Genomic DNA, 57,671 nt, shown 5'->3' with positions numbered 1-57,671 from the left:
AGTGCCGGTTATTCCCGTCATCCTCCGCATTGAATTGATAATCATACCCCAGGAAAATCCTATATGTACTGCCACGATGATAAAACCCCAATAGGCAGTCTGAACATGTATTTGCCGTAGTATCATGTCGTTATTTATAGGAATAAAGGTAAATAAATCACTGGAAATCAACAAGCACTTATCATCATCAAAACCATAGTTACAAGAAATAGTAGGTTGATTACTATTTGTAGGATGCTCCGTAAATTATGTGTTCGCTTTATAATCACTTTATACCAACGTCGATTTAAAGAGTTATGGACAACAAATAATAAAAGTACCATAACTCCAACGACTTCATGAATCGTATTTCCGGTGATATAATAAGCCATTGCTATCAACATGAGAACAGTCATAACAAGGTCATTTACTAGCTTGAATAACATCTTCCGATTCAAAGCATTCACCTCTTCTATTGCCTATTTATCACTAGATTGTGTCCCATTGTGTGCATGTAAATCTATTAATAGCACACAACCATTAGCTATCATATTTCTGTAAATACATCTTCAACAGAACATCCTGAATTTTTTTCGCTTTTTCCTCATCATCTATTAAATTTCTTTCTTCTTTATTTACATCCTTAGAATCATTAGTATGAGCCGTTACCTTCCAGTGATCTACAGGGATTGCTGCGATTAAGGATTCTGAGCTGCTATTCTTTGAACTTGCAACTTTTCCTAAATCAAACTCTTTCATTTGATCTAACGAATTAATATATTGATCCCTTTCCTGATTTGCGTGGCAGGAAAAGCAACGTCCAATATTATCTTTAGCCACTTCTCTGGCAGGAGTAAAATGCTGATATTCCCATTCCCCGTTACGTTCCTCCGGTGAATATTTGGAGCCCCAGCCGGTACGCTTTTCCATCACTAAATATTGTTCAATCTTTCCATCCTTATAGCCAACGAGAGTGATAATGGTGCCGCTCGGAAGCTCCTTTCCGTTTTGCACTGCTTCAATTGCTTCCTTCCTATTTACATAGATGTCTTCATGAATATCTCCTCGATCGTAAGTGGTAAACACTATCCCTTTTTTTAGGTCTTTAGGGAATTTAACAAGATTAGCCCCAGATCCAATCTCAGCGTATTCCCCAGATTTAGCCCCAGAGGAATTCTCTTCTTGTTGAGAAATATCCTTTGTACCAATACCAATGTTGTTGCAAGCAACAAGGGTGAGGGTTAACAGCGATGCAAATAATGGAAGTAATCTTTTTTTCATACCATTTTCCTCCTCCAAGTTTCTGTTTATGGTCTAGTAAACTCATCGTAACGGGGTTTCTATTTGACTACTAATTCTAGTTGAATATTAAAACCTGTATAAAATAATGAGAGGAATTTAAAAGGCTGTCGAGGTCTCCTCGACAGCCTAACCTTTAGAAAATGAATAGTCTTAATTTTATCTTATCTTGTAATTATTACCAAGGTTGACTTGTTGGTCCTATTGTAAACTCATTAACGTTCGTATCTTCTGGCTGATCAATCGCGAATGCTACAACATTGGCAACTCGATCAGGTGAAATACCATATTGTTCGTACAACGCAGTCATACCTTCTGAAACATTCTTATCAGTAATCGTACCCAACAATTCCGTGTTGATAGCTGCCGGATAAATAGTTGCTGTGCGGATGTTAGTACCTTCTTGGGCAGATTCCATACGCAAAACTTCCATTAAATCACGAACAGCCCACTTTGTTGCGCCATAAACCGCACCGCCTGGGTAAGCTTTAAGCCCAGCTACTGATGAAGTAGTGATAATATGACCAGATTTTTGCGATGTAAATGTTGGCAATACTGCTGCGATACCATTCAATACACCTTTAATATTAACGTCAACCATACTGATCCACTCTTCAGTTTTTAAATCGGAAAGTGGTGAATTAGGCATTATTCCAGCGTTCAAGAAGATTACATCGACACCACCAAAAGTGTCTTTAGCTAGCTGAACAAGCTGCTGACTATCATCTGGATTTACAACATCTGTAACGCGATAAGCAGCTTGTCCACCAGCTTTTTGAATTTCCTCAGTCAATGCTTTTAATTTGTCTTCACGACGAGCGCCCAAAACAATTTTAGCACCTTTACTTGCCAATAATTTTGCAGTTGCTTCACCAATTCCAGATGAAGCTCCAGTGATTATAACTACTTTGTTTTCAATTGTCATTTCGTTTTTTCATCCTTTCAAATTGTTTTGCATTATTTTAAATTTCATTATCTAAGGATTTACAAGAATGGTGTTTTATTATACCAATTCATAAGAAGTAAGTCCTTTGAAGATCTCTGCGCTGAATAGTAGTGAGCTTGAATGGACTATCTGGACTGAATACGGCTCGTGCATTAGTATTAATCATTAATAACACCTCCAATAATCTAAAATGGCTGTAAGTCTTCTTGTGAGAAAACGTGTCCGTTAATGAAACGAGAATTGACGCTCTGCCATGTTTTGAGCATAAACACCACCATGGGGGGCACTGATAATAACGGCGCGTGTTTCTTTGACTCATCAAAGACTTTTGGCAAAGTACAGATCTGCCGCAATTTTGATGCCAAACCTGTTTTGATGAAACGGATTCCTTGTTACCCTATTGATTAACTTAAAAATATAGTTTGGCATATTAAATAACATCCATCATGTAAAATAAAAATTACAATTGATGTTTTCACGACATCTGTCAATAATTTATAATATAACTATAAACAAAACAATACATAAAACTCGTTAATTTAACCGGATTTGTTGTTTACGCAACAAATCGATAAAAATTGTTGATTTTCTCAAGAAAGCAGGGTGTTTTAACATGACAAAAGTCGATAGAAGGGTTGCTAGAACTCAAGAAGCAATTAAAAAAGCATTTCTTGAATTAATGTCAGAAAGAAATTTCGATAGCATTACCATTCAAGATATTGCTGACAGGGCAAATATTAACCGTGCAACTGTTTATTTGCATTACTTGGATAAATTTGATCTGTTGGATAAGATTATAGAAGAACATATCAATAATATGGCTAAACTTTGTGAGTTGGAAGCTGAAATGGATTGGATAGAAGCGACCGTACTCTGCATGGAATATCTTGAAAGTAATTATTTATTTTTTTCGACGATGATAACAAGTGAAGGAGCCCCTTATTTTCGTAGCCGGTTTGTTCAACATAATATCGAAGAATTCAAAAAAGACGTTGATGTAACAAAAGGCAAAAATCTCGGTCAAAATAAAGATATAGTTGCCGAATTTGTTGCAAATGCATACGTAGGTGTAGTGGAATGGTGGCTAAAAAACGACATGCCTTATCCACCGCAGGAAATGGCAGAAAAAGTGGGGGATTTATTAGACAGGATTATATAGATTTATCGTGAAAAAATCTCTCACATTTTTGCTAATGGGGCAAGATAGTTGATTTTAACCTTTTTGAAAAAATATATTGCTAATCCAAAAATCATATGATAAAGTACTGTTAACGTATACAGCACGGATTGTAACTGTTAAATCAGGCAAAACCGTTTACCTTGGAAAGAGGTAGGGGTTTTGCCTTTTTCTATTATCGGAGGTGATAAAGTGAAATTAGAGAAAATTTTAAACAACAATGCAGTTATTTCTACAAAAAACAAACAAGAAATCATCATCATCGGACGTGGAATAGCTTTTAAAAAACAAGTTGGAGATGAGATCAACGAAGAACAAATAGATAAAATTTTCACTTTAGAAAACGAAGATATAATGAAAAAGTTCAAGACCTTAATTGCTGATATGCCAATTGAGTATATGGAAATATCTGAAAAAATTATTGCATATGCAAAAATGAAATTAGGAAAGAAATTAAACGATAGCATTTATATTCATTTAACTGATCATATTCACTTTGCAATTGAACGTTATAAAAATAATTTGCCTATTAAAAATGGTTTACTTTGGGAAACTAGGCAATTATATAAAGATGAATATGAGATTGGATTAGAAGCATTAAATATGATATGTGAACAATTTGGTGTCATTTTACCGGAAGATGAAGCAGGTTTCTTAGCTCTTCATATTGTTAATGCTGAATTGAATGAAGAGATGCCAGTCGTAAAAGACATGACAAAAGTTATGCAAGAAGTCTTAACTATAGTTAGATATCATTATAAGATTGAGTTTAATGAAAATTCTTTACCATATTACCGATTTATTACGCATCTAAAATTTTTTGCACAACGTTTAGTAAAAGGCAATCATTATAACAGTACAACAGATGATGATTTATATAATGTAATCAAGATGAAATATCCTGAGGCACATAAGTGTTCACAAAAAATAAAGAAGTTTATCGAGAGCTCTTATACCTACCAGTTAACGGATGAAGAAATGATTTATTTAACGATTCATATTGAAAGAGTAGTAAAAAATAATAATGCATGATTTTAGGGTTGTAACCAACGGCAAAACCTAAATCAAACAATCAATTTTGAATGTTTGATTTAGGTTTTTTTTATTACATTCATTTTTTACCGCATGAAAGGTTAATAAAAGTTAGAAAAAAACAAAAAACAATATATAAAAGGAGTGGAGAAAATTGAGTTACCAAAGCTTAGCTAAGGAAATAGTTCAATGGGTCGGTGGAGAACAAAACATAATTAGTGTTGTGCATTGTGCCACACGTCTACGTTTCACATTAAAAGATCATAGTCAGGCTGATAAGAAAAGTCTTGAAAATTCAGATGGGATTCTCAGTGTTGTTGAGAACGGTGGTCAATTTCAAGTTGTTATTGGAAGTCATGTTTCTGAGGTATATAAAGATGTAATAAAGATAGCAAATGTAGGTACTGCAAAGGATTCATCAGAAAAATCAAAGGGAAATGTTATTGGAAAAATATTTGAGGTTATTGCAGGAAGCTTTTCTCCGATACTGGGAGCCCTTGCTGGTGCTGGGATGCTTAAAGCGTTGTTAGCTCTTTTAACAATGACTGGTCTTTTATCCGCCAAAAGCGGGACCTTTTTTATCTTATCTGCAGCTGGAAACGCGCTCTTTTACTTCCTCCCAATCTTTTTAGGGATTACAGTTGCAACAAAGCTAGGAGCAAATCCTTATGTGGGTGGTATGATTGGGGCAGCATTGCTAGAACCTAATTTTACAAGTTTGCTACAGAATGCAGGTGGTAGCACTCATTTTCTTGGCATACCGGTTGTTTTGATGAGCTATTCTTCTACTGTATTCCCTGTTTTTATCGCAGTTAGTATTTACGCTCTTTTAGATAGATTTCTAAGGAAAACCATTCACAAAGATCTACAATTGTTTTTGGTTCCTATGTTGTCTTTGCTTATCATCGTACCATTAACAACAATTGCATTTGGTCCTTTCGGAGTCTATTTTGGAAATAGCATTGGAACATTTATTAATTTTTTATATTCCAAAAGTGGAATCTTGTCAGGTGCCTTAATGGGAGGTTCATACACTTTCCTTACCTTATTAGGTATCCACAATGGGCTCGCTCCATTTATTCTTGAGAATTTGACACATGGTGGGGATCCACTGCTAGCATTACTTTCCGCAGCTGTATTTGCACAAATTGGATTGGCATTTGGTATTTTCATAAAAACAAAGGACAAAAAAGTAAAAGCACTTGCTGGATCTACGTTATTACCTGGAATATTGTCAGGTGTTACAGAACCAATTCTGTACGGGTTAATGCTTCGTTACAAACGTACAATACCTTATGTCGTAATAGCCGGAGTTGTCGGAGGAGGAGTTAGTGGCTTGGCTGGAGTAAAAGCAATGACATTGGCACTACCATCTGCTTTAAGTATTCCAATTTATTCACCATTAGTACCATACATTATTGCTATACTTTCTTCTTTTGCAATTACAACGATTCTGACAGTAATTTTCGGGTATGAAGATAAAAAGAAAATAGAAGTAGAAGAAAACAAGGTAGAAGAAAACAAGGTAGAAGAAAACAAGGTAGAAGCAGGACAGACAATTATAAAACAAGAAGCAATTGTCAGCCCATTAACTGGAGAAATTAAACCGTTAGCACATGTTGATGATCCAGTGTTTTCATCAGAAGCTATGGGAAAAGGGATTGCAATTGAACCAACTGTTGGAAAAGCTGTATCGCCTGTGAACGGGACGATCACAACAGTTTTTCCGACAGGGCATGCAATTGGAATTACGTCAGACGAAGGAGCAGAAATATTAATCCATATCGGAATCAATACAGTCCAATTAGAAGGAAAATATTATTCTCCGGTCGTTAAACAGGGAGATCGAGTAAACCAAGGTGACTTATTAGTCAACTTTGATATTGAAAAAATTAAAGAAGCTGGGTACCCAGTTACTACTCCAATTATCATTACAAATACAGACCGTTATATTGATATTATCGAAATGAATAAAGAAGCTGTTCAGGAAAAAGAAGCATTGTTAACATTAGTGGTTTAATGATCTTCAATTTGGAAATCTGGGGAGAGACTTAAGTCCTCTTCCCTATATATTGATGATATTAACAATTAGAAAGATATTAATTGAGGAGGATTTAAAAATGAATTTTGATGAAAAGAAATTTCCAAAAGGTTTCTTATGGGGGGGAGCTACTGCAGCCAATCAATTGGAAGGCGGCTTTCATGAAGGGAATAAAGGATTAAATATTGCAGATGTTCTGCCAGGTGGAAAAGAACGATGGAAGATATTACAGTCACCAGGCTTTAATTTTGAAATGGATACAGAAAAATACAGTTATCCGAACCATGAGGCGATTGACTTCTACCATCGTTATAAAGAAGATATCGCGTTATTTGCAGAAATGGGATTCAAAGTATATCGTATGTCCATTGCATGGACAAGAATTTTTCCAAATGGTGACGAGATAGAGCCAAACGAGGCTGGATTAGCTTTTTATGACCGAGTGTTTGATGAATTGCATAAGTATGGGATTGAACCAGTTGTCACAATGTCTCACTATGAAATGCCAGTGAATCTTGTAAAAGAATATGGTGGTTGGAGAAGTAGAGAAGTTGTTACGTTCTTTGAACGATATGCAAAAGTAATTTTGAACCGTTATAAAAACAAGGTAAAATATTGGCTCACATTTAACGAAATCAATTCTGGTATAGAAATACCAACTATGAGTCTAGGTTTTGCAATTCATAAAGAAGAAGACAAATATCAACCTACCTTCCAAGCTTTCCATCATCAATTTGTTGCAAGCAGTTTAGCTGTAAAGGCTTGCCATGAAATAATTCCTGATGCAAAAATTGGATGTATGGTACTATATATGCCTACGTATTCCTTTGATTGCAACCCTGAAAATGTAATGTATGTTCTACAAGAAGGACGTTTACTCAATAATTTTTGTACTGATGTTCAAGTAAGAGGAGAATATCCTCCATTTATTCAACGTTACTTTAGAGAACATAATATTAAGCTTGAAATACATCCTGATGATTTAGAACTACTCAAACAGTATCCGGTTGATTTTATCAGCTTTAGTTATTATATGTCTCGTGCAGAAAAGAAGGAAAAAACAGCGGATGACATGGTAGAAGGAAATATGTTAGGAGGAGTAAGAAATCCATTCCTAAAAGCCAGTGAGTGGGGATGGCAAATCGACCCTATCGGACTGAGAATTGCTCTAAATGAGTTATATGACAGATACCGTAAACCACTTTTCATTGTGGAGAACGGTTTAGGAGCTAAAGACACGGTAGAGGAAGATTGTTCGATTAACGATGATTATCGAATTGAATATCTCCGAGAACATATTAGACAGATGCGTGAAGCCATTGAAGACGGTGTTGAACTTATGGGATACACGCCTTGGGGGTGTATTGATTTAGTCAGTGCCTCAACAGGAGAAATGTCCAAACGTTACGGTCTTATTTATGTCGATAAAAACGATGATGGCAGTGGTACATTGGAACGTAAGAAGAAAAAGTCGTTCTTCTGGTATAAAAATGTAATTGCGACGAATGGTGGGCAACTTTAATTTCTTTTAATCACTTTATTAAGGGCTACTGAGGTAGCCCTTTTATATGTGTGCAAGGCATGGCAACTATCTAGGTGGTGAAAGTCCACTGTGGGGGTACACATCGACCAACCACTAAGGAAGCGCAAGGTACTTATCATGAGGTAAGGGCTGAAGGAAGCGTGGAATAAAATCTTGGCTCGACGAACAGAAATCTGATACCAAGGCTCTACAAAGGGATAAGGCTTCATAACAAGTCAAAGTCCAAAAGATGTGCGGAACTTTGTAGGGTAAATCAGGCGAGTAAAAGAGGAAAGATAGTTGTCTTACCCTGGGAGGTCTTGCGGATGTACATTGTGCAGTCGAAAAAGGTTAGTCGCATTATGCAAAATTAAAAAATGGTGAACACTCCGAAATGTGCTGGATTTGCGAAATAACCCCTACAGTGAAAATTTTGATGACCCATTTGTCTTCTATGTTCCAAAACTCGCTATTTAGAAAAATAGTAAAAGTGAGAAACCCAGCTTATCTTCACATAAGAAGGTAGCTGTGTTTTAAAGTTGGATCTGCAAAATAACACTTAAAATAAGTGCAAAGTATATCCAAAATTGACATAGTACCAATGGGAATAGTATAGAACACACTAAAGAGTGTGGAAAATAGCTTGAAAATTAGTATTGTTAATCGTATATTCTGAAAATTTTAAATACTATAATGAATACATACCGAACCAAGCTAAGGAGTGGAAGAAAATGACGATTATGAGAATTGGAAGAGCCGAATTAAGGGTACTAGATCTTGAAGAATCTATTAACTATTATACGAATATCATTGGATTAGAAGTAGTGGGAAGAAGTTCGGGAAGAGTCTATCTTAAGGCTTGGGATGAATTTGATCATCATAGCCTCGTACTACAAGAGGCGGATTCACCTGGTCTCGACCATTTTGCTTTTAAAGTACGGAATGAAGTGGATCTCGAATTTTACGAAAGACAGGTCGAGCAATTCGGCTGTACAACAAAAAGGATTTCGAAAGGAACTCGTCTTGCTGAAGGAGAAGCCATTCGTGTTACGCTGCCAACAGGGCACCAAATGGAGCTTTATCACGAAATTAAACAACTGGGCAAGAAGACAGGCACCTTAAATCCGCATCCTTGGCCAGATGAAATAAGAGGGATTGCACCTCATCGTTTGGATCATGTTCTACTAACTGGCGATGATTTGAAAACGATTACAAGGTTATTCACAGAAGCACTAGGCATGTTTCAGAGTGAAAGAATCGAGACTTTGGATGGAGAAGACATGGTTGGCAGCTTTATGTATGCACAAAATGGAAAGGCTCATGATATTGCCTTTATTAAAGGGCCAGATAATAAATTGCACCATGCAGCCTTCAAGGTTGATAATTGGTACGAAGTGTTAAAGGCCGCGGACTTATTGGCAAGATATGATGTACCAATTGAAGTAACACCAACTCGTCATGCTATAACCAGAGCAGAAACAACTTATTTTTTTGATCCATCTGGAAACCGAAACGAAGCTTATTCGGGAGGATATATCACATATCCAGATTTCCCTACAATCACTTGGACAGAGGACAAAATCGCTCATGGAATCTTCTATCATAGAAGAGAAATGGTTGAATCCTTTGGTAAGGCGCTTACTTGATTTAGTTTAAATTTTATAAATCTATCAAAAAAATGAAAACGTTTACTATAATTTGATTATTAGAAAATATATTTCATCTACCTTAGAATACCATTTTATTAGGGAGGAATTTTAAATGATTAATACAGGCCAAGTAACAAAAGAGAATGTAGACAGGAATGCATGGTTAGCTGTAGCTGAAAAAATAGGCCAAATTGCTGAGGCAGAATCAAGAGAAGCAGATCAAAATGGTCGTTTTTCCCCAAAGGTTGCGGAGGCTATTCTTGAAGGAGGAATTAATAAATTAATGCGCCCAAAACAATATGGCGGCACATTTGTTGATTTACGGACCTTCACAGATATTGTAAGAACTGTTGCAAAACACAGTGTAGCTGCTTCATGGCTAACCAATTTTTATGCTGTACATGACATATGGCCTTCTTATCTTCCTCCAAAAGGAAGAGATGTCGTACTTGGTCATAACGGTTTGATTGCGGATGTTGTTGCTCCACTTGGACGTGCGGAAAAGGATGGAGATGGATACCGTCTTTTTGGTCAATGGAATTTTGCTAGCGGTGTCTTATGGAGTGATTATGTCGGTCTTGGTTCAATGATTGATATAACGGGTGAGGGTCCTGAGTATTGTATAGCCGTAGTTTCTACTTCAGATCCAGACGTCAAAATCATTGAAAACTGGGATACGTTAGGTTTAAGAAGTACGGGAAGTAACGGGATCCATGTAGATGGTGCATATATACCAGAACACCTTCTTGTACCTGCGAAATATTTATTTGAAATAGGAAAACCAATGGGAGGGGATTACGATCCGGAAGATCCGGTTTATCGTATGCCATTTATGCAGCTCTTTTTGGTCGGTTTCCCTGCTACTGCTCTAGGGGCAATGGAACGCTTAATCGGCATTTTTAAAGAACGTACAGAAAAACGTATTCGCGTATTTAACGGAGGTACGCAAGAGAAGAATGCGGCAGGTAGTCAACGCTTGCTTGCTGAGATGAATATTCAATACCGTGCAGCTGAAGGTTTATTGAATCGTTACATTGAAATCCTTGAAGAATGGCAGGCAGAGGGAAAAACAGTTGTGGGTGATGAGGAACGTGCAGAGATTTATTCTATAAGAGCGCAGGTGGCAAGAATGGCAGCAGATATGGCTTTGAAAGTGATTCTAACACTTGGAGGAACTTCGATTTTTAAAGGAGACCCAGTGGAGCTGTTTACAAGAGACGTAATCGCATTCGCTTCACATCCAACGAACTTATGGGAGGATGCGATGAGTGCATACGGGAGAACGCAATTTGGAGGGCCAGCACATCCTGTTTGGTAATGAGTTTTAACCCTTAGTCTAGCAGTTACAAGGTTCTTATTACAATGAAGTGTGAATAGAGAATAGATTAATAAATATAAGATTATTGGCTCATTTATTAAAATAAGTGAGTCAATAATCAACAGAGTGGAATAATTGTTCGAATAAAAAGGGGCTGAGGGATTTGCAAACTGTCTATCTTACCTATGGTCCGGAATATTCTTTGCCGAAACCAGAGCCCTGTGTCATGGCCATGGGTTTTTTCGATGGAGTTCATGTTGCACATCAACGAGTGATTCTAGAGGCAAAAAATATTGCTAGAAAAAGAAAGATTAAATTGGCAGTAATGACCTTTTTTCCCCATCCAAGAGAGGTTCTTAGCTGTGGAAAAGAAAAGATGAATTATTTAACACCCTTAGAAGTCAAAATAAATAGGTTTTCTAAGCTTGGGGTTGATATGGTCTATGTTATAAAATTTGATCATTTCTTTGCTCAACTTTCTCCAAAAGAATTTATCGAAACCTATGTAACTGGTCTTGGTGTAAAACATGTTGTGGCAGGATTTGATTTTACGTACGGACAAAAAGGAAAAGGAAATATGAAAACGATTAGCACTGACGGTGATGGAAGATTTCTAGTAACCGTCATCTCAAAACTTGATTTTAAAGGTCAAAAGATCAGCTCAACTTTCATTAGAGAATTGTTATCAAATGGTGAAATAAGTGGGATTTCCTCGTATCTTGGAGATTTTTATGAAACAAGGGGAAAAGTGATTTCTCACCATCAAAGCTTAATGGGAAAACGTTCTTACATGGAAGTAGAAACTTATCCCTATTATACATTACCATCAAATGGTTTATATGAAGTAGAGATGTTTACAGAGGATTATGTTTGTCAAGGAAGTGCAATCGTTTATTCAGATAAAATAAAGCTTACCTTCAATAGTGATCTAGAAAATATAAAAGATCGGACAATAAAACTCAAATGGATTAGATGTTTAGAGAACATTCAATTTAAACAAATGTAAATAAATATTGAAAAATAAAAGGGATTAAGTCAAAAAATATCGAATTTTTAGACTAAATGGTTTGAAACTGAAATCCCTTATTATTGATTCAATAATATGGAGGGAATACTCATGTTTACGATAAAAATAACCGATATCAATAATACTAATTATCAATGGATATGCGGTGATACTGAAAGTGTACTCGATGGAGCACAAAAGAATGGAGTAAAAATACCATATGCCTGTAAAGGAGGAGGATGCGGGCTTTGTAAAATTAGAGTAGAAGATGGTGAATTTGAACGAGGGCGTAGTTCAATAGCTGTACTACCGAATGATGAAAGAGACCGTAATTATACGCTTGCTTGTAAAACTTATCCAAAAAGCAATATGAAGATTCAATTAGATCTGTTCTAGACAAAAAGAAAAGATTAGTAACTAAAATAAGAAAAATGATCTAGCTCTAGATACCAAAGGCTCTTTCCGTTCGATAAGCTGGTATATATAGTTTAATCATGGTGGTGGAAATATGAAAGCTGAAGAACTGAAGCTAGAACAATTTTATAAAATATCTAGTCCATTTAATCATAATTATTCTCAGGAAAGATTGCTTTCAATTCCTGCAGCTGCATTAGGCATGTTACGGCATGAGCTGCTTGAAACAATAGGTTCGGAACGAACAAAAGGTTTCCTCCTAAGGTATGGATGGCATTCAGGAACTTATGATGCAGAAAAGGTAACAGAGTTATCATGGAAGAATAAAAGTGAGCTGTTGATAGCCGGTCCTAAAATGCATACATTACATGGTTATATTGAAGAAGTAGAAATCGTAAAAGCTGAAGCTGATTTTTATAAAGGAGCCATGTATCACGAAGCCATTTGGAAAAATTCTTATGAAGCAGAAGAACATATAAAGAGGTATGGCAATAGTGATGAACCTGTTTGCCATACATTGAGTGGATTTGCAAGCGGTTACTTATCTAAAGTGCTAGGAAAAAAAGTAATTGCAAAAGAAATAAAATGTAGAGCAATGGGACATGAGCATTGTCATGTTATTTGCCGTACGATTGAAGAATGGAATGGAGTTATTGATCAGGAGTTAAAGTATTATGAAGAAAATTCCATTATTGATGAACTAAACGAGACATTTAGAAAGCTAAAAATAGAAAGAGACAATTTAAGTAAAGCGTATGATGTACATCAAAAACTGGCTGAAGAACTTTTAAAGGAAAATGATCTGTACGGAGTAGCCAATGCCCTTTATAAACATACCTGTTTGCCTGTTCTAATTGAAAACGCAAACTTAGAAATTTTAGCAGTGGCGGGAATTTCAGAGGAAGAGGGTAATCTTTATTCTAGGCAATTAAGTCAACTCATGAATAACAAGAGAAAAAAAGATGTAAACCAAATAACTCGAATTAAAGAATTGAATGATTTTGACGATTACAAAAGACTGATTACGCCTATTTACCTTCAAAAAGAAGTGGTGGCGTACTGTTCCTTTTTATATAAAGATTTGATACCACAGGAGGTAGATAAGTTAATTATAGAACAAGGAGCCTTGGCTTGTTCCCTCTATTTGTTTAATGAGCGTACACGTATTCAAACAGAGTTACGTATGCAAGGAAACCTTTTAGACAACATTTTATCAAATCGATTAACTTTTGAAGAAATTTCGAAAAAGTCTTACTACGTTGATTTCGATTAAATGCCCCTTATTTCATGATTTCTATTTGCCCTAATCACCAGAAGTTAACCATAAGAGACGAACTGGAGTTTAATGATCATCTAAACAAGGGAATTTCCCAATTCCTCAAAGATAGAAAGATAAATGCATTGTTGGGTCAAAAATCAGGGAAAATAATTATCTTTTTAACCGAAGATATTATGTTGAAAAGTGAAAATAGTAAGAAGAAGTTCTGTGAAGCATTGCATGATTACTGTTCAAGTAAATATCCTTCTCATGATTTTATGTTTGGGATTAGTTCAAGCTCCCCCAGAATAGAGGAGGCTTCTCAATTATATGATGAGAGCATCTCTGCCTTACAAATTGCTAATCATTATCAAAAAATTGTTTTCTTTGAAATTTTAGGGATTGAAGGAATTATATTTCAGATGAAAAATGATCCTTTGCAAAAATTCATTAAAAAGAAGTTAGGGACTTTAATAGAGGAAGATAAGAATAAGGACATGGAATTGACCAAAACTCTTTTTCATTATTTAAATAATGGCTGTCATATTAATAAAACAGCACGAGCCATTAATTTTTCAGTCACTGGTCTAAGGTATCGTCTTCAAAAAATAAATGAATTGTTAGAAACAGATATTAATGTTCCTGATGTGGGTTATCAAATTTACTTTTCTCTTAAGCTTTTGATTTATTGGGGAGAATTAGATATTGATGTGAGAACTTCAATTGATTTAAGCGAGGAAGATCGTTTTAATGGTTTTGGCAGGCTAGGAAAATGACTGTTCGATAAAAAAGTACAAATGAAATGCTTACCCGCCTATAAAGGAGGAACCTGTCTTGGAAAGTTCATATCTATATAATATTAAATTACCTATACAGATGGAGAAGGATAAAAAATATCCTGTGATTTTTGCCTTACATGGAATTGGTTACAACGAACAGAACATATTGGATTTATTAGAGGATTTAAAAGAGGATTATATTTTAATTGGTATTCGAGGCAATCTTTCCTATGAGGATGGATATGCTTATTACTATTTAAAAGGTTACGGTAATCCAGAACGTGAATTATTTGATGAAAGTGTCGAGAAATTGAGGAGTTTTATAGATTTTGCTTCAAATCATTATCCAATCGATCCTGACAGAAAATATTTGATCGGCTTTAGTCAAGGAGCTATTCTTAGCATGACACTAGCCTTAGTGTTAGGGGATTCCATCAAGGGAATCGTTCCAATGAATGGTTATATCCCTCAATTTGTAAAAGAAGAATATCGGTTAAAATCGATCGATCATCTGTCTGTCTATCTATGCCAAGGAGCAGCAGATCCGATTTTCCCGTTAAACATCGGACAGGAAAATTATGATTACTTACGTAAACAGGTAGATTCTATAAAATATACCATTTATCCAACAGCACATGAAATTTCAGACAACAATAAGCAGGACGTTGTCGCATGGTTACGACAAGAATTAGAAAAAAATATTCATAAGGAATCAAATCAATTCGTTACCAAAAATAAATAAAAAAGGGATTTTGGAGGAGATTTTCGCATGGTAGAACAAGGGAAATTTATTGATGTTAAAGGAATTCAAACACATTATCATGAAGCAGGTCAAGGAGAACCACTTCTATTAATCCATGGTTCTGGTCCAGGGGTATCTGCATGGGCCAACTGGCGTTTAGCTTTTCCAACTCTTTCTGAACACTACCATCTTTATGCACCAGATGTCGTTGGATTCGGGTACACAGAAAGACCAGAGGGACAGGAATATTCAATAGATGTATGGGTCAATCATATCATTGATTTTATTGGGGCTATTGGTGAACGTAAAGTTTCAGTGATTGGGAATTCTTTTGGAGGAGCCATCGCTCTTCATTTGGTCAATCGTCGCCCTGATCTTGTCAATAAATTAATTTTGATGGGAAGTGTAGGAAATAAATCTACTCTTTCAGATGGTTTGGATGCGGTGTGGGGTTATACACCAAGTTTTGAAAATATGAAAAATCTAATTAAGATTTTTTCCTACGATCAAAGTAATGCGGAAAATAATGATTTAGTAGAGATGCGTTATCAAGCTAGTATCCAAGAGGGATTTCAAGAGGCCTTTTCTAGTATGTTCCCTGCACCTAGACAAAGACATTTAGATGCGATGGCTTTGTCAGATGATGAATTAAAAAGCATTCAGGCTCCTGTATTATTAATTCATGGACGAGAGGACAAAGTTATTCCTATAGCAGAAACTAGCTGGGAAATAGCTCAATTAATCCCCAATGCCCACCTTCATGTATTTCCAAACTGTGGACACTGGGTACAAATCGAAAAAACAGAGCCATTTATTCATCAAGTGATTGAGTTTTTAAATCAACGTAAAACAGCTGATATGGTATAAGCAAATACTCTTTTTACTTGCATCAGTCGGGAACAATAAGAAGTTTTGTAATGATAGTAATGAAATAAACGATGGATAAATTGATATTGGCTTTTCACTCTGGAAAAATCAAGCAGATACGAATCTAGAAAATAACGCAACAATTGAAGGGTAATTGCTTAGTGTTTTAATGAAAAATTAAGAGGGTTAAACATTATAAAAGGAGGAATTATGTAATGGATGATAGACAATTTCGCACAGCAATGGGGAAATTTGCTACAGGAGTAACGGTCATTGCCACAGAAGTAGAAGGAGATATTCATGGAATGACGGCTAATGCATTCATGTCTGTGTCACTTGATCCAAAATTGATTGTTATTTCGGTTCGGGAGCAAGCCAAAATTCTTTCTAAATTGCAAGAAAGTAAAACATTTTCAGTGAATATTTTAGCAGAAGATCAACAGGAAGTATCCATGATATTTGCAGGTCAGATAAAGGATAAACAAGTAGAATTTGGTCGTCTTGACGGGAAGCCAGTTATACCAGGAGCTATTGCACAAATCGCTTGTGAGGTAAGTGCAGAACACGTAGAGGGAGATCATACATTAGTCATTGGAAAAGTAACAGATATTCATTTGGCGGATAAGGAAGCACTTATTTTCTATAGTGGAAAGTATCGTTCGCTGAAAGAAGAAAAAACAGTAACGATTTAGATTGTGATGGCTGTACGGAACCATCTATTAGACTATCTGACTAGTATCGGTATTGTCCATATAGTCGATAGTTTTGATTTTACCTATGGTCGCCGAAGGGAATTTCAACCGGTTAAAACAAAATTCTAGAGGAAATATAGAAGTCACCCAATTGGAATAGCTAAAGTTTGAAGGGGTAAAAATTAGTTCAACTAGTATGTAGAAAGGGTAGAGGAAAAAATCCCTACCCAAAATGCTCATAATTTTGCACATAATCACTTTTTCTTCTGTTTTAAAATATATTAAATCAATAGTAAAAAACCTATATTATCAATAATTCTATAAATCTATTTATCCCTATTTTATATCTGATGAATGGGCGGCATGATGTAATAATACATACAAATAGATGCCCCTTTTTTATTGGGAGGCAACCTGTTTCTTTGATCACATGCTGAACACGAAACATATAGAACTGTATTTTATCCGTGCCGATTTCGTGCCGAAATAAATTTCTTCTGTATTATAATCTATTTATAAGAGATTGCTTTATATCAAGGTATATCCGTATTTTTTATAAATTATTTCGTTCAGTTAAAGCAAAATTAATCAAGTTCGAGATGGAAGGTTCTATTGGATAATATATTATAAAATTTACCCGTTTGCCAACCTATGGCAGGCGGGTATTTTTATATCAAGTGTGTCGTTATGCTCAAGGTCACGTTGGTTATATTGGCGGAATTAAATTGAAATTTGACGGAAAAAAGTCCAAAACCCACGGAATAAACGGAGAATTGCGCGGAAATAAACCCAAAACCAACGGAAAAACTCACAAATCAGTCGGAATTAATCTACCCTCAATACCCATCGCCCAAAAAAACAACTCAAGCTGTCGTTATTTTGGCCGAACAAAAAATGGTTATGCTATTATAAGATAGGGGTGACAGACATGATCTACATTGGTGTAACCGGCTGGGGTGACCATGACAGCCTTTATCCAGATAAAATAACCTCAAGAGATAAACTAAAGGTATATGCCGGACACTTTCCAATCGTCGAAGTGGACTCCGCCTTCTATGCCATCCAGCCTATACGAAATGCTGAAAAGTGGGTCAATGACACCCCGGATAATTTTCAATTTATTGTCAAAGCCTATCAAGGGATGACCGGCCATCAGCGGGGAGAACTTCCGTTTGATACCATACATACCATGTTCAAAGCCTTTAAAGAGTCATTAGAACCCTATATTGAAAAAAATAAATTAGCCATGGTTCTGTTTCAATTTCCGCCTTGGTTTGATTGTAAAAGAGAAAACGTCCATTATCTAAGATGGTGCAGACAAGAAATGGGGGACATCCCCTGTGCCTTAGAATTCCGGCACCAATCCTGGTTTGCCGCCTCTTACCTTCAAAAAACACTAGAATTTATGAAATTGGAAAAATGGATTCATAGTATTTGTGACGAGCCGCAATCAGGGGAAGGATCGATTCCAACTATTCTGCAGCCTACCACAAAAGACCAAGTCCTCGTTAGATTTCATGGCCGCAATGTTTACGGCTGGCAGAAACGAAATGCGGATAACTGGCGGGAGGTCCGTTATCTCTATCGCTATAATCAACAGGAACTGCAGGAATGGAAGGCTCATATCGAAAATTTGGCAGCGGAATGTAAGCAGGTATACCTTCTGTTTAACAATAACTCCGGCGGGGATGCCGCCGATAATGCAAAAGAAATGATGAAACTCCTGCAGCTCACATATGAAGGGCTCGCACCCAAGCAGCTCGATTTATTTAATGAACTATAAACTTAGAAGGTGAACACAAATGGAGTGGATACTCTTAATATTAATAGGAATTGCAGCTAGTTCACTCGGCTCCCTGATTGGCATGGGAGGAGGAATTATCGTCGTTCCTGCCTTGCTTTACCTGGCAACCCTTCCTTCATTCCATCACTTGACACCACAAGTGGTAGTAGGTACCTCGCTGTTTACAATGATTTTTACTGGCTTATCGTCGACGCTGGCTTACATGAAACATAAAACAGTCGACTATAAAAGCGGACTCATTTTTCTAATCGGGAGCGGACCAGGAAGTATTTTGGGTGCCTGGGTAACGGAAAAAATGGGCTTACATTCTTTTAACATCTATTTTGGTACATTTATTCTTTTTGTCTCGTTCGTCCTAATCGTTAAGGACAAATTAAAGCCGCTTCCGTTTCGTAAAGATAAAGGAATTATTCGTACTTATACAGATAATAGCGGCGGCTCCTTTGAATATGGCTTTAACCCTATTCTAGGAGTCGTGATTGCCTTTGTCGTCGGGTTCCTATCTGGAATCTTTGGAATCGGCGGCGGCTCACTCATGGTACCAACGATGATTTTGCTATTTTTCTTTCCGCCGCATGTGGCCACAGCTACATCGATGTTCATGATTTTACCAACCTCCATCCTTAGTTCCATCACACATATCTGGTTAGGAAACGTGAATTGGCTTTATGCCTTGGCGCTAGTGCCGGGGGCATGGATTGGTGCAAAAGTTGGTGTCTATCTAAATACGAGGTTTAAGAGTAAAACGATTGTCATCATTATCAGAGCCACCCTCATCATTGTTGGGGTGCGCTTAATCTATCAAGGGATAACAGGGTAGGACAAACATGGAAACTATACATATCTTACATACAAATGATTTTCACAGCCACTTCGAGCATTGGCCCCGAATTCAAAATTTCCTGATGGAAAAAAAGAAGTACTATCACACCAGGGAAGAAGAGCTTTTTTTATTTGATATTGGTGATTTTATTGACCGCTGGCATCCATATACGGAAGCAACCAAAGGAAGAGGGAATATTGAACTGCTAAATCGTTGCGGCTATACAGCTGTGACGATTGGGAATAATGAGGGAGTTAATCTTCCACATGAAGATTTGGATCATCTATACGATGATGCAGACTTCGACGTACTTAACGCAAACCTGTATAAAGCCAATGGTGCTTATCCTAATTGGGTCAAACCTTATAAAATCTATGACACAAAAACAGGAACTAGAATTGGGGTCATTGGTCTCACTGCCTGCTTTAGCCATCTATACAATCTGCTGGGATGGGAAATCACCGATCCAATTTCAGAGTTAAAAAAATGGCTGAAGCCTCTAAGAAAAAAGGCTGATATCATCATCTTACTTTCCCACCTTGGCCTTCAAGATGATGAAAACATAGCTGCCAATTTTCCAGAAATTGACGTGATTTTAGGGGCACATACCCATCATTTCCTCGAACAAGGAGAGATGGTCGGGCAGACACTGATTGGAGCCGCAGGGAAATTTGGTCATTATGTCGGTCATATGACACTCACCGTCAATGAGAATAAGGCTGTTGAAAATAAAAAAGCCATTCTTTACGACTTTGAGGAGATTCCTGAGGCCAAAAACGAACAGGAGCAAATGGCCTACTTTTTTGAAAAGGGGAAAGAGCTTCTCAATCAACAAATAACCATTCTCCAGGAACCATTGCTTCATGATCCTTTTCATGAAACAAATCTTTCGCAATTACTGTGCAAAGCTTTACGAGAGTGGTGCCAAACCGATTGTGCGATGATAAACGCTGGTCTTCTCTTGGGCTCATTATCTGGTAAGGTAACCACCTATGATTTGCTTAATATTTGTCCCCATCCCATTAACCCATGCGTCATTGAACTGACTGGGGAGGAGCTTGAAAAAATACTTTCGGAAACAAATGGTCCTGAATTACGCCACAGAGAAATAAAAGGCCTAGGTTTTAGGGGAACAGTCTTGGGGATTTTTGTCTATGAGGGAATTCAATTCAAAGAAGGCCAACTATTGATCCATAATGCTCCGTTAGAATATGATAAAACCTATACTTTCGCACTTCCTGATATGTTTACCTTTGGTCACTTTTTTAAAGAAGTTTTGCCTTTTAAAGAAAAAAAATATCTCCTCCCGGAATTCCTGCGGGATTTATTAAAATGGGAGCTGGAGAAACACTGATAGCCTGTCACCCTTTAATCCTTCTAATCATACAGTGATAGTAAGGAAAGGGGTGAGGAACCTTTGGTTGAGCTTTCACCAATCGAAATTAATGGACATACTTTTTTGGCTGTTACTGTGTTACTCCCTAAAACCACCTTGCTTACCGTTTCAAATGATAAGGGCTATATTATGTGCGGTGCATTAGATGTGGGCCTATTAAATGATAAACTGAAAGATCGAAAAATCATTGCTGGCCGGGCTGTCGGCGTCCGGACGATTGAGCAGCTTCTAAATGCCCCTTTAGAGTCGGTCACATGGGAAGCAGAGGCACTTGGAATTCATAAGGGAATGATCGGTAAAGAGGCTTTGCTTAAAATGATTTAAATGCTTGCTACTAGTTAGCAGGCATTTTTTCTTTGTTTTAGCAACGGTGTTAGCTTCAGCTTTACCGGTGATGACCGCTGCATTCTTTTTTCTGGGCTAGTTCATCTTTCTTGTGCATACATTTAACAAGAAGGGGTGATTTACTTGGCTAAGTTTTCTAGACGGCTTCGCAAACGGGGGCCTCTGCCTTTCCGCTACGTCCTGTTGCTATCCTTTATCCTTTTCTTGTTCTCTACTGCTTCAGGATTATGGCTCGTGAATAAGGGGATTGAGCCGACTTTAATGAGAATTGCTACATCTGAAACACGGAATATCGCCTCACTTGTCATCAACCGAGCCATTACCAAACGAACCACCAATGTTGGTGATAATAATGATGTGATTAAAATAGTACCAGGCAGTAACGGCAAAGGACAAAATGCCCAATTAAACACTGACTTAATCAATCGAGTACTGGCAGAAACCACAGCACAGATTCAAAAAAATCTAAAAACAGCTAAAAAAGGTGATATTGCATTATTGGAAAATGATGTCGAAATCGAAACAGAAAATACCGAGAAAGAGGACGGAATTGTCTGGTATATTCCATTAGGGCAGGCAACAAATATCACTTTATTAGGGAATATTGGTCCGAAAATCCCTGTAAAATTTCATGCGATCGGTGAAGTAGAACCGGATGTGCATATTGCCACAAAAGAAATGGGAATCAACAATACGTGGATGGAAGTTTCTGTAGATATAGAGGTTTCTGTGCAAATTATTACTCCATTTGCAACAGAAGTGACGAAGCTCAAACAAAGCATACCTGTTGGTGGAACCCTTGTGGAAGGGGAAGTCCCACAATTTTATAATCATGGAGGGAGCTTAACACCTTCCATACAGATACCGGAAAAAAAGACGGATACGAGCAAGAGTGAAACTAAAAAGACGAACTAAAAAATTAGTAAGGACTATCCATCTGGACAGTCCTTTTTTGTCGATAGGCTAATTTTAAGGGGAAGCTCTCTCAACGGGATTTTTTCATTTTTCGAAGCTCTTCCCGTTCCAACCGTTTCCACTGCGCTAAGTGTGGATAGGGATCAAATGACCATTCCGTAATCCCATTGTCTTTGTACATTCCATAATGTAAATGAGGTGGGAACTTTCCGGAGGTTCCCGGAGGACCGTATCCGGTGCTGCCTACACCGCCTATGACCATACCGGGTTCAACCACTTGCCCGACTTGAAGATTTTTAGCAAAGCCGCTAAGATGGGCGAAATAATGATAAGTGTTATTAATATCACGGATGCCGATTCTCCAGCCACCGAACTTATTCCAGCCTTTCATCTCAACAATCCCGTAGGCCGTAGCTCGGACGGGAACACCATAATTAGCAAAAATATCAGTTCCTTCATGAATTCTTCTGCCGCCCCAGCCGCGTGCATCGCCCCAGGTACTGCGGTAACTGTGATTGCTGTATAAAGGAACAGGAAAAACACGCTTATCTAAATCCAAGCGCCCAAGTTGGCGGTAAATTTTAGCCTTCCCAGCAATAATGCCAACTGTTCGATCGCGATGATAGTAGTTCCATAACCCAATTTTAAGATTATCAGGATCAACACCGTATGAAAGGAGATAATTTGCAAATGCATATAAAACATCCTCATCGCTCTTTAAACTCGCTTTGCCATCTCCGTCTCCATCAACGCCCATACCATTAAAAAACTGAATGACAGCTGGATTCTCTTCGTTTGGATTAGGATTGGTCAAGCCTGCCCACACTTCAGGACGAAAATAAATACCAATGACACCATCAGCTTTTGGTAAATCTCTGCGAGCTAGGCGGACACTTCTCTCGTATTGATCAATGGCTGCTAAGTAATACCAAGGGATTTGAGTAATGGTTTCCACTTTTTTATATAGCTTCATTCTTTCCTGATAGGGATCGGTTTCTTGTGCATGAGCATCCCTGACAGACAAAGTAGAAATAAAAAGTATAAGGATGGTTCCAATCTTTAGAACAGCCCGCAACAGGAATCCTCCTTCCAATTAATGTACAAGATTAGTGTATGATACTTCTGATATTTCATTATGGTTAATAATTGGTAATCCAATTTTAATTGCTTGTTGTTCATCCTCTAGTATGATAAAGTGACAGAAGAGCTCAAAAAAGAACCAGATAAGTTATTTTGAGGAGTGTAAAAATGAGCAAGAAAGAAGAAATTTTACGTAAGCCGGAATGGCTAAAAATAAAATTAAATACCAATGAGTCCTATACAGGCTTAAAAAAAATGATGCGGGAAAAAAATCTTCATACGGTTTGTGAAGAAGCCAGATGCCCTAATATTCATGAATGCTGGGCCGTAAGACGTACGGCAACCTTTATGATCCTTGGGGATACCTGTACACGTGCCTGCCGTTTCTGTGCGGTAAAAACAGGTCTTCCGACAGAACTCGATTGGCAAGAGCCAGAAAGAGTCGCCGATTCTGTTCAATTAATGAACCTAAAACATGTCGTTGTAACGGCTGTTGCGCGGGATGACTTAAAAGATGGCGGAGCAGCGGTATTTGCCGAAACAGTACGAGCTATTCGCCGTAAAAATCCATTTACAAGTATTGAAGTTCTTCCATCCGATATGGGTGGAAAGGAAGAAAACTTAAAAACCCTCATGGATGCTAAGCCAGATATCCTTAATCATAATATTGAGACCGTTAGACGGTTAACTCCAAGAGTTCGGGCACGAGCTAAATATGACCGTTCACTGGAGTTTCTCCGCCGTGCCAAAGAAATGCAGCCAAGCATTCCAACTAAATCCAGCTTAATGATTGGTCTTGGTGAAACAAAAGAAGAGATATTGGAAGTTATGGATGACCTAAGAGCTAACAACGTTGACATCATGACCATTGGACAATATCTGCAGCCGACCAAAAGTCATTTAAAGGTTGAGAAGTATTATACTCCTGATGAATTTAAGGAATTCCAGCAAATTGCGCTAAGTAAAGGTTTTAGCCATTGTGAAGCAGGTCCGCTTGTCCGCTCCTCCTACCATGCCGATGAACAAGTTAATGCAGCAGCAAAGCATAAGCAAATGCTCGGTGAAATAGAAGAAGCGAAGGAAGCGTAGCAAAAAAGAGTTCAGCCATCAGGCATGAACTCTTTTTCATTATTTGTTGCTCATATTGGTATTATTGTTACTATTATTGGAATTTTGATTCGTATTCTTAGCTTTATTTGTGTCTTTGTCATTAACTTTTGGAGTTTTGTTGATATCAAAGTCATCCGGTGTCCGGCCATTTTCGTCTTCACTTGCATTTAACCGTGCTCCTTGAGGCGACTTTAACATTTGCTTAATCACACTATTAACCGTATGGCGGGCATTCCGGCTCGTAGAATCAAGGCTTGCAAGGTTCTCCACATCTCGCATTAATTTAGAGTTATCTGACACATACACATGGTAATAGCGAGGAACCACCGAAAAGGCCGTCTTCTTCACTTGGTCCGCGGTGAGGTTCCGTTTCTTAGAATCCGTATCATATGCAATCAACACTTCTTGGTCAGTGACCAGTGTGGCAACGTCATGAACATTTGGAATATCTGCACTGTACTTACTAATAATATTAGCTAGTTGCTCGCGGTCAAGTGCAGTGTAATGATCATTTGCTATTTTATCGTTCATTAGTGGGCTCTTTTGGTGACGAACAAACCCATAGCTTGTACTCGTATTCCGAATACCGCGGCTACCGCCTTCATTGTAAAGTTCATGCCGCTTATTATTTACGTTAATGGTGTTTCCGCTCTCTTCATAAACATCATTATTTCCAGTATCCTTTGAGCACCCGCTTAGTGCTGTTAGGGTACATAGTCCTGCAATTATAAGTAACTTTTTCATATTTTTTTGCACCTCCTATATATAGGATGACCAAACCAGGCATTTATTTTCTTAGCAATTGATGGTGAATCAGGTATAATGGAAAGTAGGAATTTGTCGGCAAAAAACGAGGTGAAATAGATGATTGTGATCAACAATACCACATATGAAATCATCCGGGAATTTCGAGATGGGTATAATGAAGAAGCCTTAAAAGCAAGATACAGTGATATTTTAGCGAGGTATGACTATATTGTCGGTGATTGGGGATATGGGCAGCTTCGTCTTAAGGGTTTTTTTGATGATCAAAACCAAAAGGCTACATTTGATACCAAAATTAGTACCCTAAGTGAGTATCTTTACGAATATTGTAACTTTGGCTGTGCTTTTTTTGTATTAAAAAAAGTAAAAAAATGAGAAGGATCAGTAAACTGACCCTTCTTTTTTAATTAATATCCAGCTCCAGCCCCTGGTCAAGGCGCTTCCGCTCTTAATTGTCATAAGGTGCCTGATAATCTATATTCGGATCATCGTGGGTCGGATGGGCTCCCTCCATCTGCCGTGGTATATCCTGATGCAATGTTTTATTTTCATAGTTAAAATTGCTGTAATAACGTTGTCCGTCTTCCCACGGAGTACTTTTATTCTGAACGGGTTTATTTTTTCGAATTGGAGAACCATAGGGACCTTCAGGAAACTCTTGTGCCGTAAGATAATTTTGTTGTTTTTCAACATTTGATAATTCCGTATATTCTTCTGAGCCTTTATTTGTCATGGTTTCACTCCTTTGCCCTTATTATGAGACCGTGGAGTGAAAAACATGTGTTGTTCATTAGACGATTTCTGCCAAAAAGCTGCGCAATTCCTCTGCATCCTCTTCGTTTAATTGAAAAGCAAACTCTAAATACCCTTCTTCCTCTAGGTCATCTGGGCCAATAATGGCAAAACGATTTCCTTGCATATCTAAAACTAACGATTTTCCATAATGGCGATTTGTTTGCGTAATGGCCAAATCAAAGCGTTGGTTTTCGCCAACAAAACTAACAAATCGTGTTTTGGTATTTTCTGTATCATCGTATAAATAAAAACGTTCCTGCATTCGTTCGTCTCCTTTTTGGTTTAACTATTTACCATCTCCTCTATAGTATCAAATTTACGTTCACGTTGGGAGGACAAGTTTCATGAATTCTGTCCGCTAAAAATTCTGAAAGGCTTGGTTTGTGATACAATAAGAACTGGAATGATTACATAGAATAAGAACGGTGGAAGGAAGTGGACTAGGTGTATTTTGTTGATAGAGAAAAAATTGAAAGCATGCTGAAATATTTAGAAGTACAAATCCATCTATTCCGAGGTCAAAAGGAATATTCAACGCCTCTTGAAAAGGCAGCCTTGGAGCGTCTATGTCAAATGATGATTGAGTCTATTTTAGATGTTGGAAATAGCATGATCGATGGGTTTATCATGCGTGACCCTGGCAGTTATGAGGATATTATTGATATCTTAATCGATGAAAAGGTTATTAGTGGAACAACAGGTGAAAATTTAAAGCTTCTCATTCAGTATCGGAAAAACCTTGTTCAGGATTATCTAGAGATTCCTCATCACGAACTGCAGGAACAATTTTCACAGTATCTCCACGAATTAGAGAGCTTTTCAACCAATGTCCGTGATTATTTAGTCAATGAATTAGGACCTGTTTCAGCGTTTAAAAACTAATCAATGGACCGTTCATACGGTCTATTTCACTTTTAAGATCACATTCGATATACAGGAGCGATTCTTCAAATGAAAAAATATAAAGGCTACTTGATTGATTTAGATGGCACGATGTATAAAGGCACAGAACGGATTGAGGCGGCGTCTGACTTTGTGAAAAAACTGAAGGCTAAACATATTCCATATTTATTTGTAACTAATAATTCCTCCAGAACACCAGCGCAGGTGGCGGATAAATTAAACAGCTTTGATATCCCGGCAGAGGAGCAGCTTGTTTTTACAACAAGTCAAGCGACGGCTAATTATATTGCCGAACAAAAAAAGGATGCAAGGTGTTTTGTGATTGGGGAAGAGGGACTTCAATCAGCAATTGAGGAGAAAGGTTTTAGAGCTGCGGGGGAAGATGCCGACTTTGTTGTCATCGGGATTGACCGTGAGATAAGCTATGAAAAGCTGGCAGTAGCCTGTCTGGCAGTCCGTAATGGAGCGAAATTTATTTCAACAAATGGAGATATTGCCATCCCAACAGAGAGAGGACTGCTCCCTGGAAATGGCTCGCTCACCTCGGTTATCGCAGTTTCGACGCAAACAAAGCCTACTTTTATCGGTAAGCCCGAAGCGATTATTATGGAGCAGGCGTTAAAGGTATTAGGTACCTCTAAAGAAGAAACGCTGATGGTGGGGGATTATTATGATACCGACATCTTAGCGGGCATGAATGCCGGCATGGATACATTGCTCGTTCATACAGGTGTGACCACTAAAGAGTTGCTAACGGGATATGACCGAAAGCCAACGTATTCCATTGATACATTAGACGAATGGGATGTGTAAAAGGGAATTATTTAATTCGGAAAAAAGAACCATCCGGTGATGAATTATGCAGACTTATTGACGACCGAAAATCCGAAAAATAAGGCAACAGGGTAGCCAATCGCACTTATTAACGACCGAAAATCTGCAAAATGAGCGAACAGGGTAGTTAATCGCGCTTATTGACGACCGAAAATCCGAAAAATGAGCGAATAGGGTAGCCAATCGCGCTTATTGACGACCGTAAATCCGAAAAATGAGGCAACAGGGTAGTCAATGGCGGTTATTGACGACCGTAGATCCAAAAAATGAGCGAACAGGGTAGTCAATAACCATTCCGCATTTTTGGGTTTCACAATTTGGTAGTAAAAATGCTTACCAGCCATTATCTCCAATAATGCGAACTCCAATATTAATTCCATAGACATCCCTAAAACATAAAAATGACTATCCTTTTGATAGTCATTTTCGTTTACATTTTTAATGTTACATCGTTAAACGAAATCCTTTAGAAAATTGCTTAAAGCTTTTAGGCGTTTTCTTCTTCCTCATGTGCGGCACGATGGGCGAGTCTGCTTGACGCTGCCGCAGCGATCGCACCGACAATATCATCTAAGAAGGTATGACATTCACCAGTTGATTTATCATTTAAATGAGCCAAAATGCCAGGCTTTAATTTATCAATGTAGCCATAATTAGTAAAACCAATCGAACCATACACATTTACAATCGAAAATGCGAGGATTTCATCTACACCATAAAGACTCTCATCCGTCCCGATGATCGATTGAAGCGGCTCTTCTAATAATCCTTTTTCAGCCAGCATGTCTAGCTGAATACCTGTAAGAATCGCGTTTTGTACTTCTCGTTTTGACAGAACACGTTCCACGTTGGAAATACAATCTTCCATTTTTAAATTTTTATGATACTTTTCCTGTAAAAAGAAGACTAAATCCGCGATGTCCTTTATTTCAACGCCTCTTTCTTTCAACCATTTGCGTGCCGTTTCCTCAGTTAGATCCACTTTTTTGTCGTTTGCCATTCCTGATCACCTTTTCCTTGTGAAATAAAATCGGGTAGTAATAACAATAGTTCCAGCACTTTCTATTTTCACTATATATATACGATTTTCCCTTAAATTATGCAATTGCAGTTCCAATCAACAAACTAAAATGTTATAATTCCCTGCTTTATTTAGCCTATTCACTATTTTTAAAAACAACAAGTTTTTTGTTGCTATACATATACATAGAGTAAAACAGGTAAATAAGGCGAGGTGTGAGGATGCTTCAAAAAATGCTGGAGAATCAATATGGGGTCACGGTAGAAGAATATGTGAAGTTAGATGTGTATGAGGCATTGCGGGGAAATGGCTGGCTTTACTTGATTTCTAAACCGGCAGGGAAGGCAGAAGAGGATATATCAGAACTGGAAAAGATTGCGGAACATTTACGAAATTATGGGGACCAAAATGTGCCCATTTTTTTACAGTCAAAAGAAGGCAGCTTAATTACCACTTGGGAACAAAATCAATATTGCGTACTAGCAAACCGGCAAGTGGAAGAACAGCGAAAAATCAAGTTAGGACGTAAGCTTGCCAGGTTCCATGAACGAGGCAGAAGGGTTCCGTTTCAAATTGAAAGGGCAAGCCGGATTGGACAATGGAAAACATTATGGGAAAAACGCCTTGAGCAAATGGAAAGGGTTTGGAATGGTCTTTTATTTCAATCACCGGAAGATGAATTTGAGCGGATGTTTGTTGATTCTTTCCCTTATTATTTAGGTCTGACAGAGAATGCCATTCAATATTTAGTCGATACGGAAATTGATGACGAACCGAACGAAACGGATAGCGGGACCGTTTGTCATGAGCGGTTTACAAGTAAAACCTGGGGGCCTTATGACAAGTACATGATAAAAAATCCGTTTGATTGGGTATTTGATCATCGGAGCCGAGACTTGGCCGAGTGGACGAGGGAACGATATTTTCGCAACATCCAAACCTATCAAGTCGAATTAAGGAACTTTTATAAAGATTATCAAAGCATTTCGCCGTTATCCTCGTTTTCATGGCGGTTGCTCTATGCACGATTAGTTTTTCCGCTTCACTACTTTGATTGTATTGAGAGTTATTATATCACCCGTTCTGAACAGGAAAAGAAAATACTGGAAGAACGGTTAAGTAAAATATTACGGCAAGCCAGTGATTATGAACGATTTTTAGCAGAGTTCTACCCAATATCCGGTGCTCCAATCAAACAATTACACCTTCCATCGCTAGATTGGCTTTACACAAAATAATCCAATCTAATTGTTAAAAGGAAGCCTCACATAGAAAATATGTTACACTACTAGTAAAACTGCCCAAGGATGTGACACGAGATGAAGCCCTATATTTATATTACGAGAAAGCTTCCAGATGCACTAGTGAATCCATTAAAAGAAAAATATGACGTACAGATGTGGAAACATGATGATATTCCTGTCCCAAGAGAGATCTTAATGGAAGAAGCTAAAAAGGCAGATGCCCTTTTTACCGTATTGGCGGATTCCATAGATGAAAGTGTTCTAACAGCGGGAAAAAATCTAAAGGTTGTAGCAAACCTTGCTGTTGGATTTAATAATATTGATTTAAAAACAGCTAGTGAAAAAGGAATCGCCGTCTGCAATACACCGGATGTCCTGACCGATACGACCGCAGACTTAACGTTTGCCCTGTTAATGGCAGCTGCCCGAAGAATTGTGGAAGCGGCAGAGTTTGTAAAAGAGGGAAAATGGCAAGCTTGGAGTCCTTTTCTTTTAGCCGGTAACGATATTCACCATAAAACACTTGGGATTGTCGGAATGGGGAGGATCGGTGAAACTGTTGCGAAACGGGCAACAGGATTTGACATGAACATCCTATATTTTAACCGGACAAGAAAACCTAAAGCAGAGAAGCAATTAGGGGTTACTTACGCATCTTTTGAGGATCTTGTGAAGCAGTCAGATTTCATTATCTGTCTAACACCTCTTACACCTGAGACAAGTAACATGTTTACCCGGGAAGTCTTCCAGAAAATGAAGCAGTCTGCCATTTTTATTAATGTCTCAAGAGGAGCAGTCGTCGATGAACAGGCATTATATGAAGCCCTTATCGCTGGGGAGATTGCCGGAGCAGGACTAGATGTGTTTCAAAAGGAACCTATCACAGCAGACCATCCGTTATTAAAACTTCCGAATGTCGTTGCCCTTCCTCATATTGGAAGTTCAAGTACAGAGACCAGGACAGCAATGGTCCAGTTGTGTGTTGAAAATATAATATCTACCTTAGACGGAAAAGAGCCAAAGACATTAGTTAATAAAGACTGGCGGCCCTTAGTAAAAGGATAAATAGAAAAAAAAGCGACTGCCGCTCTTGGCAATCGCTTTTCTTTCTATTTTTAGTTAAAAACATCCGGCTCCAGCGCCTAGGGGCTCAGAGGTCTACAGCCAATCCGTCAAGAAGGCCAAAGAGCAGCCTACTCGCCGGCTCGACTGTAGCCTTGCGCCCCTGTTCAAGGCGCTTCCGCTTTTGATATTAGAATACTTGTTCAACTTCTACAATGCCAGGAACTTCTTCAAGAAGGGCTCTTTCGATACCGGCTTTTAGTGTAATGGTAGAACTAGGGCAGCTGCCGCAAGCACCTAATAGACGAAGTTTTACAATACCTTCCTCTACATCTACTAATTCACAATCTCCGCCGTCACGAAGAAGAAATGGACGTAATTTATCTAATACTTCTTGAACTTGCTCAAATACTTCAGTTTCTGTTGCCATATGATCGACTCCTTTCCTAATTATATTATAATGTGGTTGGTGCTAAAAATCCATTCTCAGAAATTAGGAAAATACACATTAAAAAACATTATTTTAGTTTTTATCTTACTTTTTGTTTAAAATAAAAGAAAAATGACAGGAATGATTTTGATGGGAACAAATAAAGTAGAAATTGTCTTATACGGTGCTGAGACCTTATGCCCGAGCTGTGTGAATTTACCATCATCAAAAGAGACCTTTGAATGGCTGGAAGCGGCCATTAGCAGAAAGTTTCCGAATCAGCCATTTAAGATGACGTATGTGGATATTTATCAGCCATCTGGTGAAAGCGAAAAAATAACGTTTGCCAAACGGGTGATTGAGGAGGATTTGTTTTATCCAGTTGTCGTCATTAATGAGAAAATCGTCGGCGAAGGGAATCCTCGCTTGAAAACCATTTTTGCAGAACTTGAAAAATACGGATATATAGCACAACCATAAAAAGCATTCCAGACTCAGCCTGGAATGCTTTCTTATTACCCGTTATGAAATTTATATAGCCATAAAATTCCCGATTTTAAGATACGGGCGACACGTCCGGTGATAGCCCGGTCAGCCATGAGCCCAAAGCCTTGTTTTTTTCCAAGCGAGCCAAGTACGCCTTTTAGTTTAATCGGCGGGAATTCGGCAGGCAGTGGTTCACCATTCCAGCGCTTTCTTAATACTTCGACAATTTGTTCTGCCTGCCCTTCAGCTAATTGTGCACTTGGGGCATGCGATGAGCTGGCACAGTCACCGACAATAAACACATGTTCATCATTCGGTAAGTGGTGATGAGGTGTGACAATTAATCTTCCTAAACGGTCTTTTTCTCCGTCTATTTGGCGGACGATCTGATTCGCTTGAATTCCAGCCGTCCAAACAATAACGTCACAATCAATCGGCTCGTCGTGGTTATACAAACGCCCTTCTTCCACCTTTGTAATATTGGATTGGTTAATAATTTCAACATTATTCCGGATAAACCAATTCTCAACATATTTACTTAATCTTTCGGGGAATGAAGATAAAATGTGTTTACCTCTATCAAATAATTTTATTTGAAGGTCTTCACGGCTTTCACTTAGCTCACTTGCTAATTCAACACCGCTTAATCCTGCCCCGACAATTCCAACAACAGAGCCTGGGCCAAGGTTGTTTAAGAGGGAATAGGTAAGACGGGCTTTTTCAATCGATTGAATGCTATGAGTAAATTCAGCTGCTCCCGGGACATCATGATACTTATCTTCACAGCCAAGACCAATCACTAGATCATCATATTGAATTGGTTCAGCATCCTTCAAGATCACTTTACGTTCGTTTGTATCAATTCCCGATACTTCGCCATATTTAATCATCAAGCGTGGGTGTTCAGGAAAAGCTACCCGCACTTCTTTATCAGAAATGGTTCCGGCAGCTAAGGCGTAGTATTCCGTCTTTAAACAATGATACGGAACACGATCGACAAGTGTGATGGTAACATCTTCAGGCAAATGGTTGGGAAGAAGTTCGTTAAGAATTTTCATTCCACCATAGCCGCCACCGAGAATCACAAGGTTTTTCATGGTTATTACCCCTTTGTTTATCAGGCTTTATGTATCTTTCGCAAAAAAATAGTAGAATAATATTATATAGCATAACCAAATTAGAGTATATCTAAAATGTGTCCAAATAACAACATCATTTATTTGGTTCTTGACAAGTATATAGAGAACGTGGTATTTGACGGTTTTACTTTAATGGAGTAGGATAAGTAGGTGTGGAGAGGTGAAAACATTGATTAAACCGATCATTGAATTTTGCATTAGCAACTTGGCAAACGGTGCTCAAAAGGCACTTGAAAAACTTCAAAGAGATTCGAATCTGGATATTATTGAATATGGATGTCTAGGATACTGTGGAAAATGTGCCCTCTCTCTTTATGCACTCGTAAATGGAGAGGTTGTCACAGGAGATACTCCTGAGGATCTGGTTGATAATATTTATCAATACTTGGAAGAAAATCCAATGTTTTAATGAAGGAGCAAATTATGCTCCTTTTTATATAATGCGGTAGTTAAAAATTTGTGCTTTGATTCAGTTGAGACTTGAATTATAAGTGTATATACTAAATTAAAAGCAGGCGGAGAAGGAGGAGTTATGATGAGTAAAGAAATTGTGATCCTGACTGAAGCGGCATCATTACACATAAAAGAAATGATGAAGCATAACGAAGAGGAAGGTGCCTTTTTACGAGTTAGTGTAAAAGGCGGCGGATGCAGCGGCCTATCTTATGGAATGGGCTTTGAACATGAAGTAAATGAGGATGACCTTCAGTTTGAACAATATGGAATTACTGTTCTAGTTGATAAAGAAAGTGCCCCGATATTGAATGGTACAAAAATAGACTATAAAGAATCAATGATGGGCGGCGGATTTACGATTGATAATCCAAACGCCATCGCTTCATGCGGCTGCGGTTCTTCATTCCGTACTGCAACTGCAACTGGTACACCAGAAGAATGCTAAAACAGAAAAGCGTAAGCGCCTTGAACAGGGGCGCAAGGCTACAGACGAGCCGGCGGGAAGGCTGTTCTTCAGCCTTCTTGATGGATTGACCTAAAAGTGGCGGTTTATGGCTCTAGTCCCAAGGAGCCGCAACTGGATAAGCTTATGATCCCGAGCCCCTAGTCGCTGGAGCTAGACATATCTCAATTTTAATTTGATATAACAAAAAAGGCGCCTATTAAAGACGCCTTTTTCCTATTTATTAAACATGGACGAACTATGAAGCGGCTGAATTCTTGCTTTTGGATCAATGTAGGATTTCGCGTTATTCACTGCAGTTGGTGCTTCGCCAAATCCACAGGCAATTAGTTTAGTTTTTCCGGCATATGTACAAATATCTCCTGCTGCGTAAATGCCTGGTACATTGGTTTCCATTTTTGAGTTTACGACAATGCAGTTCTTTTCTATTTCCAGTCCCCATTCCTTAATTGGACCTAGTGATGAAACAAATCCATAATTACAAATAACCGAATCAACATCAACCGTTTCCGTTTCTGCACCTTTTACGGTCTTTAGGACAACTTGTTTAATTCCGTTAGTGTCACCGATTAACTCTGCAGGAACATAAGGAGTTTTTACTTCAACCTTTGAGTTATAGAGGCTCGCAACACTGTGCTCATGGGCGCGGAACCTTTCACGGCGGTGAACAATGGTTACCTTTGCAGCGATAGGTTCCAGCATTAACGCCCAGTCGACAGCAGAATCTCCGCCGCCAAATACAACGACTTTTTGCCCTGTGAACTGATGTAAGTCTTCAATAAAGTAATAGAGGTTTTTCTTTTCATATTGCCCTGCACTTTCAAGCTCTAAACGACGAGGCTGAAATGCCCCGTTACCGGCTGTAATAATGACCGATTTGCTATAATGGACTTCCTGGTTTGTTGTTAATTTAAAGACGCCATCTGCTTGCTTTTCTAGCTTTTCAACTGACTGCTCTAGTACGACTGTTGGTTCGAATTTTGCCATCTGTACTTTCAAATTATTTATTAATTCTTGAGCACGGATTTTAGGAAAACCTGCTACATCATAAATATATTTTTCCGGATATAGGGCTGACAACTGGCCGCCAAGCTGCGGCAAGCTCTCAATGATTTTTACTGTTGCTTGTCTCATACCGCCATAAAAGGCAGTAAATAGACCGGTAGGACCGCCGCCAATAATGGTAATATCAAAAACTGTTTGATTCTTTTGCATCCGAATCCCCCCAACGAGTATAACAAACTCATTCCTTATATTATATAAATAACGTCATCCACATATCCATTATTGTGAATATTTAGATAAAGTAATTTTTGATAAATAAAATCAGCTAAAATATTTTATAAATGGCTTGAAAATAGAGGGAAATTAGCATAAGATGTATTGTGGATATATTGTTAAGATTGTGTGACAAAATAGGTACAGTTATGTGAATGGGTCTCTATTTATCTTATTCATTCTTTTACTTTAAAATGCCTCACACGTTTCTATGTACTGATCGTCATTTCTTTTTCTTTATTCCTATTCGTGAATTACATCACATATTTTTTTGCTGTGTATCGTGAATTATCTCACATACATTAATTTGCAGCTAAATAAAATAAAAATGAGCATAGCAGTGGAAGATAAGAAAAAGGACATTTATACAAAAATACTATAAAAGGTGGAAGTGATCACTTTGAGAAAGCCTAAAATTGTGATTCTTGGTGCGGGTTACGGCGGACTTCTTACAACAGTTCGTTTGCAAAAGTTAATTGGTGTAAATGAAGCGGATATTGTGTTAGTAAATAAAAATGACTACCATTATGAAACAACATGGTTACATGAGGCCTCGGCTGGTACGCTTCACCATGATAAGGTCCGCTATGATATTCGTGATGTCATCGACCGCAGTAAGGTTGATTTCGTTCAGGATACCGTAGTAGAGATTAATAAAGATGAAAAGAAAGTTATCTTAGAAAAAGGCGAAGTTGATTATGATTACCTTGTCATTGCCCTTGGCGGTGAGCCGGAGACTTTCGGTATCAAAGGCTTAAAGGAATATGCATTTGGAATTACCAATGTCAATTCTGCCCGTCAATTACGTGAGCATATTGAATATCAATTTGCTACTTACAATATGGAAGAAGAAAAGAATGACAATCGTCTTTCTATCGTTGTTGGTGGTGCTGGTTTTACGGGAATTGAATTCCTTGGTGAGTTAACGAACCGGATTCCAGAACTGTGCCATGAATATGATGTGGATTTCCACAAGGTAAAAATTTATTGTGTGGAAGCAGCCCCAACTGTATTGCCAGGTTTTGATCCTGAACTAGTGAATTATGCAGTTTCTACTCTTGAACGTAAAGGTGTAGAGTTTTTAATTGGTACTGCGATTAAGGAAGCTGTTCCTGGCGGTATTCTTGTAGCAAAAGGCGATGCTGAGCCATATGAAATTAAGGCTGAAACGGTTGTTTGGGCTGCTGGTGTACGTGGTAACTCGGTCATCGAAAAATCAGGTTTTGAAGCAATGAGAGGCCGTGTTAAGGTTCAGCCAGATTTACGCGTTCCTGGATTTGATAATGTCTTCATTATTGGTGACAGCTCTCTTGTGATTAACGAAGAAATCAATCGTCCATACCCGCCAACCGCACAAATTGCGATGCAGCAGGGTGAGGTTGTAGCGAAAAATATTGCCGCTTTAGTTCGTAATAAGTCTGAGCTAGAAACCTTTACTTTTGATAATAAAGGTACCGTATGTTCACTAGGTGAAGATGACGCGATCGGTGTCGTTTTTGGCAAAAAGATTACCGGCGGAAAAGCTTCCTTTATGAAAAAAGTAGTCGATAACCGTGCCCTTTACATGATCGGCGGAGCAGGTATGGTATTGAAAAAAGGTAAATTTAATTTATTCTAATATGTGAAGCAGAATGCCATTACGGGCGTTAGTGTATCTATCATTTTAAAAAAAAAGGACAGAGTAGCTCTGTTCTTTTTTTGTTATGATAATACAGAGATATCCGAAAGCAGGTCACCTTCGGACTGTGGAAGGCCCAAAAATAGTAGTCCTGTCCGAAGGCAGGTCACCTTCGGACCAGGGGAGGCCCAAGTATAGTAGTTCTGTCCGAAGGTAATTTCAACTTCGGTCAGGAAAAGGGCCAAAAAAAGTAGTTCTGTCCGAAGACGTTTCACATGCCGACAAGGGAGGGATAAAAAGAATAGTGCTTTTTCAAGAATGGGGGGACTTTTTACATGAGCAATAATCAGAAACGCGGAAAGGTTTGGCTTGCCGTTTCCGGTTTAGTGGAATCGAATAAAGGGGAATGGCTCGTTGTAAAAAAAAGATACGGCGGCTTAAAGGGAAAATGGTCTCTGCCTGCGGGATTTGTGGATGAGGGCGAAACAGCAGACCAGGCTGTTTTAAGAGAAGTGAAAGAAGAAACCGGGATCGATTGTACAATTAAAGGTCTGCTTGGGCTTAGGACAGGTGTCATCAAAGGGGAGATTAGCGATAATTTGCTTGTGTTTTTACTAGAGCCTACCGGAGAGCTTACCATCACTCATCAAGAAAAAGAGTTGTATGAGGCCCGTTTCATGGCACCTGAGCAGCTAAGCTTAGAAAAGGATGCCTCCATACTTTTACATTATTTAATCCAAGAAAGTCTCTCAGTCGTTAAACCAGGAGCAGATGATATTAACCCCGGTAACCAGTTTGGCTACACTTCCTATAAGTTATTTTTTTAATTTTTTGATAAATTAAGCAACCTTTCGTAAATGGAAGATAATCTGACATGTATCCGTTTTCATATTCAATTTTGCGTGAATTTAGCTCTTTTCTTTTTCACGAATCCTTGGTATATTATCAGAAAATTAAGTTAATATTCAAAGGGAGGCGAAAGAGATGACTGTGAAAACGATTGATACAACCAAAACGTGTGATTATTGTGAGGGTAAGGGCTATTTTCAATTAGTACTTGGCGGTTCGGAGACATGCCCAAACTGTGAAGGAACTGGTAAGAACAAAGATAACTAAGCATATCAGCTTCTTACTCTAAGAGGCTATTTTTTTTGCTTACTTTTTTTAAAGTTGTCCATCACCATTCCTGTCGTGTGCAAAACGGGCACTTGTGCTATTCTTCTTGACTCTTCCTGGGCTTTTTAAGTACACTAATTGATGTATAAAGGGGGAATTGTCGGATGCAGATGAGCATAGTAGTCCTAATCATCTCAATTGTGCTATTTTTTGTCTTATTTTTTGGAATCGGTTTTATTCTGAATATGCTCTTAAGAATGTCATGGGTAATGGCAATTGTTTACCCCATCATAGCCATCTTTATTGTTGATAAAGTAGAGTTTGTGGAGTACTTTACAAATAGTAAACATGCCTTTCAAGATCTTGGGTCAAGAATCAGCACGTTAGCTACAGCGGATATTCTAATTTTGATTAGCGGTCTAGCAGGCGCGATTGCGGCTGGTTTTACAATTAAACTATTACGAAAAAGTGGATATCAAATGTTTTAGGACTTTTACGGTGGTGTAAAGGTCTTTTTTTGTCTCTTTAAAATCATTTTTCACCCCAAAATTGTATAATTCCCTTCACTTTGGGAATGAATATTTTTGGAGGGTGAAAAATTCAATGATTAAAATGAAAAATTGGACGAAACGATTTGCAATGTTTTGCCTGTTTATCATGGCATTAGCAGCAACCTTTCAGTCCATTACTGGCGTAAGTGCAAAATCGTTCATTCTGCCATTTGCGTCAGCGCTTTCGTTTACGAAACCTGTTTCTGGAGAATCAACTCCGCTCCTCGAGGATGCGTTTGATTGGTCTAAGTACCCAAAATATACAGTGACCGCTACAGGCTATACGGCAGGATATGAATCCACTGGGAAAAGCCAGGGGCATCCTGAATATGGAATTACTTACTCAGGTGTAAAAGTGAAACGTGATCTATTTTCAACCGTAGCCGCTGATTTAAACGTTTTTCCCATCGGTACCATTCTATTTATCCCTGGTTATGGATATGGAGTTGTGGCGGATAAGGGAGGAGCGATAAAGGGAAATGAGCTAGACCTTTATTATAAGACTGTGGAGGACGTATATAAGCAGTGGGGTAAAAAGCAGGTGAATGTCTATGTCATTCAAAAAGGAAATGGACATCTTACCGAACAGGAATTGCTAACTTTAAATAATGATAAAACGCTTCAGGTATTCCGCGGGCAGTATACAAGCTCGGAAAAAAGATAACAATACGATGAATTTGGCAGGCCTTGTGCCTGCTTTTTACATTCATCAGATTCTCGAAATAAAATGATCTTTTCGTTATAATGTAGAGGTACATTTCGGAGGTGAAGGAACATGTTTCATGTAAAAAAAGAATTAGACTTAACGGCGGGTCATGAGGGCTTAGTCGTAGGTATATTTGAAAGGCCTGAAAAATTTGCAGGACTATTAGCCGGCTTAGATGAAAAATTTGACGGGCAATTAACCGAATTAGTGAAGTCAGGTGACCTTTCAGCTAAGCTCAAAAGCATTACTAAAGTACATACTTTTGGAAAAATTGGAGCAAAGCGAATCTATTTTGTGGGACTAGGAAAAGAAAAGGATTTATCCTTCGATAAGCTTCGAGCCGCTTTTGGAAAGGTTTTTAAGCAGCTAAAGTTATATAAACATGTAGAAACAGCTGTTTATTTAGATACGTTTGTTAGCGATGAACTTGATAGCTTAGATACGGCTCATGCTTTGAGTGAGGCCATGGCGCTCTCCACATATCAATTTGATGGCTATAAACAAAAATCGAATGAGCCTGAGAAAAGACTTGAGGATGTAACTGTTTATAGCGCTGCCGCCGAAGAAGAGGATGTGCAGGCATCTTTAACGGTTGGCTATGCATTCGGAAAGGCAACCAATTCGGCGCGCACGCTTGTGAATACTCCAGGTAATTTATTGACGGCTGCAGATTTAGCGAACTATGCTTCAGAGCTAGCAGCTAAATACAACTTTGAAGTCGAAATTCTTGATAAAGCAGAGATTGAAAAGTTAGGAATGGGGGCATTCCTCGCTGTTAATAAAGGGTCTGTCGAGCCCCCTAAAATGATTGTTTTAAAATATCAAGGAAAAGATGAATGGACCGATGTTATTGGTTTGGTCGGAAAAGGGATTACCTTCGATACAGGCGGTTATTCCATTAAAACAAAGGCTGGCATTGTCGGAATGAAAACTGATATGGGCGGGGCAGCAGCTGTTCTTGGAGCGATGGAAATCATCGGTGAAATTAAACCGGAGCAAAATGTGGTTGCGGTTATTCCTTCTACCGATAATATGATTTCGGGCGGAGCCTTTAAACCAGATGATGTGATTACATCGATGAATGGTAAAACGATTGAGGTCTTAAACACGGATGCAGAGGGACGTCTAGTTTTAGCAGATGCGGTAACATATGCAATACATCATGGTGCTAATTATTTAGTCGATGTGGCTACGCTAACAGGCGGAGTCATTACTGCACTTGGCCTGCATACCACTGGTGCAATGACTAATCATGATGGTTTGTATGAGCAAGTTCTGGAGGCGTCTGTTGAGGCAGGAGAACAGATGTGGTTATTGCCGTTGTTTGAGACGGAGAAGGAACGTGTTCGCAACAGTAAAGTGGCCGATTTAAATAATTCGCCAGGAAGTGAGGGACACGCCCTTGTAGCGGGTGCATTTATTGGTGAGTTTACGGAAGGAAAGCCATGGGTGCATTTGGATATCGCCGGAACGGCCACCACATCAAAAGACTATGACTTAGGTCCAGCAGGTGCTACTGGTGTTATGACCCGTACCCTTGCGCTGTTTGTCGAACGCTTTGAACCAATTGAAAAATAAACCTATCGCTGCCGGAGAATTCCGGCAGTTTTTTAGTTGAAAGGTTTAATAATTAATTTTTTTTACGGTCAGACGGTTTCATGAGGACAAATGGGAGAGGAAAGCTTAAGGTACTGTCCGCATGAAGGCTCCATGAGGACAGGAGTGATGAGAAATCTTAAAGATTTGTCCGCATGAAGGCTCCATGAGGACAGTAGTGATGAGAAATCTTAAAGATTTGTCCGCATGAAGGCTCCATGAGGACAGAAGTGATGAGAAATCTTAAAGATTTGTCCGCATGAAGGCTCCATGAGGACAGAAGTGATGAGAAATCTTAAAGATTTGTCCGCATGAAGGCTCCATGAGGACAGAAGTGATGGAAAATCTTCAAGATTTGTCCGCATGAAGGCTCCATGAGGACACAAACGGTGGAAAACCATAAAGATCTGTCCGCATAAAAGCTCCATGAGGACACAAACAGTGGAAAACCATAAAGATTTGTCCGCATGAAGGCTCCATGAGGACAGAAGTGATGAGAAATCTTAAAGATTTGTCCGCATGAAGGCTCCATGAGGACAAAAGTGATGAGAAATCTTCAAGATTTGTCCGCATGAAAGTTCCATGAAGACATAAGTGATGGGAAACCTTATAAATCTGTCCACATGAAGGCTCCAAAGGGACAAACGCAACGGAAACCTATAACTTTCGAATCACTCCAGGCCATACGCCGCTAAACGGGCGCTTCCGCTTTTCTATTTGCCCACTCCAATCGCTGTGTTTCCGCATATGAAATAGTGTAGGCAAGTAGCTTAGAAAAAGGAGGTAATATGATATGTACCCATATCGAAGCCCGTACCCGGTACAGGATCAACGATTTATAGGTCTTGGCTGGCCGTTAGCGATAGGTGGTCTTAGCTTTTTAGGAGGTTTACTTGGCGGAGGAATAGGTGCTTCTTTTGGAGCCCGGCCATTTTATGGTTACCCAGGAGGATTCGGTGGTTATCCAGGATTCGGTGGATACCCAGGATTCGGTGGTTATCCAGGAGGATTCGGTGGCTACCCTGGAGTCGGATACCCTGGTTTCGTTTAAATCCCGTTAAAAACAGCTCTTGCAGCTGTTTTTTCTTGTCTTTTAGGAAATTATAAAATTTTCTCTTCGTGGATAACTGTTTATAAAAGACTTTCGACGTCCAGCTCCAGCGCCTAGCCCCTCGATGGTCTACAGCCACTCAGGGAATGAAGGCAAAGAACGCCTTCTTTCCCTGAGCGTCTTATGCTTGTCGGGGCTGTTCAAGGCGCTTGCGCTTTTGTTCTTCCAACATAAAGGAATATGAACAAAAGTGAAGAATAGGTTAATATGAAATCAGAATATGTACCGGAGGGGTAAGATGATTAAAGATACATTAATTGAAGCACTCGGAATAGAAATTACGCTGCTAGAGCCTGGGAAAGTAGTTGCAGTTATGCCTGTCGATCACCGGACAAAACAGCCATTTGGATTGCTGCATGGAGGGGCATCTGTTGCCTTAGCAGAGACAGTTGCAAGCCTTGGAGCTTATGAACTCGTTGACAAAGAAAATGAAGCAGTTGCTGGATTGGAAATTAACGCTAATCATGTCCGCCCAAAAACGGACGGAGTTGTCACCGCAGTAGGAACCATTTTGCATCAGGGCAAAACAACGATGGTCTGGGATATTAAAATTACCGATGAACAAGACCGTCTCATTTGTGTTTCAAGATGTACAATGGCCGTTATTAAACATAAAAAATAATGCCTGATAAAAGAATGGTTATCCATTCTTTTTTTGTGTCCATTGTACAAAAATTTAAAAAATTCTAATGAAATTCATGTTATAATAAAAAAAATAGAAAAAAAGCACAATTTTTTGTACATGTATCTTTATATAATGGTAGTAAGATGGAATAAGAGAAGGTGGTGAATGTTATGAGAGTAAAGAAACAATATTTATTTATTGATTTTGAGTTTACAATGCCAGAGAGAAATGTTCGTATGAAGGATTTTTTCGCAGAAATTATTGAGGTGGGAATTGTTGCCATTGTAGATGACCAAGTAACTGAACAATTTTCTTCCTATGTAACCCCGTTAAAATTTCCGAGACTATCCGAACGCTGCAAATCATTCTTACATATCACGCAGCAACAGGTGGACAGGGGATTAACCATTTACGAGCTCATTAAGAAATTGGCAGAATTCAATAAGGACAATGTTGATACGACCATCGTTACTTGGGGAAACATGGATATGAAGGTACTGCGGCAAAATTGTTTAATGGCGGGAGTTCCGTTCCCGTTTAAGGGAGCAGAATTAGATTTATCAATGGAATATAAACGATTCTTTGGAGACCAAAATCAAACAGGTCTATGGAAAGCCGTTCAGGAGTATGGGAAGGAAGGGACAGGTAAACACCATCGGGCATTGGATGATGCCTTGACTACCTATAATATATTCAAGCTAGTCGAAAAGGATAAACGCTATTTGGAAAAACCAAAACCGACCACCATCGGCGACCGAATTGATTTTTCAAAACTCTTAAATGAATTTGCATAAAAGGCCAAATCACTCAAACTGATTTGGCCTTTATATGTTTAATTAAATCTTATAATCTCTTTCCAAGGATTCCAAAGCTCGAATGCTCATCTTTGCCCACTCTGAATTTGCTTCCGTCAATTCCTTTTTCATCTTCTCTAAAGCTTCTTTTAGAGATTCCTGATAATCAGGAACTTCGCCCTCAAACGGTTTAACCATTTGTTTGGGAATATTCGTCTGCTCCCGGTAACTAAGGGCTTTTCTCTCATGAAACATGAGGACATCTGCATCCTTTGGATGGTGGAGATCTCCTTGCATCGGATGTTTCACAACCGCCAACACCCTGACTAAGTAAGCTTGAGGGCGTACTTCAGTAATTTCACCGATATACTTCCCTGTCTTATAAATCCCCGTAACCACATTGCCAACTTGTAATTCTGTCACGTCATCCACCCCAATCGTATAAAATTCACTTGATTCCACTCCTTCATTATGACTAAATTAAAAACATAGTGCAAAAAGTTTAAAGTGAGAAAATGGAGGGATGATAAATGAGAAAGAAAGGGCCATTCATATTTTTTTTATTTATGACTGTTCTAATGTTGGCTGCGTGTGGGACAAGCCAGAAGAAAGATGACGAAGCATCACAAAACACAAAAACTACAGCGCCAAAAACAGAGCAGAAGGAAGGAGCAAAGCAAGTGGCAGACACAACGTATCCGCAGCTTTCAACAGACGTGGCTGAAAATGAAAAATTAGTGGAAATGGAAACCTCAATGGGGACAATTAAAATTAAACTATTCCCAGAGTATGCTCCAAAGGCTGTCGAAAACTTTGTTAAGCACAGTCAGGATGGATACTATGATGGATTGATTTTTCACCGGGTAATCAAGGACTTCATGATTCAAGGCGGCGACCCAAAGGGGAACGGAACCGGCGGTGAAAGTATTTGGAAAACTCCATTTGAGGATGAATTCTCTGAAAATCTTTTCAATCTTCGCGGAGCCTTATCCATGGCAAATGCGGGAGCCAATACGAATGGGAGTCAGTTTTTTATTGTTCAGAAAACAACATTGGATCCTGCAATGAAAGAGCAAATGGACAAGGCGGGCTATCCTAAGGAAATCATTGATGCCTATGATAAAAACGGTGGTACCCCATGGCTGGACCACCGTCATACCGTTTTCGGTCAGGTGATCGAAGGAATGGACATTGTGGATAAAATTGCAGATGTAAAAGTGGATGCAAAGGACAAACCGGAGGAAGATGTCGTGATCAAAGGGATTAAAGTATTAAAATAGACTCTGAAAATGTCCAGCTCCAGCGCTTGGTCAAGGCGCTTCCGCTTTTCTGTTGGTACGGAATTCTTTTTGTTGCTATAATAAAGTGAACTTATTAGTGCCTTAAGAGAAAGGGAGAAGAAAAATGTTTCTGCCATCCGTACTAGCATTATTTTTGTACTTTCCTGAAGATAAAAGAGAATACATTCCTGCAGCCATTACGTGTGTTATTTTTTTAATCGGTGCATTAGTAACCATGCGTCTCATTATCAAAATTTCCAACCGGGAAGCCTTAAAAACAAAAGAGTTAGAAGATCAAATAAACAAGAATCAAACCACGCAAAGGAACAGTTAAATACAACTGTTCCTTTTATCTTTCCATAAAGGCACTTGTTTCCACTTTTAGAATAGTTCAAGAGTTGATTGCCGATACTATTCTCAAAATGTCTAAATGGGGGGAAACTATGAAGAAAAGCTGGATGCTTATTCCGCTTCTCCTGCTTACGGGGTGTATGGAAAAAGAAGTGAAACAGTTAGACGTACAAGTATATAATCCATCAGGAGATTCGCTCGGGACCATAACGCTTGCTGAGCAGTCGAGCGGTGTTAAAATGACCGTTGATTTAACTGGACTTCCTGCAGGCGAACATGCCATACATATACATGAATCTGGTACATGCAAGGCCCCTGATTTTAAATCAGCGGGGAACCATTTTAATCCTGAAAATAAACAGCATGGTCTTTTGCATCCAAAAGGAGCTCATGCGGGAGATTTGCCCAATTTAATTGTCGAGAATGACGGGTCCGTAAAGGCTGAACTAATGGCACCGAATGTTACCTTAAAAAACGGAAAAAAATCTCTGTTTACAAAAGAAGGGACTTCCATTGTTATTCATGAAGGTAAAGATGATGGCATGACCCAGCCGGCAGGGGATTCTGGAAATCGAATTGCCTGTGGTGAAATTTCTAAAGAAAAGAAGATTGAGCAAAAAAAGGCACAGGACGAAAAACAATAGGTTACAAGCTATCCCGAGCGGATAGTTTATTTTTTTTGCTTCCCTAGGTATCCATCTAAGCTTATCCAAAAAGTGGACATACACTATTAGCGAGAATGTAAGGAGGCGATTTTTTTTGGAAAATAGACAATTTGGCGGATTTTCAGGACAAATGATGGGAGGCTACCCGCAAATGGGAGGTTACCCACAAATGGGAGGCTATCCACAAATGGGAGGCTACCCGCAAATGGGGGGTTACCCGCAAATGGGAGGCTACCCGCAAATGGGAGGTTACCAGCAAATGGGAGGCTACCCACAAATGGGAGGCCATTCGCAAATGGGAGGCTACCCGCAAATGGGAGGTTCCCAACAAATGGGAGGCTACCCGCAAATGATGGGCGGTCAGCAGCAAATGGGCTTTCCTCAAGGTATGGGCGGAATGGGCGGATCCATGCAAGGGCAACTACCAACTTCTTCTGGCCAGCGGAAAAAAGATAAGTAATAGCATAACATAAACAGTGGAAAGAGGAACCTGTACTTTTCAAATAAGGCACAGGTTCTTCTTTTTCGCTTGATTTCATGGCCATCTTTTTAGACAATGAAAACATCCATTCAAAAACAATCAGGGGTGCTTATTCTAATGCGAGCTAAACTATATTATCAGGATGCATACATACATACCTTTTCTGCAACTATTTTAAAGCAAGAAAGCGATGAAACGGGCAAAAATTATGTTGTCCTCAATCAAACAGCCTTTTATCCAACCGGAGGCGGACAGCCGCATGACACAGGTCGAATCGCGGACAGGGCGGTTATTGACGTAGAAGAAGTTAACGGTGAAATTCGTCATTATCTTGACGCACCATTACAAGCCGTAGATTCTGATGTAAGCTGTATGATTGATTGGGAAAGAAGATTCGATCATATGCAGCAGCATGCGGGTCAGCATATTTTATCGGCTGCTTTTGACCGTTTGTTTGGCTATAAAACAGTTGGCTTCCATATGGGAACCGAAAACCTAACCATTGACTTAGCGACGGAAGAATTAACAAAGGAAGAAGCCTTAAAAGCGGAAGAGCTTGCTAACAAAATCATTCTCGAGAACCGCCCCATTGAAACAAAATGGGTTACAGAGGCAGAATTGTCCCAATATGATTTAAGGAAAGAGACAAAGGTAAAAGAAGATATCCGGCTTGTGATCATCCCCGACTTTGACTATAATGGCTGCGGCGGAACGCATCCCAAGGCAACCGGTGAGGTCAGTGCCATTAAGATTTTAGATTGGGAAAAGCAACGAAAAAATATCCGGATTCAATTTGCCTGTGGCTTGCGTGTGCTCAAAAAGCTGGAAGAGAAACAAAACGTGTTACACCAATTAACCAACCTCTTAAATGCCCCAGAAAAGGGCATGCAGCAGGCTGTCATCCGATTATTGGAAAATGAGAAACAACTAACAAAAGCACTTGAACAGTCCAAAGAATATTTACTCCAATATGAAGCGAAGGAGCTGGCAGGAAAAGATCAGCCTGTCGTGACGAAGGTTTTTGAAAACAGGACAATCCAAGAGCTCCAGAAACTGGCCCGTGTGGTTGTTTCCGATCATGAAAACAGTCTCGTCTTTTTTGTTTCAACGGATGGGACTCGCTTACAAGTGGTTCTCGCAAAAGGAAAAGAACGAACAGAGAATATGAAAAAACTAATCGGCGAGATTTTGCCGATGATTAATGGTAAGGGCGGAGGAAATGATTCCTTTGCCCAAGGCGGTGGAGAGGCTCTCCTGACTGGTGAGCAAATCCTAGATAAGCTTTTAACCTTGATGAACTAGGCCCGGTTATTTGTTAGAATAGTAATATAAAAGGATGGAGGGGAAATATGCGAAAAGAGGTACAGACCAATCTGCAGTTTGTAGACGTCTTGAATCAATGGGATCCTTTTCACTTAGCCAGTGGCGATTATGATACAGAAATAGCTGATACGATTCAAGCTGTTCATGAGCTGGATGACCCTTTAAAATTAGCAGACCGGATTCAATCTATTTATGAATTTTCATTTGAAAAAGTGATTCCAATCAACGAATGTCGTAAAATTGCGATAGATTTGTTAGTCATAAAAGAAAACCAATCCTGCTCATTGTAAGTTAAGAAAAGCTGGTTGAATAAACGGTAAAAAAAGAGGACAACCTGTTGGATTGTCCTCTCAAAAAGGGGGAATACTAGAAAGCTTTATAATTAGTTTTCCCTTTTCTCCCATTTTTATACATAAAAAATGAATTAAAATAAAAAAACGGTAAATTATACCGTTTTAAACTAAATATTTTCACGGATTCACAGTGGTATTTTTCTGTAATAACTCAGATGCAGGTATATCTAGAACAGTAGATAATTTTAAGATGGTCTGATTACTTGGAATTTGTTCCCCTGCTTCATATTTAGCGATTGTAGAGGTTCCTACTCTAATCTTTTGAGCTAATTCCTCTTGAGTCATGTTAAGCATTTCACGGCCCATTTTGATGCTTTGCCCAATTGAATTCATACCGTTCACCTCATCCTAAAAAGATATTTTCTCACTATTAGTATATCATGGAAATACTCCCTTTTCCTTATGCATTTATGAATTTTATGTTAAGGTGTTTAAAGGACTGTACGTATTTCACCCATAATTTTGATTAAAGGCATGGTTTATGATATAATTTTTTAATGCGTATATAGGGAAAAATAATTATTTACTTAGGAGTGTTTTCATGACAGAAAAAATTGAAGTTGGAAGTATATTAACAGGTAAGGTAACAGGAATTCAACCATACGGGGCATTCGTTGCGTTAGATGATCAAACACAAGGTCTTGTTCATATTTCGGAAATCACGCACGGTTATGTAAAAGATATTAATGAACATCTTAAAGTTGGAGATGAAATTAAGGTCAAAGTCTTATCAATAGATGAAGGAGCTGGAAAAATCGGCCTCTCTATCCGTGCTACTGAAGAAGCACCGGTACAACAGGCTGCTAAGCCAAAGAAGCCTCGTAAACGTCAAGCTGCAGCGATCATTCCTGAAGCAGATGGGCAACAAGGTTTTAATACCTTAAAAGATAAACTGCAAGAATGGATTGACCAATCTTCACGGGAAGAAGTTAAAAAGTAAACAGAATCTAAGCCTGGGCCAGATCATTTTGTATCTTTGGACCAGGCTTATTTTTTTTTATTTTTGTTGGAAATTATAAATGTAATTCGATCGTATAAAAAATTAATAGAAAAAAATGTTCATTCTTTTTCATGGCTCGGCTACAATAGAAGTATCTATACATGAATTCGGAAATAAACAGGAGGAAAATGCATGGATACAAGAAACAGCTCAAATGAATTGATTGAGCAAACAGAGAAGTATGGTGCCCATAATTATCATCCGCTGCCAATCGTCATTTCACGCGCTGAAGGGGTCTGGGTGGAAGACCCAGAAGGCAACAAGTACATGGACATGCTTAGTGCATACTCCGCGCTTAACCAAGGCCACCGCCATCCTAAGATTGTTCAGGCACTAAAGGATCAGGCGGATAAGGTTACGCTAACTTCTCGCGCTTTTCATAACGACCAGCTTGGTCCATGGTATGAAAAAGTGTGTAAATTAACGAACAAAGACATGGTATTGCCGATGAACACGGGTGCGGAGGCAGTGGAGACGGCTGTTAAGGCAGCAAGGCGCTGGAGCTACGATGTAAAAGGCTTGGCGGAAGATCAAGCTGAAATCATCGCTTGTGTCGGGAACTTCCACGGACGAACGATGACGGCGGTCTCCTTATCGTCTGATGCTGAATATAAGCGTGGATTTGGCCCCATGCTGCCAGGTATCAAGTTAATTCCATATGGGGACTTAGAGGCGCTTAAAGCAGCGATTACTCCAAACACAGCAGCATTTTTAATTGAGCCAATTCAAGGGGAAGCCGGGATTATCATCCCGCCAGAAGGCTTTATGAAGGCGGCATTCGATGTTTGTAAAGAAAACAATGTCCTATTTATTGCTGATGAGATTCAAGCAGGCTTAGCACGGACCGGTAAAATGTTTGCCAGCGAGTGGGAGGGGATTGAACCGGATATGTATATCCTTGGTAAAGCCCTTGGCGGAGGCGTCTTTCCAATCTCCTGTGTGGTCGCCAACAAAGAGGTATTAGGCGTATTCAATCCTGGCTCACACGGTTCGACCTTCGGAGGAAACCCAATCGCCTGTGCCGTTTCCATCGCGGCTCTAGATGTTCTAGTTGACGAAAAACTTGCCGAAAAATCATTGGAGCTTGGGGAGTACTTTATCAATAAATTGAAAGCAATCAACAATCCAAAGATCAAGGAAGTACGCGGCCGAGGTTTGTTCATTGGAGTAGAATTGACAGAATCAGCAAGAAAATATTGTGAACAACTAAAAGAATATGGACTATTATGCAAAGAAACACATGAAACAGTCATTCGTTTTGCACCGCCGCTTATCATTACTAAAGAAGAATTAGACTGGGCCATTGAACGAATTAACAAAGTACTTGGATAATCAAGAAATAACTAGGGGTGCCAACATGGTGACGATGGATGAGGAGACAGTGGATGCTGAGCAATTGGATTTACTTGCATCGACAAAAATTGTAATACACGATGCCTTAAAAAAACTCGGATATCATCAAGATATGTTTCATCTTTTAGAGGAACCGTTGAAATCCATCACCGTCAGGATTCCTGTTCGGATGGATGATGGCTCCACTAAGATTTTTAAAGGCTTTCGTTCCCAGCATAATGATGCAGTCGGACCGACAATGGGGGGAATCCGATTCCATCCGAATGTAACCGAGGATGAAGTCAAGGCATTATCGATGTGGATGAGCATGAAGTGCGGAATTTGTGACCTGCCGTTTGGCGGTGGCAAGGGCGGAATCATTTGTAATCCTAGGACCATGTCTTTTGGAGAATTAGAGCGGTTAAGTCGTGGGTACGTCCGCGCGATCAGCCAAGTGGTCGGACCAACAAAAGATATTCCTTCCCCTGAGCTGTATACGAACTCGCAGGTTATCGCCTGGATGCTTGATGAATACAGCCGTCTCAGGCAATATGACTCCCCGGGCTTTATCACAGGAAAACCTTTGGTGCTGGGCGGTTCCGAGGGATGGGAAAAAGCAGGAGCAAAAGGAATTACCCTTTGTATTGAAGAAGCAGCCAAAAGGCGTGGAATCTCAATCAAAGGGGCTCGGGTGATTGTCCAGGGCTTTGGTAATGCAGGGGGATATGTCGCCAAGTTTTTACATGACGCGGGGGCATTAATAATTGGTATATCCGATGTTTACGGTGCCCTTTATGACCCTGATGGATTAGATATTGATTATCTTCTGGATCGCCGGGATAGTTTTGGAACAATTACCACGCTGTTTGATAGCGTGATGACAAACGAAGAGCTTATTATAAAAGAATGTGATATTTTAGTACCTGCAGCGATTGCAAATCAAATAACCACTGAAAATGCCTACAATATTAAAGCAAAAATTGTCGCAGAAGCTGCGAGCGGACCCACCACACTTGAGGCGACAAATATTCTTTCTGAGCGTAATATTTTGCTCATTCCCGATGTTTTAGCTGGAGCTGGAAGTGTGATCGTCTCCTATATGGAATGGGTTCAAAACAAACAGGGGTTTTATTGGGATGAAGAAGTGATAGAAGAAAAATTGCGAGAACAAATTATCCGGGCCTTCGGGCGAATTTATGAGCTGGCACAAAGCAGCCATATCGATATGCGTCTTGCTGCGTATATGGTGGGAGTCAAAAAATTGGCAGAAGCGGCCCTTTTCAGGGGCTGGGTCTAAAAAATTCCTTGTATCGTACATCGATACAGGGAATTTTTTTTGTAACCGAGGGAAAATTATAACTTTGAAAATGGTTAAACGTCAGCGTTCCTAGTATGTTTTTAAGAATTCAAGAGTACGCACAGATAAGAGCGAGTCATAACCCCCGAAGGGAAAAGGAATCTGGTGCTCCGACAGATAAGAGCGAGTCATAACCTCTGAAGGGAAAAGGAATGCGGTGCTACGACAGATAAGAGCGAGTCATACCCCCCGAAGGGAAAAGGAATCCGATGCTACGACAGATAAGAGCGAGTCATAACCCCCGAAGGGAAAAGGAATGCGGTGCTACGACAGATAAGAGCGAGTCATAACCCCCGAAGGGAAAAGGAATGCGGTGCTCCGACAGATAAGAGCGAGTCATAACCCCCGAAGGGAAAAGGAATCTGGTGCTACGACAGATAAGAGCGAGTCATAACCTTCGAAGGGAAAAGGAATCCGATGCTCCGACAGATAAGAGCGAGTCATAACCCCCGAAGGGAAAAGGAATCCGGCCCTACGACAGATAAGAGCGAGTCATAACCCCCGAAGGGAAAAGGAATGCGGTGCTACGACAGATAAGAGCGAGTCATAACCCCCGAAGGGAAAAGGAATCTGGTGCTACGACAGATAAGAGCGAGTCATAACCTTCGAAGGGAATAAGAATCCGGCCCTACGACAGATAAGAGCGAGTCATAACCCCCGAAGGGAAAAGGAATCTGGCACTACGACAGATAAGAGCGAGTGATAACCCCCGAAGGGAAAAGGAATCCGGTGCTCCGACAGATAAGAGCGAGTCATAACCCCCGAAGGGGAAAGGAATCCGGCACTACGACAGATAAGAGCGAGTCATAACCCCCGAAGGGAAAAGGAATGCGGTGCTAAGACAGATAAGAGCGAGTCATAACCCCCGAAGGGAAAAGGAATGCGGTGCTAAGACAGATAAGAGCGAGTCATAACCCCCGAAGGGAAAAGGAATGCGGTGCTACGACAGATAAGAGCGAGTCATAACCCCCGAAGGGAAAAGGAATGCGGTGCTACGACAGATAAGAGCGAGTCATAACCTCCGAAGGGAAAAGGAATCCGGTGCTCCGACAGATAAGAGCGAGTCATAACCCCCGAAGGGAAAAGGCATCCGATGCTACGACAGATAAGAGCGAGTCATAACCCCCGAAGGGAAAAGGAATCCGGCCCTCCGACAGATAAGCCCGAGTCATAACCCCCGAAAGCCAAAGTCTTCACAAGCTACAACAGATAAGAAGGGGGTCGAGGACGACAGTCTAGTTTTTTGCAAAATGGAACATTATAAATAATAATAGTAATTGAAAAGGAAGGTGTTTATCTTTGGAGAATTTTACATTTTTGAATCCAACCAAATTGATTTTTGGAAAAGGCCAGCTAGAACAATTAAAAACAGAAATCCCGCAATATGGGAAAAAGGTGTTACTTGTTTATGGCGGCGGCAGTATTAAAAAAAGCGGCCTTTACGATAATGTGATCGGCATCTTAGCTGAAATAGGAGCTCAGGTTTTTGAACTTTCAGGTGTGGAACCGAATCCGCGTATTTCAACAGCTAGAAAAGGTGTGGAAATTTGTAAAAGAGAAGGTATCGAGTTCCTTTTAGCAGTAGGGGGCGGTAGTGTCATTGACTGTACCAAACTGATTGCCGCAGGTGCTAAATATGAAGGAGACCCTTGGGATATTGTCATAAAGAAAACCGCTGCACATGAAGCACTGCCGTTTGGAACGGTTTTAACGCTTGCAGCAACTGGTTCTGAGATGAATTCTGGCTCCGTTATTACGAATTGGGAAACCAATGAGAAATACGGCTGGGGAAGTGCGGTTACATTCCCGAAATTTTCAATCCTTGACCCGGTAAATACCTTTACCGTTCCTAGAAATCAAACCATTTATGGCATGGTTGATATGATGTCCCATGTGTTAGAACATTACTTCCATCTAGAAGAAAATACAGATTTTCAAGACCGCATGTGTGAGTCCTTGCTGATTACCGTAATGGAGACAGCTCCTAAGTTACTAGCTGATCTTGAAAACTATGAACACCGTGCTACGATTCTTTATGCCGGTACAATGGCATTGAACGGTATGGTAAATATGGGCTATCATGGCGATTGGGCAACACACAACTTAGAACACGCGGTATCTGCAGTCTACGATATTCCACATGGCGGCGGATTGGCGATCCTATTCCCTCACTGGATGGAGCATAATCTAAGTGTGAAACCTGAGCGCTTTAAGAAGCTCGCTGTCAGGGTGTTCGGCGTAGATCCGGAAGGCAAGACGGCGGAGGAAGCAGGTTTAGAAGGAATTAGTAAGCTGCGTGAATTCTGGAACAGTATAGAGGCTCCTGCGCGTTTGGCTGATTATGATATTGATGACAGCAAGATTGAATTGATGGCTGACCGTGCGATGGTCAATGGGGAGTTTGGTAACTTTAAAAAGCTAAACCGTGACGACGTACTAGCCATTTACCGGGCATCATTATAAAAGTAGGAAATTGTCGAAAATGGGTGCGCTTTCACCAGCTGAGGTTTCTTGATAATTTTCTCAAGCTTAGGTAAAGTGATAACTGAAAAATAAAATTATGGAGGATCATACATGACACACGTTCGCTTTGATTACTCGAAGGCCCTCTCCTTTTTTGGAGAACATGAAATTACATATTTACGTGATGCCGTAAAAGTTGCCCATCATTCTCTTCACGAGGGTACAGGCGCTGGAAATGACTTTTTAGGCTGGATTGAACTGCCAACCAACTATGACAAGGAAGAATTCTCACGGATTCAAAAATCTGCAGAGAAGATTAAATCTGATTCAGACGTTCTGCTTGTAATCGGAATCGGCGGATCATATCTTGGGGCAAGAGCAGCGATTGATATGCTTTCCCACAGCTTTTACAATGCACTTCCAAAAGAAAAACGCAGCAATCCACAAATCATTTTTGTTGGAAACAGTATTAGTTCTACCTATATGCGCGATGTAATGGATCTGTTAGATGGTAAAGATTTCTCCATTAACGTTATCTCAAAATCAGGTACAACTACAGAGCCAGCGATTGCCTTCCGTATTTTCCGTAAGCTTTTGGAAGAGAAATACGGTGTAGAGGAAGCGCGTAAACGCATTTATGCGACTACAGACAAAGCAAGAGGCGCTCTTAAGACTTTAGCGACAGAAGAAGGCTACGAGTCCTTTGTGATTCCAGATGATGTAGGCGGCCGTTATTCCGTTTTAACAGCTGTAGGTCTCCTGCCGATTGCTGTATCCGGTGCAGATATTGAAAAGATGATGGAAGGTGCCCGCCAGGCACAAAACGATTTCGGTCAGTCTGAAATTGAAGAGAATCCAGCATACCAATATGCGGCCGTAAGAAATGTCCTTTACAATAAAGGAAAAACGATTGAAATGCTGATTAACTATGAACCAGGCTTACAGTATTTTAATGAATGGTGGAAGCAATTGTTTGGTGAAAGTGAAGGGAAAGACCAAAAAGGAATTTACCCATCTTCAGCCAACTACTCAACAGACCTTCACTCCTTAGGACAATACGTTCAAGAAGGACGACGTGATTTATTTGAAACGGTTGTGAAGGTAGACAAGCCACGCCATGAGTTATCCATTGAAGCCTTTGAAAATGATTTAGATGGTCTTAATTACTTAGAGGGAAAAACCATCGACTTTGTTAATAACAAAGCATTTGAAGGCACCATGCTTGCTCATACAGATGGCGGTGTGCCAAACTTAATTGTTTCCATCCCTGAAATGGACGAGTATTCATTTGGCTACCTCGTTTACTTCTTTGAAAAAGCATGTGCGATGAGCGGCTACCTTCTTGGAGTGAACCCATTTGACCAGCCGGGCGTTGAAGCTTACAAGGTCAATATGTTTGCTCTATTAGGCAAACCTGGCTTTGAAGAAAAGAAAGCAGAACTTGAGAAGAGATTATAAATTATTTTTAAAAGAGTGCTGATGCCATTTTGCATCAGCACTCTTTTGTTTGGGGAAACTATAAGAAATGCGCAAGGTGCCTGCCTATCGGCTTGTGACCTCGAGCCGATGGCGCCTGGAGCTGGACAACTCAAAGTCCAAATTTATTTCTTTTAGAAGAAAAGGGGGGAATTTGTATATGTTTGAAATTCAATCCAAGATCGAAGGACAACAATTTGACCTGTATAAGCTTGAGCAAAAATTAAAGCCAATCGGCTATACGATTGGCGGGAATTGGGATTATGATCATGGTGCATTCGACTATAAACTGAATGACGAAGAAAGTTATCAGTTTTTAAGGGTGCCATTTACAGCTGTTGATGGCGAGCTGGATACTAGAGGATGTACAGTCGAAATCGGCAGACCGTTCCTATTGTCACACCAGTATGAATACGGAATTGATGACCACGGTGATACCGGTAACTTTTCGGCTTCTTTAAATCAATTCCAAGCACCTATTGATTCGGATGCCGATATTCCAACTAAATATATCGAAAGGGGAAAAAGGTTAGTGGCCAATTTAGAAAACGTCCTTTTATCTACCCAATAACTATTTAAATGTCAATAACTTGTCATTTTCTTCAATTTTAAACGAGTTGGGGGGATTTAGAATCGTTTCATCCCCTCTTTTTAATCCGATTAATAAACATCCATCCTCCATCAGTTCAACAGCGATTTCTTTGAAGCTCCTGCCGATATCGGCTCTTTTTACGGAATTAGTGAAGAGCCTGCTTTCTTGCAGTTGATTGATTACATTTAATAATAGTCCATCTCCATTCGAATGGAGGCTGTTAATCATAAAGACACTTGTTAATTTATTGGATTGGATTACTTCATCTGCGCCTGCTCGTCTGGCATTGATTACTTGCTCAGCCGTCAAGATTTCAATAATACATTTTACTTGTGGACATAGGCCCTTAATCGTAAGTAATGTTAAGATGCTGTTCATATCTGCTTGAAGTTCATCGTTCCCCCGATCCGCTGTAATGAGTACTTTTTCCGCATGTTCAATATCACTTTTCATAATCGTATCATCCACATGGCCTTTTCCTTGGATAAAATGGACAAATCTCGATTTAACGGGATTTGCTTCAAGCGTCTCATCAATTAAGACGATCATTTGCTGATTATTTGTTCTGGCCAGCTTATGAATTAATTCTTTGGACCGCTCATTCCAACCGATGATGATGATATGACCAGCCCCTTTAAAAGGGATTTTTCCTTCTGAAAGAGCATCTTGTTTGGTAACAGCCGCAGCAGCTAATGTCCCAAAATAAGAGGACACAAAAGCCACGCCAAAAAGGATTAATAGTAAGGCAGTTACTCTGCCAAAGAATGAATGGGGCACGTAATCACCATATCCAACGGTGGATGCCGTAATAATCGCCCACCAAATCCCATCAAAGACGGTTGGGAAGGTATCAGGCTCTAAAAAGTGTATCGTAATCCCAAATGTAAGAAAGACCAATAAAGCCATCATTAAGATGCGTACTAGAAGCGGTAAGCGTAAAAAGCCTATATAAACTCTGTTTGGCATCACCGGCACCTCGTTTCTATATTACCTATTATGGTCAAAAGTAGGGAGTCTCATAATCTCTACCATTTTAGAATCAAATATCATTAAATCGCCATTTTTTTGTTTTTTGGAATAAATTTCATTCCTTCAGTAAATTTTAAAATGGAAGAACTCTTGAACATAGGGGTGTAGAAGAGTGGTTATTGAAACGAAAAAGGAGCGTAGCTTAATCCTTTTCGCTTTAATTGTGATTGCGGTCTATCTCTCTCCACTATTTATTTTGCAGGAAAATGCCCATATCCGGGTTCATGATAATCTGGATTCCAATTTAGCTTGGTATAAGGTATTAGCAAGAAGTGGGGAAATGTTTGGCAGCGTTAATGCCGTCATACCGCAAATTATTAATGGACAATTATCGAGAAATGCCTTTGGGACGGAATACAGTGTGATTGTCTGGTTATATGCGCTCTTCCCGACAATGATTGCCTACGGATTAAGCCAAGCACTCACAAGAATTGTTGCTTTCTTTGGTATGTATTTATTACTTAAAGACCACCTAATGCCTGATAATAGATGGCTTGTCATAAAAATTGGCAGTGCACTTGCTTTTGCTCTGACCCCTTTTTGGCCGTCAGGGATGTTAAGTACACTAGGCATGCCATTAGCACTATGGGCCTTTCTCAATATCCGAAAACATGAGGATACATGGAAAGACTATCTAGTGCTGACACTACTTCCTTTGTACGCAAGCATTGTATTAGGTTTTTTCTTTTTTCTAAGCGCGATGGGAGTCTTTTGGCTATGGGATGTTATACGCGGGAAGGGCTGGAACCTGCGCTTTTTATTTGCGATTAGTTACATGACGG

General features: G+C 39.4%; 64 protein-coding genes (2 of these 64 running past the window's edge). 49 read left to right on the top strand and 15 right to left on the bottom strand.

The window, feature by feature from the left end; translation table 11 throughout:
* From M3226_RS04845 to M3226_RS04830, 4 genes are all read right to left on the bottom strand, one after another.
* On the bottom strand, positions 1–75 hold the start of the coding sequence (locus tag M3226_RS04845) for a hypothetical protein (protein WP_251563112.1). Its footprint begins 258 nt before the window's first position; the window shows 75 of its 333 coding nt (coding positions 1–75); its start codon is at positions 73–75; the stop codon falls past the left edge of the window.
* A gap of 92 nt (positions 76–167) precedes the next feature.
* Positions 168–437: a hypothetical protein gene (locus M3226_RS04840; RefSeq protein WP_251563110.1), complete on the bottom strand. Its 270-nt coding sequence runs from the start codon at positions 435–437 to the stop codon at positions 168–170.
* Positions 438–519: 82 nt separating this feature from the next.
* On the bottom strand, positions 520–1,260 hold the full coding sequence (locus M3226_RS04835) for a cytochrome P460 family protein (RefSeq protein ID WP_251563108.1): 741 nt from the start codon (positions 1,258–1,260) through the stop codon (positions 520–522).
* A gap of 196 nt (positions 1,261–1,456) precedes the next feature.
* Entirely contained in the window at positions 1,457–2,203 is a 747-nt protein-coding gene (locus M3226_RS04830) for an SDR family oxidoreductase (RefSeq protein ID WP_251563107.1), read from the bottom strand.
* A 634-nt stretch (positions 2,204–2,837) separates the two neighbouring features.
* Here M3226_RS04830 and M3226_RS04825 point away from each other — a divergent pair.
* The 18 genes from M3226_RS04825 (at position 2,838) to yunB (ending at position 22,004) form a co-directional block, all read left to right on the top strand.
* The gene (locus tag M3226_RS04825; protein ID WP_251563104.1) at positions 2,838–3,383 is read left to right on the top strand and encodes a TetR/AcrR family transcriptional regulator; all 546 of its coding nucleotides are present in this window, start codon (positions 2,838–2,840) and stop codon (positions 3,381–3,383) included.
* Positions 3,384–3,593: 210 nt separating this feature from the next.
* A complete protein-coding gene (gene licT / locus M3226_RS04820; RefSeq protein WP_251563102.1) occupies positions 3,594–4,433 on the top strand; it encodes a BglG family transcription antiterminator LicT in 840 nt (279 codons plus the stop codon).
* A gap of 154 nt (positions 4,434–4,587) precedes the next feature.
* On the top strand, positions 4,588–6,453 hold the full coding sequence (locus M3226_RS04815) for a beta-glucoside-specific PTS transporter subunit IIABC (RefSeq protein WP_251563099.1): 1,866 nt from the start codon (positions 4,588–4,590) through the stop codon (positions 6,451–6,453).
* 100 nt (positions 6,454–6,553) lie between these two features.
* Positions 6,554–7,996, top strand: a complete 1,443-nt coding sequence (locus M3226_RS04810; protein WP_251563097.1) for a glycoside hydrolase family 1 protein — start codon at positions 6,554–6,556, stop codon at positions 7,994–7,996.
* 731 nt (positions 7,997–8,727) lie between these two features.
* Positions 8,728–9,642: a catechol 2,3-dioxygenase gene (locus tag M3226_RS04805; RefSeq protein WP_251563095.1), complete on the top strand. Its 915-nt coding sequence runs from the start codon at positions 8,728–8,730 to the stop codon at positions 9,640–9,642.
* Positions 9,643–9,757: 115 nt separating this feature from the next.
* Entirely contained in the window at positions 9,758–10,963 is a 1,206-nt protein-coding gene (locus tag M3226_RS04800; protein WP_251563093.1) for an acyl-CoA dehydrogenase, read from the top strand.
* 163 nt (positions 10,964–11,126) lie between these two features.
* Positions 11,127–11,969 (top strand): cytidyltransferase, encoded by an 843-nt coding sequence (locus M3226_RS04795; RefSeq protein WP_251563091.1) that lies wholly within the window; start codon positions 11,127–11,129, stop codon positions 11,967–11,969.
* Between the two features lie 111 nt (positions 11,970–12,080).
* Positions 12,081–12,365, top strand: a complete 285-nt coding sequence (locus M3226_RS04790; RefSeq protein ID WP_251563089.1) for a 2Fe-2S iron-sulfur cluster-binding protein — start codon at positions 12,081–12,083, stop codon at positions 12,363–12,365.
* Between the two features lie 112 nt (positions 12,366–12,477).
* Entirely contained in the window at positions 12,478–13,656 is a 1,179-nt protein-coding gene (locus M3226_RS04785) for a XylR N-terminal domain-containing protein (RefSeq protein WP_251563087.1), read from the top strand.
* A 14-nt stretch (positions 13,657–13,670) separates the two neighbouring features.
* Positions 13,671–14,417 (top strand): PucR family transcriptional regulator, encoded by a 747-nt coding sequence (locus M3226_RS04780; protein WP_251563085.1) that lies wholly within the window; start codon positions 13,671–13,673, stop codon positions 14,415–14,417.
* Positions 14,418–14,475: 58 nt separating this feature from the next.
* Positions 14,476–15,162, top strand: coding sequence for an alpha/beta hydrolase (locus M3226_RS04775; RefSeq protein ID WP_251563083.1), 687 nt, complete (start codon positions 14,476–14,478; stop codon positions 15,160–15,162).
* Between the two features lie 27 nt (positions 15,163–15,189).
* A complete protein-coding gene (locus M3226_RS04770) occupies positions 15,190–16,029 on the top strand; it encodes an alpha/beta fold hydrolase (RefSeq protein WP_251563081.1) in 840 nt (279 codons plus the stop codon).
* 215 nt (positions 16,030–16,244) lie between these two features.
* Positions 16,245–16,721 (top strand): flavin reductase family protein, encoded by a 477-nt coding sequence (locus tag M3226_RS04765; RefSeq protein ID WP_251563079.1) that lies wholly within the window; start codon positions 16,245–16,247, stop codon positions 16,719–16,721.
* A 928-nt stretch (positions 16,722–17,649) separates the two neighbouring features.
* Positions 17,650–18,504 (top strand): DUF72 domain-containing protein, encoded by an 855-nt coding sequence (locus M3226_RS04760; protein ID WP_251563077.1) that lies wholly within the window; start codon positions 17,650–17,652, stop codon positions 18,502–18,504.
* A 19-nt stretch (positions 18,505–18,523) separates the two neighbouring features.
* Entirely contained in the window at positions 18,524–19,345 is an 822-nt protein-coding gene (locus M3226_RS04755; RefSeq protein ID WP_251563075.1) for a sulfite exporter TauE/SafE family protein, read from the top strand.
* Positions 19,346–19,352: 7 nt separating this feature from the next.
* Positions 19,353–20,702: a bifunctional metallophosphatase/5'-nucleotidase gene (locus tag M3226_RS04750; RefSeq protein ID WP_251563073.1), complete on the top strand. Its 1,350-nt coding sequence runs from the start codon at positions 19,353–19,355 to the stop codon at positions 20,700–20,702.
* 63 nt (positions 20,703–20,765) lie between these two features.
* Complete coding sequence (locus tag M3226_RS04745; RefSeq protein ID WP_251563071.1) at positions 20,766–21,068, top strand: YunC family protein; 303 nt, start codon at positions 20,766–20,768, stop codon at positions 21,066–21,068.
* 144 nt (positions 21,069–21,212) lie between these two features.
* Positions 21,213–22,004, top strand: a complete 792-nt coding sequence (yunB, locus tag M3226_RS04740; RefSeq protein ID WP_251563069.1) for a sporulation protein YunB — start codon at positions 21,213–21,215, stop codon at positions 22,002–22,004.
* A gap of 70 nt (positions 22,005–22,074) precedes the next feature.
* On the opposite strand, the gene M3226_RS04735 is transcribed toward yunB, so the two are convergent.
* Entirely contained in the window at positions 22,075–23,082 is a 1,008-nt protein-coding gene (locus M3226_RS04735; protein WP_374110548.1) for a M23 family metallopeptidase, read from the bottom strand.
* 170 nt (positions 23,083–23,252) lie between these two features.
* Here M3226_RS04735 and lipA point away from each other — a divergent pair, with 170 nt between their 5' ends.
* Entirely contained in the window at positions 23,253–24,173 is a 921-nt protein-coding gene (lipA, locus tag M3226_RS04730) for a lipoyl synthase (protein WP_251563067.1), read from the top strand.
* A gap of 39 nt (positions 24,174–24,212) precedes the next feature.
* Here the strand turns inward: lipA and M3226_RS04725 are convergent, their stop codons facing one another.
* Positions 24,213–24,938, bottom strand: a complete 726-nt coding sequence (locus M3226_RS04725; protein ID WP_251563064.1) for a YhcN/YlaJ family sporulation lipoprotein — start codon at positions 24,936–24,938, stop codon at positions 24,213–24,215.
* A gap of 120 nt (positions 24,939–25,058) precedes the next feature.
* Here M3226_RS04725 and M3226_RS04720 point away from each other — a divergent pair, with 120 nt between their 5' ends.
* Positions 25,059–25,334 (top strand): YutD family protein, encoded by a 276-nt coding sequence (locus M3226_RS04720; RefSeq protein ID WP_251563063.1) that lies wholly within the window; start codon positions 25,059–25,061, stop codon positions 25,332–25,334.
* Between the two features lie 73 nt (positions 25,335–25,407).
* On the opposite strand, the gene M3226_RS04715 is transcribed toward M3226_RS04720, so the two are convergent.
* Together M3226_RS04715 and M3226_RS04710 are read right to left on the bottom strand one after the other, a co-directional pair.
* Complete coding sequence (locus tag M3226_RS04715; protein ID WP_251563061.1) at positions 25,408–25,692, bottom strand: cytosolic protein; 285 nt, start codon at positions 25,690–25,692, stop codon at positions 25,408–25,410.
* Between the two features lie 57 nt (positions 25,693–25,749).
* A complete protein-coding gene (locus tag M3226_RS04710; protein WP_098528042.1) occupies positions 25,750–26,016 on the bottom strand; it encodes a DUF3055 domain-containing protein in 267 nt (88 codons plus the stop codon).
* 182 nt (positions 26,017–26,198) lie between these two features.
* Between M3226_RS04710 and M3226_RS04705 the strand changes: the two genes are divergently transcribed.
* Both M3226_RS04705 and M3226_RS04700 read left to right on the top strand, forming a co-directional pair.
* Complete coding sequence (locus M3226_RS04705) at positions 26,199–26,636, top strand: DUF86 domain-containing protein (RefSeq protein ID WP_251563059.1); 438 nt, start codon at positions 26,199–26,201, stop codon at positions 26,634–26,636.
* A 69-nt stretch (positions 26,637–26,705) separates the two neighbouring features.
* Complete coding sequence (locus tag M3226_RS04700; RefSeq protein ID WP_251563057.1) at positions 26,706–27,470, top strand: TIGR01457 family HAD-type hydrolase; 765 nt, start codon at positions 26,706–26,708, stop codon at positions 27,468–27,470.
* Positions 27,471–27,978: 508 nt separating this feature from the next.
* On the opposite strand, the gene M3226_RS04695 is transcribed toward M3226_RS04700, so the two are convergent.
* Complete coding sequence (locus M3226_RS04695) at positions 27,979–28,491, bottom strand: phosphatidylglycerophosphatase A family protein (RefSeq protein ID WP_251563055.1); 513 nt, start codon at positions 28,489–28,491, stop codon at positions 27,979–27,981.
* A 254-nt stretch (positions 28,492–28,745) separates the two neighbouring features.
* Between M3226_RS04695 and yutH the strand changes: the two genes are divergently transcribed.
* Both yutH and M3226_RS04685 read left to right on the top strand, forming a co-directional pair.
* Entirely contained in the window at positions 28,746–29,750 is a 1,005-nt protein-coding gene (gene yutH / locus M3226_RS04690; RefSeq protein ID WP_308211928.1) for a spore coat putative kinase YutH, read from the top strand.
* A gap of 81 nt (positions 29,751–29,831) precedes the next feature.
* Positions 29,832–30,821, top strand: coding sequence for a 2-hydroxyacid dehydrogenase (locus M3226_RS04685; RefSeq protein WP_251563050.1), 990 nt, complete (start codon positions 29,832–29,834; stop codon positions 30,819–30,821).
* Between the two features lie 187 nt (positions 30,822–31,008).
* Here M3226_RS04685 and M3226_RS04680 read toward each other — a convergent pair whose 3' ends face one another.
* Entirely contained in the window at positions 31,009–31,248 is a 240-nt protein-coding gene (locus M3226_RS04680) for a NifU family protein (protein ID WP_251563048.1), read from the bottom strand.
* Between the two features lie 150 nt (positions 31,249–31,398).
* On the opposite strand from M3226_RS04680, the gene M3226_RS04675 reads away from it, so the two are divergent.
* The gene (locus M3226_RS04675; RefSeq protein ID WP_251563046.1) at positions 31,399–31,728 is read left to right on the top strand and encodes a YuzD family protein; all 330 of its coding nucleotides are present in this window, start codon (positions 31,399–31,401) and stop codon (positions 31,726–31,728) included.
* A 35-nt stretch (positions 31,729–31,763) separates the two neighbouring features.
* On the opposite strand, the gene M3226_RS04670 is transcribed toward M3226_RS04675, so the two are convergent.
* Entirely contained in the window at positions 31,764–32,831 is a 1,068-nt protein-coding gene (locus tag M3226_RS04670; RefSeq protein WP_251563043.1) for an NAD(P)/FAD-dependent oxidoreductase, read from the bottom strand.
* 211 nt (positions 32,832–33,042) lie between these two features.
* Between M3226_RS04670 and M3226_RS04665 the strand changes: the two genes are divergently transcribed.
* Complete coding sequence (locus M3226_RS04665; protein ID WP_251563241.1) at positions 33,043–33,282, top strand: YuzB family protein; 240 nt, start codon at positions 33,043–33,045, stop codon at positions 33,280–33,282.
* A 126-nt stretch (positions 33,283–33,408) separates the two neighbouring features.
* Positions 33,409–33,774, top strand: a complete 366-nt coding sequence (locus tag M3226_RS04660) for a HesB/IscA family protein (RefSeq protein WP_374110547.1) — start codon at positions 33,409–33,411, stop codon at positions 33,772–33,774.
* 234 nt (positions 33,775–34,008) lie between these two features.
* Here the strand turns inward: M3226_RS04660 and M3226_RS04655 are convergent, their stop codons facing one another.
* Entirely contained in the window at positions 34,009–35,007 is a 999-nt protein-coding gene (locus tag M3226_RS04655; RefSeq protein WP_251563039.1) for an NAD(P)/FAD-dependent oxidoreductase, read from the bottom strand.
* A 463-nt stretch (positions 35,008–35,470) separates the two neighbouring features.
* Between M3226_RS04655 and M3226_RS04650 the strand changes: the two genes are divergently transcribed.
* The 9 genes from M3226_RS04650 (at position 35,471) to kapD (ending at position 43,187) form a co-directional block, all read left to right on the top strand.
* Positions 35,471–36,688: an NAD(P)/FAD-dependent oxidoreductase gene (locus M3226_RS04650; RefSeq protein WP_251563037.1), complete on the top strand. Its 1,218-nt coding sequence runs from the start codon at positions 35,471–35,473 to the stop codon at positions 36,686–36,688.
* 335 nt (positions 36,689–37,023) lie between these two features.
* Positions 37,024–37,515: an NUDIX domain-containing protein gene (locus M3226_RS04645; RefSeq protein WP_251563035.1), complete on the top strand. Its 492-nt coding sequence runs from the start codon at positions 37,024–37,026 to the stop codon at positions 37,513–37,515.
* Positions 37,516–37,672: 157 nt separating this feature from the next.
* Entirely contained in the window at positions 37,673–37,804 is a 132-nt protein-coding gene (locus tag M3226_RS04640; RefSeq protein ID WP_251563033.1) for a YuiA family protein, read from the top strand.
* 164 nt (positions 37,805–37,968) lie between these two features.
* Positions 37,969–38,292 (top strand): YuiB family protein, encoded by a 324-nt coding sequence (locus M3226_RS04635; RefSeq protein WP_098528056.1) that lies wholly within the window; start codon positions 37,969–37,971, stop codon positions 38,290–38,292.
* A 115-nt stretch (positions 38,293–38,407) separates the two neighbouring features.
* Complete coding sequence (locus tag M3226_RS04630; protein WP_251563032.1) at positions 38,408–39,019, top strand: 3D domain-containing protein; 612 nt, start codon at positions 38,408–38,410, stop codon at positions 39,017–39,019.
* Between the two features lie 111 nt (positions 39,020–39,130).
* The gene (locus tag M3226_RS04625; protein ID WP_251563031.1) at positions 39,131–40,639 is read left to right on the top strand and encodes a leucyl aminopeptidase; all 1,509 of its coding nucleotides are present in this window, start codon (positions 39,131–39,133) and stop codon (positions 40,637–40,639) included.
* An 811-nt stretch (positions 40,640–41,450) separates the two neighbouring features.
* Entirely contained in the window at positions 41,451–41,708 is a 258-nt protein-coding gene (locus M3226_RS04620; RefSeq protein ID WP_176541077.1) for a hypothetical protein, read from the top strand.
* 298 nt (positions 41,709–42,006) lie between these two features.
* Complete coding sequence (locus tag M3226_RS04615; RefSeq protein ID WP_251563030.1) at positions 42,007–42,390, top strand: hotdog fold thioesterase; 384 nt, start codon at positions 42,007–42,009, stop codon at positions 42,388–42,390.
* 173 nt (positions 42,391–42,563) lie between these two features.
* Positions 42,564–43,187: a 3'-5' exonuclease KapD gene (kapD, locus tag M3226_RS04610; RefSeq protein ID WP_098528060.1), complete on the top strand. Its 624-nt coding sequence runs from the start codon at positions 42,564–42,566 to the stop codon at positions 43,185–43,187.
* Between the two features lie 42 nt (positions 43,188–43,229).
* On the opposite strand, the gene M3226_RS04605 is transcribed toward kapD, so the two are convergent.
* Complete coding sequence (locus tag M3226_RS04605; RefSeq protein WP_251563029.1) at positions 43,230–43,610, bottom strand: kinase-associated lipoprotein B; 381 nt, start codon at positions 43,608–43,610, stop codon at positions 43,230–43,232.
* 107 nt (positions 43,611–43,717) lie between these two features.
* On the opposite strand from M3226_RS04605, the gene M3226_RS04600 reads away from it, so the two are divergent.
* The 6 genes from M3226_RS04600 to M3226_RS04575 all read left to right on the top strand — a co-directional run bounded on the left by M3226_RS04600 (position 43,718) and on the right by M3226_RS04575 (position 47,577).
* Entirely contained in the window at positions 43,718–44,467 is a 750-nt protein-coding gene (locus M3226_RS04600; protein WP_251563028.1) for a peptidylprolyl isomerase, read from the top strand.
* A gap of 124 nt (positions 44,468–44,591) precedes the next feature.
* Complete coding sequence (locus tag M3226_RS04595) at positions 44,592–44,801, top strand: hypothetical protein (RefSeq protein WP_251563026.1); 210 nt, start codon at positions 44,592–44,594, stop codon at positions 44,799–44,801.
* A gap of 109 nt (positions 44,802–44,910) precedes the next feature.
* Positions 44,911–45,462 (top strand): superoxide dismutase family protein, encoded by a 552-nt coding sequence (locus M3226_RS04590; RefSeq protein WP_251563024.1) that lies wholly within the window; start codon positions 44,911–44,913, stop codon positions 45,460–45,462.
* A gap of 115 nt (positions 45,463–45,577) precedes the next feature.
* Positions 45,578–45,943 carry a hypothetical protein gene (locus M3226_RS04585; RefSeq protein ID WP_251563022.1) on the top strand — a complete coding sequence of 122 codons (366 nt, stop codon included), beginning with the start codon at positions 45,578–45,580 and terminating at the stop codon, positions 45,941–45,943.
* A 138-nt stretch (positions 45,944–46,081) separates the two neighbouring features.
* The gene (locus M3226_RS04580; protein WP_251563021.1) at positions 46,082–47,266 is read left to right on the top strand and encodes an alanyl-tRNA editing protein; all 1,185 of its coding nucleotides are present in this window, start codon (positions 46,082–46,084) and stop codon (positions 47,264–47,266) included.
* Between the two features lie 47 nt (positions 47,267–47,313).
* Positions 47,314–47,577: a DUF1871 family protein gene (locus M3226_RS04575; RefSeq protein WP_251563019.1), complete on the top strand. Its 264-nt coding sequence runs from the start codon at positions 47,314–47,316 to the stop codon at positions 47,575–47,577.
* Positions 47,578–47,757: 180 nt separating this feature from the next.
* Here M3226_RS04575 and M3226_RS04570 read toward each other — a convergent pair whose 3' ends face one another.
* Positions 47,758–47,973, bottom strand: a complete 216-nt coding sequence (locus M3226_RS04570; RefSeq protein ID WP_251563017.1) for a helix-turn-helix domain-containing protein — start codon at positions 47,971–47,973, stop codon at positions 47,758–47,760.
* A 208-nt stretch (positions 47,974–48,181) separates the two neighbouring features.
* Here M3226_RS04570 and yugI point away from each other — a divergent pair, with 208 nt between their 5' ends.
* The 6 genes from yugI (at position 48,182) to M3226_RS04540 (ending at position 55,839) form a co-directional block, all read left to right on the top strand.
* Complete coding sequence (gene yugI / locus M3226_RS04565; RefSeq protein WP_251563015.1) at positions 48,182–48,580, top strand: S1 domain-containing post-transcriptional regulator GSP13; 399 nt, start codon at positions 48,182–48,184, stop codon at positions 48,578–48,580.
* Between the two features lie 192 nt (positions 48,581–48,772).
* A complete protein-coding gene (locus M3226_RS04560) occupies positions 48,773–49,972 on the top strand; it encodes an ornithine--oxo-acid transaminase (protein WP_251563014.1) in 1,200 nt (399 codons plus the stop codon).
* A 25-nt stretch (positions 49,973–49,997) separates the two neighbouring features.
* Entirely contained in the window at positions 49,998–51,269 is a 1,272-nt protein-coding gene (locus M3226_RS04555) for a Glu/Leu/Phe/Val family dehydrogenase (protein ID WP_251563012.1), read from the top strand.
* A 1,359-nt stretch (positions 51,270–52,628) separates the two neighbouring features.
* Positions 52,629–53,792, top strand: coding sequence for an iron-containing alcohol dehydrogenase (locus M3226_RS04550; RefSeq protein WP_251563011.1), 1,164 nt, complete (start codon positions 52,629–52,631; stop codon positions 53,790–53,792).
* Between the two features lie 111 nt (positions 53,793–53,903).
* On the top strand, positions 53,904–55,250 hold the full coding sequence (locus M3226_RS04545; protein WP_251563009.1) for a glucose-6-phosphate isomerase: 1,347 nt from the start codon (positions 53,904–53,906) through the stop codon (positions 55,248–55,250).
* Positions 55,251–55,428: 178 nt separating this feature from the next.
* Positions 55,429–55,839 (top strand): YugN-like family protein, encoded by a 411-nt coding sequence (locus M3226_RS04540; protein ID WP_251563007.1) that lies wholly within the window; start codon positions 55,429–55,431, stop codon positions 55,837–55,839.
* Here M3226_RS04540 and M3226_RS04535 read toward each other — a convergent pair whose 3' ends face one another.
* Complete coding sequence (locus M3226_RS04535) at positions 55,840–56,826, bottom strand: potassium channel family protein (protein ID WP_251563005.1); 987 nt, start codon at positions 56,824–56,826, stop codon at positions 55,840–55,842.
* 175 nt (positions 56,827–57,001) lie between these two features.
* Here M3226_RS04535 and M3226_RS04530 point away from each other — a divergent pair, with 175 nt between their 5' ends.
* Positions 57,002–57,671, top strand: the beginning of a protein-coding gene (locus tag M3226_RS04530) for a DUF6044 family protein (RefSeq protein ID WP_251563003.1). The gene runs 1,007 nt beyond the window's last position; only the first 670 of its 1,677 coding nucleotides appear in the window; it begins with the start codon at positions 57,002–57,004; its stop codon lies off the right edge, out of view.

Source organism: Neobacillus cucumis (assembly GCF_023715505.1).
The sequence above is the reverse complement of the archived record's forward strand: the minus strand, read 5'-3'. Positions and strand labels throughout refer to the sequence as shown.

What these genes read in the sequence shown, in the direction of transcription:
- M3226_RS04835 (WP_251563108.1), bottom strand. Translation starts at nt 1,260, where the DNA reads ATGAAAAAAAGATTACTTCCATTATTTGCATCGCTGTTAACCCTCACC.
- M3226_RS04830 (WP_251563107.1), bottom strand. Translation starts at nt 2,203, where the DNA reads ATGACAATTGAAAACAAAGTAGTTATAATCACTGGAGCTTCATCTGGA.
- M3226_RS04825 (WP_251563104.1), top strand. Translation starts at nt 2,838, where the DNA reads ATGACAAAAGTCGATAGAAGGGTTGCTAGAACTCAAGAAGCAATTAAA.
- M3226_RS04810 (WP_251563097.1), top strand. Translation starts at nt 6,554, where the DNA reads ATGAATTTTGATGAAAAGAAATTTCCAAAAGGTTTCTTATGGGGGGGA.
- M3226_RS04805 (WP_251563095.1), top strand. Translation starts at nt 8,728, where the DNA reads ATGACGATTATGAGAATTGGAAGAGCCGAATTAAGGGTACTAGATCTT.
- M3226_RS04800 (WP_251563093.1), top strand. Translation starts at nt 9,758, where the DNA reads ATGATTAATACAGGCCAAGTAACAAAAGAGAATGTAGACAGGAATGCA.
- M3226_RS04790 (WP_251563089.1), top strand. Translation starts at nt 12,081, where the DNA reads ATGTTTACGATAAAAATAACCGATATCAATAATACTAATTATCAATGG.
- M3226_RS04785 (WP_251563087.1), top strand. Translation starts at nt 12,478, where the DNA reads ATGAAAGCTGAAGAACTGAAGCTAGAACAATTTTATAAAATATCTAGT.
- M3226_RS04780 (WP_251563085.1), top strand. Translation starts at nt 13,671, where the DNA reads ATGATTTCTATTTGCCCTAATCACCAGAAGTTAACCATAAGAGACGAA.
- M3226_RS04770 (WP_251563081.1), top strand. Translation starts at nt 15,190, where the DNA reads ATGGTAGAACAAGGGAAATTTATTGATGTTAAAGGAATTCAAACACAT.
- M3226_RS04765 (WP_251563079.1), top strand. Translation starts at nt 16,245, where the DNA reads ATGGATGATAGACAATTTCGCACAGCAATGGGGAAATTTGCTACAGGA.
- M3226_RS04760 (WP_251563077.1), top strand. Translation starts at nt 17,650, where the DNA reads ATGATCTACATTGGTGTAACCGGCTGGGGTGACCATGACAGCCTTTAT.
- M3226_RS04755 (WP_251563075.1), top strand. Translation starts at nt 18,524, where the DNA reads ATGGAGTGGATACTCTTAATATTAATAGGAATTGCAGCTAGTTCACTC.
- M3226_RS04750 (WP_251563073.1), top strand. Translation starts at nt 19,353, where the DNA reads ATGGAAACTATACATATCTTACATACAAATGATTTTCACAGCCACTTC.
- lipA (WP_251563067.1), top strand. Translation starts at nt 23,253, where the DNA reads ATGAGCAAGAAAGAAGAAATTTTACGTAAGCCGGAATGGCTAAAAATA.
- M3226_RS04725 (WP_251563064.1), bottom strand. Translation starts at nt 24,938, where the DNA reads ATGAAAAAGTTACTTATAATTGCAGGACTATGTACCCTAACAGCACTA.
- M3226_RS04720 (WP_251563063.1), top strand. Translation starts at nt 25,059, where the DNA reads ATGATTGTGATCAACAATACCACATATGAAATCATCCGGGAATTTCGA.
- M3226_RS04715 (WP_251563061.1), bottom strand. Translation starts at nt 25,692, where the DNA reads ATGACAAATAAAGGCTCAGAAGAATATACGGAATTATCAAATGTTGAA.
- M3226_RS04710 (WP_098528042.1), bottom strand. Translation starts at nt 26,016, where the DNA reads ATGCAGGAACGTTTTTATTTATACGATGATACAGAAAATACCAAAACA.
- M3226_RS04700 (WP_251563057.1), top strand. Translation starts at nt 26,706, where the DNA reads ATGAAAAAATATAAAGGCTACTTGATTGATTTAGATGGCACGATGTAT.
- M3226_RS04695 (WP_251563055.1), bottom strand. Translation starts at nt 28,491, where the DNA reads ATGGCAAACGACAAAAAAGTGGATCTAACTGAGGAAACGGCACGCAAA.
- yutH (WP_308211928.1), top strand. Translation starts at nt 28,746, where the DNA reads ATGCTGGAGAATCAATATGGGGTCACGGTAGAAGAATATGTGAAGTTA.
- M3226_RS04685 (WP_251563050.1), top strand. Translation starts at nt 29,832, where the DNA reads ATGAAGCCCTATATTTATATTACGAGAAAGCTTCCAGATGCACTAGTG.
- M3226_RS04680 (WP_251563048.1), bottom strand. Translation starts at nt 31,248, where the DNA reads ATGGCAACAGAAACTGAAGTATTTGAGCAAGTTCAAGAAGTATTAGAT.
- M3226_RS04675 (WP_251563046.1), top strand. Translation starts at nt 31,399, where the DNA reads ATGGGAACAAATAAAGTAGAAATTGTCTTATACGGTGCTGAGACCTTA.
- M3226_RS04670 (WP_251563043.1), bottom strand. Translation starts at nt 32,831, where the DNA reads ATGAAAAACCTTGTGATTCTCGGTGGCGGCTATGGTGGAATGAAAATT.
- M3226_RS04660 (WP_374110547.1), top strand. Translation starts at nt 33,409, where the DNA reads ATGAGTAAAGAAATTGTGATCCTGACTGAAGCGGCATCATTACACATA.
- M3226_RS04655 (WP_251563039.1), bottom strand. Translation starts at nt 35,007, where the DNA reads ATGCAAAAGAATCAAACAGTTTTTGATATTACCATTATTGGCGGCGGT.
- M3226_RS04645 (WP_251563035.1), top strand. Translation starts at nt 37,024, where the DNA reads ATGAGCAATAATCAGAAACGCGGAAAGGTTTGGCTTGCCGTTTCCGGT.
- M3226_RS04640 (WP_251563033.1), top strand. Translation starts at nt 37,673, where the DNA reads ATGACTGTGAAAACGATTGATACAACCAAAACGTGTGATTATTGTGAG.
- M3226_RS04635 (WP_098528056.1), top strand. Translation starts at nt 37,969, where the DNA reads ATGCAGATGAGCATAGTAGTCCTAATCATCTCAATTGTGCTATTTTTT.
- M3226_RS04630 (WP_251563032.1), top strand. Translation starts at nt 38,408, where the DNA reads ATGATTAAAATGAAAAATTGGACGAAACGATTTGCAATGTTTTGCCTG.
- M3226_RS04625 (WP_251563031.1), top strand. Translation starts at nt 39,131, where the DNA reads ATGTTTCATGTAAAAAAAGAATTAGACTTAACGGCGGGTCATGAGGGC.
- M3226_RS04620 (WP_176541077.1), top strand. Translation starts at nt 41,451, where the DNA reads ATGTACCCATATCGAAGCCCGTACCCGGTACAGGATCAACGATTTATA.
- M3226_RS04615 (WP_251563030.1), top strand. Translation starts at nt 42,007, where the DNA reads ATGATTAAAGATACATTAATTGAAGCACTCGGAATAGAAATTACGCTG.
- kapD (WP_098528060.1), top strand. Translation starts at nt 42,564, where the DNA reads ATGAGAGTAAAGAAACAATATTTATTTATTGATTTTGAGTTTACAATG.
- M3226_RS04600 (WP_251563028.1), top strand. Translation starts at nt 43,718, where the DNA reads ATGAGAAAGAAAGGGCCATTCATATTTTTTTTATTTATGACTGTTCTA.
- M3226_RS04595 (WP_251563026.1), top strand. Translation starts at nt 44,592, where the DNA reads ATGTTTCTGCCATCCGTACTAGCATTATTTTTGTACTTTCCTGAAGAT.
- M3226_RS04590 (WP_251563024.1), top strand. Translation starts at nt 44,911, where the DNA reads ATGAAGAAAAGCTGGATGCTTATTCCGCTTCTCCTGCTTACGGGGTGT.
- M3226_RS04580 (WP_251563021.1), top strand. Translation starts at nt 46,082, where the DNA reads ATGCGAGCTAAACTATATTATCAGGATGCATACATACATACCTTTTCT.
- M3226_RS04575 (WP_251563019.1), top strand. Translation starts at nt 47,314, where the DNA reads ATGCGAAAAGAGGTACAGACCAATCTGCAGTTTGTAGACGTCTTGAAT.
- M3226_RS04570 (WP_251563017.1), bottom strand. Translation starts at nt 47,973, where the DNA reads ATGAATTCAATTGGGCAAAGCATCAAAATGGGCCGTGAAATGCTTAAC.
- yugI (WP_251563015.1), top strand. Translation starts at nt 48,182, where the DNA reads ATGACAGAAAAAATTGAAGTTGGAAGTATATTAACAGGTAAGGTAACA.
- M3226_RS04560 (WP_251563014.1), top strand. Translation starts at nt 48,773, where the DNA reads ATGGATACAAGAAACAGCTCAAATGAATTGATTGAGCAAACAGAGAAG.
- M3226_RS04555 (WP_251563012.1), top strand. Translation starts at nt 49,998, where the DNA reads ATGGTGACGATGGATGAGGAGACAGTGGATGCTGAGCAATTGGATTTA.
- M3226_RS04545 (WP_251563009.1), top strand. Translation starts at nt 53,904, where the DNA reads ATGACACACGTTCGCTTTGATTACTCGAAGGCCCTCTCCTTTTTTGGA.
- M3226_RS04540 (WP_251563007.1), top strand. Translation starts at nt 55,429, where the DNA reads ATGTTTGAAATTCAATCCAAGATCGAAGGACAACAATTTGACCTGTAT.
- M3226_RS04535 (WP_251563005.1), bottom strand. Translation starts at nt 56,826, where the DNA reads ATGCCAAACAGAGTTTATATAGGCTTTTTACGCTTACCGCTTCTAGTA.